The 57,671-nt window shown below is 62.7% G+C and carries 51 protein-coding genes (2 of these 51 running past the window's edge); 15 read left to right on the top strand and 36 right to left on the bottom strand.

Annotation, left to right across the window (positions count from 1 at the left end):
- A protein-coding gene (locus PO883_RS00730; protein WP_289308071.1) for a YbjQ family protein crosses the window boundary here: on the top strand, positions 1 to 212 show its 3' end. It extends 244 nt beyond the left edge of the window; the window shows 212 of its 456 coding nt (coding positions 245-456); its start codon lies beyond the left edge, outside the window; its stop codon occupies positions 210 to 212.
- A 9-nt stretch (positions 213 to 221) separates the two neighbouring features.
- Positions 222 to 1,037 (top strand): M48 family metallopeptidase, encoded by an 816-nt coding sequence (locus tag PO883_RS00725; protein WP_289308070.1) that lies wholly within the window; start codon positions 222 to 224, stop codon positions 1,035 to 1,037.
- A gap of 244 nt (positions 1,038 to 1,281) precedes the next feature.
- On the opposite strand, the gene PO883_RS00720 is transcribed toward PO883_RS00725, so the two are convergent.
- The gene (locus tag PO883_RS00720; protein WP_289308069.1) at positions 1,282 to 2,637 is read right to left on the bottom strand and encodes a short-chain fatty acyl-CoA regulator family protein; all 1,356 of its coding nucleotides are present in this window, start codon (positions 2,635 to 2,637) and stop codon (positions 1,282 to 1,284) included.
- 163 nt (positions 2,638 to 2,800) lie between these two features.
- Between PO883_RS00720 and PO883_RS00715 the strand changes: the two genes are divergently transcribed.
- From PO883_RS00715 to PO883_RS00690, 6 genes are all read left to right on the top strand, one after another.
- The gene (locus tag PO883_RS00715; protein ID WP_289308068.1) at positions 2,801 to 4,312 is read left to right on the top strand and encodes a CoA-acylating methylmalonate-semialdehyde dehydrogenase; all 1,512 of its coding nucleotides are present in this window, start codon (positions 2,801 to 2,803) and stop codon (positions 4,310 to 4,312) included.
- Positions 4,313 to 4,316: 4 nt separating this feature from the next.
- Positions 4,317 to 5,477, top strand: a complete 1,161-nt coding sequence (locus PO883_RS00710) for an acyl-CoA dehydrogenase family protein (RefSeq protein WP_289308067.1) — start codon at positions 4,317 to 4,319, stop codon at positions 5,475 to 5,477.
- Positions 5,474 to 6,259: an enoyl-CoA hydratase gene (locus tag PO883_RS00705; protein WP_289308066.1), complete on the top strand. Its 786-nt coding sequence runs from the start codon at positions 5,474 to 5,476 to the stop codon at positions 6,257 to 6,259. The genes PO883_RS00710 and PO883_RS00705 overlap by 4 nt, the downstream gene beginning before the upstream one ends.
- Position 6,260: 1 nt before the next feature.
- Entirely contained in the window at positions 6,261 to 7,367 is a 1,107-nt protein-coding gene (locus tag PO883_RS00700) for an enoyl-CoA hydratase/isomerase family protein (protein WP_289308065.1), read from the top strand.
- Between the two features lie 15 nt (positions 7,368 to 7,382).
- Entirely contained in the window at positions 7,383 to 8,291 is a 909-nt protein-coding gene (gene mmsB, locus PO883_RS00695; RefSeq protein ID WP_289308168.1) for a 3-hydroxyisobutyrate dehydrogenase, read from the top strand.
- Positions 8,292 to 8,832: 541 nt separating this feature from the next.
- Positions 8,833 to 9,369 (top strand): gluconokinase, encoded by a 537-nt coding sequence (locus tag PO883_RS00690; protein WP_167090292.1) that lies wholly within the window; start codon positions 8,833 to 8,835, stop codon positions 9,367 to 9,369.
- Here the strand turns inward: PO883_RS00690 and PO883_RS00685 are convergent.
- Positions 9,333 to 9,800 (bottom strand): hypothetical protein, encoded by a 468-nt coding sequence (locus PO883_RS00685; protein ID WP_167090222.1) that lies wholly within the window; start codon positions 9,798 to 9,800, stop codon positions 9,333 to 9,335. The two genes, PO883_RS00690 and PO883_RS00685, sit on opposite strands and share 37 nt — an antisense overlap.
- Before the next feature lie 201 nt (positions 9,801 to 10,001).
- Here PO883_RS00685 and PO883_RS00680 point away from each other — a divergent pair, with 201 nt between their 5' ends.
- Positions 10,002 to 10,295 carry a hypothetical protein gene (locus PO883_RS00680; protein WP_167090220.1) on the top strand — a complete coding sequence of 98 codons (294 nt, stop codon included), beginning with the start codon at positions 10,002 to 10,004 and terminating at the stop codon, positions 10,293 to 10,295.
- A 19-nt stretch (positions 10,296 to 10,314) separates the two neighbouring features.
- Here PO883_RS00680 and PO883_RS00675 read toward each other — a convergent pair whose 3' ends face one another.
- The 4 genes from PO883_RS00675 to PO883_RS00660 all read right to left on the bottom strand — a co-directional run bounded on the left by PO883_RS00675 (position 10,315) and on the right by PO883_RS00660 (position 13,480).
- The gene (locus PO883_RS00675) at positions 10,315 to 11,196 is read right to left on the bottom strand and encodes a hypothetical protein (RefSeq protein ID WP_289308064.1); all 882 of its coding nucleotides are present in this window, start codon (positions 11,194 to 11,196) and stop codon (positions 10,315 to 10,317) included.
- 63 nt (positions 11,197 to 11,259) lie between these two features.
- Entirely contained in the window at positions 11,260 to 11,742 is a 483-nt protein-coding gene (locus tag PO883_RS00670) for a hypothetical protein (protein WP_289308063.1), read from the bottom strand.
- 278 nt (positions 11,743 to 12,020) lie between these two features.
- Positions 12,021 to 12,434 carry a hypothetical protein gene (locus PO883_RS00665; RefSeq protein WP_289308062.1) on the bottom strand — a complete coding sequence of 138 codons (414 nt, stop codon included), beginning with the start codon at positions 12,432 to 12,434 and terminating at the stop codon, positions 12,021 to 12,023.
- Positions 12,435 to 12,586: 152 nt separating this feature from the next.
- Complete coding sequence (locus PO883_RS00660) at positions 12,587 to 13,480, bottom strand: LysR family transcriptional regulator (RefSeq protein ID WP_167090213.1); 894 nt, start codon at positions 13,478 to 13,480, stop codon at positions 12,587 to 12,589.
- Positions 13,481 to 13,579: 99 nt separating this feature from the next.
- On the opposite strand from PO883_RS00660, the gene PO883_RS00655 reads away from it, so the two are divergent.
- Positions 13,580 to 14,569, top strand: coding sequence for an MBL fold metallo-hydrolase (locus PO883_RS00655; protein ID WP_289308061.1), 990 nt, complete (start codon positions 13,580 to 13,582; stop codon positions 14,567 to 14,569).
- Between the two features lie 167 nt (positions 14,570 to 14,736).
- On the opposite strand, the gene PO883_RS00650 is transcribed toward PO883_RS00655, so the two are convergent.
- Positions 14,737 to 15,951 (bottom strand): MFS transporter, encoded by a 1,215-nt coding sequence (locus PO883_RS00650; protein WP_289308060.1) that lies wholly within the window; start codon positions 15,949 to 15,951, stop codon positions 14,737 to 14,739.
- Between the two features lie 126 nt (positions 15,952 to 16,077).
- Between PO883_RS00650 and PO883_RS00645 the strand changes: the two genes are divergently transcribed.
- A complete protein-coding gene (locus PO883_RS00645) occupies positions 16,078 to 17,004 on the top strand; it encodes a LysR family transcriptional regulator (protein ID WP_289308059.1) in 927 nt (308 codons plus the stop codon).
- Here PO883_RS00645 and PO883_RS00640 read toward each other — a convergent pair.
- A complete protein-coding gene (locus tag PO883_RS00640) occupies positions 17,001 to 18,089 on the bottom strand; it encodes a S9 family peptidase (RefSeq protein WP_289308058.1) in 1,089 nt (362 codons plus the stop codon). The two genes, PO883_RS00645 and PO883_RS00640, sit on opposite strands and share 4 nt — an antisense overlap.
- A gap of 143 nt (positions 18,090 to 18,232) precedes the next feature.
- Here PO883_RS00640 and PO883_RS00635 point away from each other — a divergent pair, with 143 nt between their 5' ends.
- From PO883_RS00635 to PO883_RS00625, 3 genes are all read left to right on the top strand, one after another.
- Positions 18,233 to 19,459: a hypothetical protein gene (locus PO883_RS00635; RefSeq protein WP_289308057.1), complete on the top strand. Its 1,227-nt coding sequence runs from the start codon at positions 18,233 to 18,235 to the stop codon at positions 19,457 to 19,459.
- Positions 19,460 to 19,820: 361 nt separating this feature from the next.
- Positions 19,821 to 21,014, top strand: a complete 1,194-nt coding sequence (locus tag PO883_RS00630) for a DNA-binding transcriptional regulator (RefSeq protein WP_289308056.1) — start codon at positions 19,821 to 19,823, stop codon at positions 21,012 to 21,014.
- Positions 21,014 to 22,063 (top strand): aldose epimerase family protein, encoded by a 1,050-nt coding sequence (locus tag PO883_RS00625; RefSeq protein WP_289308055.1) that lies wholly within the window; start codon positions 21,014 to 21,016, stop codon positions 22,061 to 22,063. The genes PO883_RS00630 and PO883_RS00625 overlap by 1 nt, the downstream gene beginning before the upstream one ends.
- Before the next feature lie 335 nt (positions 22,064 to 22,398).
- Here the strand turns inward: PO883_RS00625 and PO883_RS00620 are convergent, their stop codons facing one another.
- Positions 22,399 to 24,873, bottom strand: a complete 2,475-nt coding sequence (locus PO883_RS00620) for an SIR2 family protein (RefSeq protein ID WP_289308054.1) — start codon at positions 24,871 to 24,873, stop codon at positions 22,399 to 22,401.
- Positions 24,874 to 25,257: 384 nt separating this feature from the next.
- Between PO883_RS00620 and PO883_RS00615 the strand changes: the two genes are divergently transcribed.
- Positions 25,258 to 25,512 carry a transposase DNA-binding-containing protein gene (locus tag PO883_RS00615; protein ID WP_289308053.1) on the top strand — a complete coding sequence of 85 codons (255 nt, stop codon included), beginning with the start codon at positions 25,258 to 25,260 and terminating at the stop codon, positions 25,510 to 25,512.
- Between the two features lie 44 nt (positions 25,513 to 25,556).
- Here the strand turns inward: PO883_RS00615 and PO883_RS00610 are convergent, their stop codons facing one another.
- The 27 genes from PO883_RS00610 to PO883_RS00480 form a co-directional block, all read right to left on the bottom strand.
- Positions 25,557 to 25,901, bottom strand: a complete 345-nt coding sequence (locus tag PO883_RS00610) for a hypothetical protein (protein ID WP_289308052.1) — start codon at positions 25,899 to 25,901, stop codon at positions 25,557 to 25,559.
- Positions 25,902 to 25,909: 8 nt separating this feature from the next.
- Positions 25,910 to 26,263 carry a hypothetical protein gene (locus PO883_RS00605; protein WP_289308051.1) on the bottom strand — a complete coding sequence of 118 codons (354 nt, stop codon included), beginning with the start codon at positions 26,261 to 26,263 and terminating at the stop codon, positions 25,910 to 25,912.
- A 3-nt stretch (positions 26,264 to 26,266) separates the two neighbouring features.
- Positions 26,267 to 26,917: a DUF3540 domain-containing protein gene (locus tag PO883_RS00600; RefSeq protein WP_289308050.1), complete on the bottom strand. Its 651-nt coding sequence runs from the start codon at positions 26,915 to 26,917 to the stop codon at positions 26,267 to 26,269.
- A gap of 47 nt (positions 26,918 to 26,964) precedes the next feature.
- A complete protein-coding gene (locus PO883_RS00595; RefSeq protein WP_289308049.1) occupies positions 26,965 to 28,047 on the bottom strand; it encodes a pentapeptide repeat-containing protein in 1,083 nt (360 codons plus the stop codon).
- 8 nt (positions 28,048 to 28,055) lie between these two features.
- On the bottom strand, positions 28,056 to 30,494 hold the full coding sequence (locus tag PO883_RS00590) for a type VI secretion system Vgr family protein (protein WP_289308048.1): 2,439 nt from the start codon (positions 30,492 to 30,494) through the stop codon (positions 28,056 to 28,058).
- Between the two features lie 49 nt (positions 30,495 to 30,543).
- Positions 30,544 to 31,272, bottom strand: a complete 729-nt coding sequence (locus PO883_RS00585) for a dienelactone hydrolase family protein (RefSeq protein WP_289308047.1) — start codon at positions 31,270 to 31,272, stop codon at positions 30,544 to 30,546.
- Between the two features lie 88 nt (positions 31,273 to 31,360).
- On the bottom strand, positions 31,361 to 31,714 hold the full coding sequence (locus PO883_RS00580; protein ID WP_054267264.1) for a PAAR-like domain-containing protein: 354 nt from the start codon (positions 31,712 to 31,714) through the stop codon (positions 31,361 to 31,363).
- 37 nt (positions 31,715 to 31,751) lie between these two features.
- Positions 31,752 to 34,409 carry a DUF2169 domain-containing protein gene (locus PO883_RS00575; RefSeq protein ID WP_289308046.1) on the bottom strand — a complete coding sequence of 886 codons (2,658 nt, stop codon included), beginning with the start codon at positions 34,407 to 34,409 and terminating at the stop codon, positions 31,752 to 31,754.
- A gap of 223 nt (positions 34,410 to 34,632) precedes the next feature.
- Positions 34,633 to 35,394 carry a PP2C family serine/threonine-protein phosphatase gene (locus PO883_RS00570; protein ID WP_289308045.1) on the bottom strand — a complete coding sequence of 254 codons (762 nt, stop codon included), beginning with the start codon at positions 35,392 to 35,394 and terminating at the stop codon, positions 34,633 to 34,635.
- Entirely contained in the window at positions 35,388 to 36,866 is a 1,479-nt protein-coding gene (gene tagH, locus PO883_RS00565) for a type VI secretion system-associated FHA domain protein TagH (RefSeq protein WP_289308044.1), read from the bottom strand. The genes PO883_RS00570 and tagH overlap by 7 nt, the downstream gene beginning before the upstream one ends.
- A gap of 12 nt (positions 36,867 to 36,878) precedes the next feature.
- Positions 36,879 to 37,379: a TssQ family T6SS-associated lipoprotein gene (locus PO883_RS00560; protein WP_289308043.1), complete on the bottom strand. Its 501-nt coding sequence runs from the start codon at positions 37,377 to 37,379 to the stop codon at positions 36,879 to 36,881.
- Positions 37,380 to 37,409: 30 nt separating this feature from the next.
- A complete protein-coding gene (tssH, locus tag PO883_RS00555; RefSeq protein ID WP_289308042.1) occupies positions 37,410 to 40,100 on the bottom strand; it encodes a type VI secretion system ATPase TssH in 2,691 nt (896 codons plus the stop codon).
- Positions 40,093 to 41,193: a type VI secretion system baseplate subunit TssG gene (gene tssG, locus PO883_RS00550; protein WP_289308041.1), complete on the bottom strand. Its 1,101-nt coding sequence runs from the start codon at positions 41,191 to 41,193 to the stop codon at positions 40,093 to 40,095. The genes tssH and tssG overlap by 8 nt, the downstream gene beginning before the upstream one ends.
- Complete coding sequence (gene tssF / locus PO883_RS00545) at positions 41,190 to 43,058, bottom strand: type VI secretion system baseplate subunit TssF (protein ID WP_289308040.1); 1,869 nt, start codon at positions 43,056 to 43,058, stop codon at positions 41,190 to 41,192. Before tssF ends, tssG begins: the two co-directional genes overlap by 4 nt.
- Positions 43,058 to 43,624, bottom strand: coding sequence for a type VI secretion system baseplate subunit TssE (tssE, locus tag PO883_RS00540; RefSeq protein ID WP_289308039.1), 567 nt, complete (start codon positions 43,622 to 43,624; stop codon positions 43,058 to 43,060). The genes tssF and tssE overlap by 1 nt, the downstream gene beginning before the upstream one ends.
- Entirely contained in the window at positions 43,617 to 44,447 is an 831-nt protein-coding gene (locus PO883_RS00535) for a type VI secretion system accessory protein TagJ (protein ID WP_289308038.1), read from the bottom strand. The genes tssE and PO883_RS00535 overlap by 8 nt, the downstream gene beginning before the upstream one ends.
- A gap of 53 nt (positions 44,448 to 44,500) precedes the next feature.
- A complete protein-coding gene (locus PO883_RS00530; RefSeq protein WP_289308037.1) occupies positions 44,501 to 44,977 on the bottom strand; it encodes a type VI secretion system tube protein Hcp in 477 nt (158 codons plus the stop codon).
- Positions 44,978 to 45,022: 45 nt separating this feature from the next.
- The gene (gene tssC / locus PO883_RS00525; RefSeq protein ID WP_289308036.1) at positions 45,023 to 46,531 is read right to left on the bottom strand and encodes a type VI secretion system contractile sheath large subunit; all 1,509 of its coding nucleotides are present in this window, start codon (positions 46,529 to 46,531) and stop codon (positions 45,023 to 45,025) included.
- Entirely contained in the window at positions 46,524 to 47,075 is a 552-nt protein-coding gene (gene tssB / locus PO883_RS00520; protein WP_289308035.1) for a type VI secretion system contractile sheath small subunit, read from the bottom strand. The genes tssC and tssB overlap by 8 nt, the downstream gene beginning before the upstream one ends.
- Positions 47,076 to 47,150: 75 nt before the next feature.
- Positions 47,151 to 48,200: a type VI secretion system protein TssA gene (gene tssA, locus PO883_RS00515; protein WP_289308034.1), complete on the bottom strand. Its 1,050-nt coding sequence runs from the start codon at positions 48,198 to 48,200 to the stop codon at positions 47,151 to 47,153.
- A complete protein-coding gene (locus PO883_RS35020) occupies positions 48,197 to 49,897 on the bottom strand; it encodes a serine/threonine protein kinase (RefSeq protein ID WP_373890021.1) in 1,701 nt (566 codons plus the stop codon). The genes tssA and PO883_RS35020 overlap by 4 nt, the downstream gene beginning before the upstream one ends.
- A complete protein-coding gene (gene tagF, locus PO883_RS00505) occupies positions 49,894 to 50,598 on the bottom strand; it encodes a type VI secretion system-associated protein TagF (RefSeq protein ID WP_289308033.1) in 705 nt (234 codons plus the stop codon). Before tagF ends, PO883_RS35020 begins: the two co-directional genes overlap by 4 nt.
- Positions 50,598 to 54,224: a type VI secretion system membrane subunit TssM gene (gene tssM / locus PO883_RS00500; RefSeq protein ID WP_289308032.1), complete on the bottom strand. Its 3,627-nt coding sequence runs from the start codon at positions 54,222 to 54,224 to the stop codon at positions 50,598 to 50,600. The genes tagF and tssM overlap by 1 nt, the downstream gene beginning before the upstream one ends.
- Positions 54,221 to 55,555, bottom strand: coding sequence for a DotU family type VI secretion system protein (locus PO883_RS00495; RefSeq protein ID WP_289308031.1), 1,335 nt, complete (start codon positions 55,553 to 55,555; stop codon positions 54,221 to 54,223). Before PO883_RS00495 ends, tssM begins: the two co-directional genes overlap by 4 nt.
- Positions 55,552 to 56,940: a type VI secretion system baseplate subunit TssK gene (gene tssK, locus PO883_RS00490; protein WP_289308030.1), complete on the bottom strand. Its 1,389-nt coding sequence runs from the start codon at positions 56,938 to 56,940 to the stop codon at positions 55,552 to 55,554. The genes PO883_RS00495 and tssK overlap by 4 nt, the downstream gene beginning before the upstream one ends.
- Positions 56,937 to 57,455, bottom strand: a complete 519-nt coding sequence (tssJ, locus tag PO883_RS00485; RefSeq protein ID WP_289308029.1) for a type VI secretion system lipoprotein TssJ — start codon at positions 57,453 to 57,455, stop codon at positions 56,937 to 56,939. Before tssJ ends, tssK begins: the two co-directional genes overlap by 4 nt.
- Positions 57,456 to 57,567: 112 nt before the next feature.
- A protein-coding gene (locus PO883_RS00480; RefSeq protein WP_289308028.1) for a hypothetical protein crosses the window boundary here: on the bottom strand, positions 57,568 to 57,671 show its 3' end. 259 nt of this gene lie beyond the right edge of the window; the window shows 104 of its 363 coding nt (coding positions 260-363); its start codon lies off the right edge, out of view — the gene reads right to left on this strand; it ends in the stop codon at positions 57,568 to 57,570.

The following is a 57,671-nucleotide window of genomic DNA, read 5'->3' as shown; positions in this document are numbered from 1 at the left end:
GCTCGTTCGTCGGCGGGGCGGTCAAGTCGCACGAAACGCTGATCGACCGTGCCCGCCGCGAAGCGGTGCTGCGCCTCAAGGAAAGCTGTCCCGACGCGCACGAGATCGTTAACCTGCGCCTGGAAGCGATGTCGATTTCCGGCAAGACGCCGGGCAGCGTTTCCTCGGTGGAAGTGCTGGCCTACGGCACCGCCATCTATTTCGCCAAGTAAGAGCACGCCATGAAATACCAGCCCTCGCTGCCCGAACATAACGACAATGTGTCGTATGAGCACCCCTTGAAGGATGTCGCCGCCATCGCGGGGTGGCTGCTGGCGGGCACGGTGCTATTGTTCTGGCTGCTCGGGCTGGCGGTCGACGCCGTGGTCGACCGGCTCAGCCACGAAAGCGAAGCGCGCCTGTATGCGCTGCTGCCGGCGCAGGTGATGGACACCGCGCCCGCCGAACAGGCGCAGCAGGTGCGCCTGCAGGCCCTGGTCGACAGCATGCGCAGCTGCGCCGGCCTGCGCCTGCCGGCCAAGGTCAGCCTGACCAAGTCGGACACGCCCAACGCGGCGGTGGTCCCGGGCGGCAATATCATCGTCTTCAGCGCCTTGCTGGGGCAGGTGCGCTCGGAGAACGGGCTGGCCTTCGTGCTGGCGCATGAACTGGCGCACATCACCCAGCGCGACCATTTGCGGTCCATGGGGCGCGGCATCGTGCTGTTCGGGATATCGACGCTGTTGACGGGGAGCGACTCGGGCCTGAGCGACTTGCTGGCGCCCGTCAATCACCTGGGGCAGGCAAGCTATTCGCGCACGCGCGAAGCCGCCGCCGATGCCACGGCCCTGCGCATCCTGAACTGCCGCTACGGTCACGCCGGCGGCGCCACCGAGCTGTTTGCCGCCCTCAAGGACGAGGACGAGGCCTTCGCCGGCTTGTCCCATTACACGGCCTCGCATCCGGCCATGCAGGACCGCATCGATACGCTCAACGCCGCCATCAAGGCAGGCGGGATGACAGTCGGTCCGGTACTGCCCTTGCAGCTGGTACCCTGAAGCGCTGCCCGAAAAGCACGCACGCACAGATTTGTGTTTGAAAGCAAGGACTTGGCGCGCGTGCGTCCGGCTTGTTAACAAACTTATCCACAGTTTCTGTTTGCAAGTTGCACTCGAAGCATCTGTGGTCCACATTGCCGGAAACGCGCGCAGGACGCGGGCTGGCATTGTTTGCGCCAGAGCGCCTGGTTGCGCTCCGGTTTTCCACGCCGCCCTTTGACGCTGCCGGCCAGGTCGATAAGCTTCATGCGTTTCCTTGCAGGATGGATGGGAATGCGCGCTGCGGACAATCGCGCCGTTCGCAGACCTTGCAGCCGGTTCCAATGGCGGTGGCAGCGCTTGGATCGTGCAAGTCCAGGCCCTTCGCATAGACCAGCCTGTGCGCTTGCGAGATGTCGCAGCCCAGCGCAAGCGCAAATGATTTGCTGGGGGCGGCAAAACCCGCGGGTCCCGAAACGACTTGGCGCGCGATCCAGAGATGGGTACTTCCATCCGGCATGCGGGCGATCTGGCGCAGGATGCGGCCCGGCTGGCTGAAAGCCTCGTACACGATCCACAAGGGACAAGTGCCGCCGACGCGGGAAAAATGGAAGGCTGTCGCGGACTGGCGCTTCGAGACATTGCCGGCGCGATCGACGCGCACGAAAAAAAAGGGCAGCCCGCTACAGCCGGGGCGCTGCATGGTGCTCAGGCGATGGCACACGGCTTCAAAGCCGACGCCGAACTGGTGCGCCAGCATGTCGATATCGTAGGCGCTCGCTTCCGCCGCGCGCAAAAATGCCGTGTACGGCATGAGTGCCGCGCCGGCGAAATAGTTCGACAGCGCCAGCCGGGCACCCTTGCGCGCAGCTTCGCTCGACAGCGCTGACTGGACGATCAGGGCATCGATCAGGCCGGAGTATTCCAGCAGTCCCAGTTGCGCGGCGATCTGGAACGCTTGCTGGCCGGGGTTCATCGAGTCCGCCAGCCACAGGACGCGCTGGTGCGGATCGTAGCGGCGTTTGCGCAGCAGGATGTCCTCGTCCGTCCCCGTCAGGACCGTGACCCCCGATACCCGCAGCAGGCGCGAGCGCAAGGCTTCCAGGCTGAGCGCGCCGATGCGCTCCGCTGCTTCGTCCAGCTCGCCAATGTAATTCTGGCGCCGGTTCAGGTAATCCCTGACCTCTTCGTCGGCGGAAGGGGGCAGCACGCTTTGCTTGCCATCGCTGCTGTCGAATTGCGCCTCCAGCGATTCGGCGCGCTCCGCCACCGAGCGGTAGCGGCGCTGCAGCTGGAGGATGGCGCGCGCCACGCCCGGCATATTCTCGACCAGCATCTTGAGCTCGGCGAGCGAGGTGGCCTGGTTGCCGGGCAGCTCGCCCAGGACATCGCGCACGTCGGCCACCAGGCTGGCGCTGTCGTGCTCCGAAAATAGTTGCGGATCGACTTCCAGCACGCTGCCGATGCGCAGCAGGATCGGCACCGTCAACGGGCGCTGGTTGCGTTCGATCTGGTTCAGATAGCTCGGCGAGATGCCGAGCGTCTTGGCCAGCGCCGCTTGCGTCATCTTGCGCTCTTCGCGCAGGCGCTGCAGCCGGACTCCCATGAATACCTTACTCATGTTTCTGCGCGGTGCAATCTTCGCAACATTCGCAAACCCTCTTGTTTTTCTTCGCAATTCCTCGCACTTTTACTCCTTCACGCTCTCCGGGAATGAGCGAATAATGCAAACAAATGGCAAAAAACGCAAGTAGTTCAGCTGTCCAACCTGCTGGAGATCGCATATGGCCTTACCGAATATCACCATCCCAACCGTGCCGCTGCTGATCAATGGCGAATGGGTCGAATCGCGCAGCACCGTGTGGCGCGAGGTAATCAATCCCGCCACCCAGGAAGTGTTGGCGCGGGTACCGTTCGCCACTGCGCAGGAAGTGGCGCAGGCGGTCTCGGCGGCGCAGCGCGCTTTCAAGACATGGCGCAAGACGCCGATCGGCGCCCGTGCCCGCATCTTCCTGACGTTGCAGCAGCTGATTCGCGACAACATGGCCGAGCTCGCGGCGACCTTGACCGCCGAACAAGGGAAAACCCTGCTCGACGCCGAGGGCGACATCTTCCGGGGACTGGAAGTGGTCGAGCACGCGGCCAACATCGGTACCTTGCAGATGGGCGAGTTCGCGCAAAACGTCGCCGGTGGCGTCGATACCTACAGCGTGCTGCAGCCGCTCGGCGTGTGCGCCGGCATAACGCCCTTCAATTTCCCGGCGATGATTCCGCTCTGGATGTTCCCGATGGCTATCGCCTGCGGCAATACCTTCGTGCTCAAGCCGTCCGAGCAGGATCCGCTGGTCACCGTGAAACTGGTGCGGCTGGCCTTGCAAGCCGGCATTCCAGCCGGGGTGCTGAACGTCGTGCATGGCGGCGAGGAGGTGGTCAACGCGCTGTGCGACCATCCGGATATCAAGGCCATTTCCTTTGTCGGCTCGACCAGGGTCGGTACCCATGTCTACCAGCGCGCCACGCTGGCCGGCAAGCGCGCCCAGTGCATGATGGGGGCCAAGAACCACGCGCTGGTACTGCCTGACGCCAACAAGGAACAGACACTGAACCAGTTGCTTGGCGCCGCGTTCGGCGCCGCCGGCCAGCGCTGCATGGCCGCGTCGGTGGCGGTGCTGGTGGGCGAGGCCCAGGCATGGCTGCCGGAGCTGGTCGGGAAAGCGCGCCGCTTGTCGGTCGGCGCCGGCAAGGATAATCCCGATCTGGGCCCGCTGGTCTCGTGCGCCGCCAGGGAACGTGTACTGGCCATGGTGGCCAAGGCAGTAGAGCAAGGCGCCACCCTGGTGCTGGATGGACGCGCGATCCGCGTCGATGGCTATCCGAATGGCAATTTCATCGGTCCGACCATCCTGTCGGACGTCAAGCCGGGCATGCAGGTCTACGACGATGAAATTTTTGGCCCGGTGCTGATCGTGGTGTCGGCCGCGACCCTGGACGAGGCGATCGGACTGGTCAACGCCAATCCGAATGGCAACGGTACCGCCTTGTTCACCCAAAGCGGCGCGGCGGCACGCAAGTTCCAGGAGGAGATCGACGTCGGCCAGGTGGGCATCAACGTGCCGATTCCGGTACCGGTTCCGCTGTTTAGCTTTACCGGTTCGCGCGGCTCGAAACTGGGGGATCTGGGACCGTTCGGCAAACAGGTGGTGCTGTTCTACACCCAGACCCAGACCATTACCCAGCGCTGGTTCGCGGACGCGGCGTCGGTGGGGCAGGTCAATACCACGATCAACCTGACATAACGCCATGGAATTCGATCTCAACGACGAGCAGCGCGCGTTCCAGCGCGCCGCGCGCACCTTTTCGCAGGGCGAACTGGCGCCCCACGCGGCGCGTTGGGACGCCGATGCCTATTTTTGCCGCGCCACCATCGCCAAGGCAGGGGAGATGGGTTTCTGCGGCCTCTACACCCCGCAGCGCTGGGGCGGGCTGGGGCTGTCGCGGCTCGATGCGGCCATCGTGTTCGAAGAACTTGCGGCAGGTTGTACCTCGACCACGGCCTATCTCACCATCCACAACATGGCCACCTGGATGGTCGCGCGCTGGGGCGGCGAGGCCTTGTGCGAACAGTGGGTGCCGCTGCTGGCCAGCGGCGCCAGGCTGGCCAGTTACTGCCTGACGGAAGCGCAGGCCGGCTCCGATGCCGCCGCCCTGCAAACGCGCGCGGTGCGCGCTGGCGACGTGTATGTCATCGACGGCGCCAAGGCCTTCATTTCCGGCGCCAGCCGCACCGATCTGCTGGTGGTGATGGCGCGCACCGGCGCCGCCGGTCCGGGCGGGATTTCGGCATTCGCGGTCGCGGCCGACACGCCGGGCATCAGCTACGGCCAGCCGGAACGCAAGATGGGCTGGAACAGCCAGCCCACGTGCGCCATTCATTTCGATGCGGTCAGGGTAGCCGTCCATCACCGCCTCGGCCACGAAGGGCAGGGCTTCGCCCTGGCCATGAAGGGCCTGGACGGTGGCCGCATCAACATCGCCGCCTGTTCGATCGGCACCGCCCAGGCGGCGCTGGACAGGTCGCGGTCATATCTGAAGGAACGCGTCCAGTTCGGCCGCGAGCTGGCGCAATTCCAGGCCCTGCAGTTCAAGCTTGCCGACATGCTCACCGAGCTGGTGGCGGCGCGCCAGCTGGTGCGGCTGGCGGCCTGGAAGCTCGACATGGAAAGTCCGGATGCCAGCGCCTATTGCGCCATGGCCAAGCGCTTCGCCACTGACGCCGGCTTCAATGTCGCCAACGATGCCTTGCAGTTGCACGGCGGCTATGGCTACATGCGCGAATATCCGCTGGAGCGCCATGTGCGCGACACGCGGGTGCATCAAATCCTCGAAGGTAGCAATGAAATCATGCGTCTGATCATCGCCAGGGCCATCCTGCGTGACGGCGCCACGGAGACCCTGACATGAACAAGACCTATACCAACCTGAGCATCGAACGGCACCAGCATACGCTGCAAATCACGCTGCACAACCCGCCGGCGCATACCTGGACCGAGGACAGCCTGGCAGCCCTGGCCGGCCTGGTCAATGACCTGCAGGAGGACCGCGACATCTACGCCCTGGTCATCACCGGCGCCGGCGCCAAATTCTTTTCCGCCGGCGCCGACCTGAAACTGTTCGCCGATGGCGACCAGGCCGTGGCGCGCCGCATGGCGCAGCGCTTCGGCGAGGCCTTCGAGGCGCTGGCGGGTTTTCGCGGCGTGACCATCGCCGCGATCAACGGCTACGCCATGGGCGGGGGACTCGAATGCGCGCTGGCCTGCGACATTCGGATCGCCGAGGAGCATGCGCACATGGCTCTGCCCGAGGCTTCAGTCGGTTTGCTGCCGTGCGCCGGGGGCACCCAGAACCTGGCGCGCCTGGTGGGCGAGGGCTGGGCCAAGCGGATGATCCTGTGCGGCGAGCGGATTGGCGCGGCGCAGGCATTGGCGATCGGCCTGGTGGAGGAAGTGGTGCCGAGCGGGCAAGGCCTCGGTTGCGCGCTGGCCCTGGCGGCCAAGGTGGCGCGCCAGAGCCCCGCCAGCGTCGCCGCTTGCAAGGCCCTGATCCAGGCTGGCCGCACGCTGCCGGCCCAGCACAACCTGGCGCTCGAGCGCGAGCGTTTCGTCAGCCTGTTCGATACCGAAGACCAGAAGGAGGGCGTGCAAGCCTTCCTGGATAAACGTGAAGCGAGCTGGAAAAATGGCTGAGATGAACACCAATGCTCTCCCGGTCCGGCTGGAAGAACGCGCGGGCGCGGGCGGAATGCGCGTGGCACTGGCCACGCTGGACGTCCCCACATCCCTGCATGCCCTGACGCTGGACATGATACGGCTGCTGGAGGGGGCCCTGGTGCGCTGGGCGGCGGATCCGTCGATCGCCTGCGTGGTCCTGCAATCGAGCACGGACAAGGCGTTCTGCGCCGGCGGCGACGTGCGCAGCTTGCGCCAGGCGCTCCTGGCGCAAGCCGATGCGATGCCCAATCCGGTCGCCCTGGCGTTCTTCAGCGAGGAATACCGTCTCGATCATCGCATCCATACCTACCCCAAGCCGGTGCTGGTGTGGGGCGGCGGCATTGTGATGGGCGGTGGCTTGGGACTGATGGCGGGCGCCAGCCACCGCGTGGTCACGGAAACGACGCGCATCGCCATGCCGGAAATTTCGATTGGCTTGTTCCCGGACGTGGGCGGCAGCTGGTTCTTGCCACGCATGCCGGGCCGTTGCGGATTGTTTCTCGGCCTGACCGGCGCACCGCTCAATGCCGCCGATGCCTTGTTCACCGGGCTGGCCGACTATGCCATCGCGCAGCAGGAGCGCGGGCGGATCCTGGATGCACTATGCCAGGCCGACTGGACGGCCCAGGCCGATGCCGGCGTCACGCTGGACTTGCTGTTGCGCGCGTTTGCGGATGCGGCCCCGGCCCTGCCGCCGGCGCAGACGCGAATCCACTTCGACGCCATCCAGGCCATGACGCGCTCGCGCGCACTGGCCGGCGTGGTCGCGGCGATCGTCGCGTACGACGGCGAGGCGGCATGGCTGCAAGCTGCCGCCAAGAGCCTGGCGGGCGGCTCGCCGTTTTCGGCAGCGCTGGCCTGGTCCCTGCGGGAACGCGCACGCCATCTGGGGCTGGCCGACGCCTTGCGCCTGGAACTGACCGTGGCCGTGCGCTGCTGCGCTTATCCGGATTTTTCCGAGGGTGTGCGGGCGCTGCTGATCGACAAAGACAGCGCGCCGCAATGGCGCCCTCCCGCGCTGCAGGACCTCGCGCAGTGCTTCGAGTCCCCTTGGGCACGCCATCCCCTGGCCGACCTGGACTGACGACGCAAGCCCCCAATTTCAACGGAGAAATACATGCAACACATTGCGTTTATCGGACTTGGCAACATGGGCGCGCCAATGGCACACAGGCTGCTGCGCGCGGGCCATCCGCTGTCGGTGTACGATGTGTCGGCGGTAGCCATCGATGGATTGGCAAGCGCCGGCGCGCGCGGCGCGGCCAACGCGGCCGATGCGGTCAGTGAGGCAGACATCGTCATCTCGATGTTGCCGGCCAATGAACACGTGCGCGACCTGTACCTGGGCGCCGGCCGCGTCCTGGATGCGGCGCCGCCGCAAGCCCTGCTGATCGATTGCAGTACCATCGCCGCCGGCGTCGCCAAGGAAGTGTCGGCCGCCGCCGCCGGCCGCGGATTCGCGATGCTCGATGCCCCTGTCTCCGGCGGAACCGGCGCGGCCGCCGCCGGCACGCTGACCTTCATCGTGGGCGGCGAAGCTGCCGCACTGGAGCGTGCGCGTGTCGTGCTGGGCGCCATGGGCAAGAATATCTTTCACGCTGGCGGCGCAGGTGCCGGCCAGGTCGCCAAGATCTGCAACAACATGCTGCTGGGCGTGCTGATGACAGGGACCGCCGAAGCGCTGAACCTGGGCGTTGCCCACGGCCTCGATCCCAAGGTATTGTCCGACATCATGTCCAAAAGCTCGGGCCGCAACTGGGCGCTGGAACTGTACAACCCGTGGCCGGGCGTGATGGCGTCGGCGCCGGCCTCGCGCGGCTATGGCGGGGGCTTCGGTTCGGCGCTGATGCTCAAGGACCTGGGACTGGCCCAACAGGCCGCCTCCAGCGCGCAGGCAGCGACGCCGATGGGCAGCCTGGCGGCTCAGTTGTACCAGCTTCACCAGCAAGGCGGGCACGGCCAGCTTGACTTTTCCAGCATCGTCAATCTGTTCAGGCCGCAACCGTAAGCGAGGATTCCCGTTTTTCCGATCCATCTTCGGCGCCATGAACTTCACGCCAGGATGGATGCGCGCGCGGCCGGGCGCGACCCGGTGCTGTTTGCAAGTTGCACGCGAAACATCTTCTGCCGCATTGCCCGAAAAGCGCGCAGTGGCATTCTTTTGTTCATAAACAAGGACTTAGGGCAGGGTTGGCGGGCTTGTTAACAAACTTATCCACAGATTCTGTTTGCAACTCTACGCGATGGAGTAACTGTCCACACTGCCAAAAAACCACGCAATGGGTAGTTTTCCCTTTAAAAGCAATGACTTGGCGCGCTCGCGCCATGCTTGTTAACACACTTATCCACAGAATTTGTTTACAACTCGGGAGATGGCGACAGCGTTTGGCCTGGACAAGGAGGGCGGCGATTGCGTACGGGAGCAAAAGCGCTTTACAAATCCCCCCGTTTCGCTAGACTTTGAGGGCGATGTTAGCGCTAACTTTTACCTGGGCAGCAAAATGATCAATGCGGACGGCAAGCACGGAAACGGGATGCGCTGGGTGGTGATGGGGGTGAGCGGTTGCGGCAAGAGCACGCTCGGGCAAGCCCTGGCGCATGCGCTCGGTGTGCCGTTTGTGGAGGGCGACCAGTTTCATCCGGCCGCGAATGTTGCCAAGATGTCCGCCGGCATCGCGCTCGACGATCACGACCGGGCCGGCTGGCTGGGAACGCTGCAAGAGCAGATTGGCGAGGCCCGCGCACGCGGTGCCGGCCTGGTCGTGTCGTGCTCGGCGCTCAAGCGGCGCTACCGCGACCTGTTGCGCCAGGGCGATCCGGCGCTGCGCTTCGTCCACCTGGACGGTGCGCGCGAACTGATCGCCGGGCGCATGCGCGCGCGCGCCGGTCACTACATGCCGCCATCGCTGCTCGAGAGCCAGTTGCGCGACCTCGAACCACTGCAGGCCGACGAAGCCGGCGTGGTCCTCGACATCGGCATCGCGCCCGCGCAGCAGCTCGCGCGCATTCTCGGGCGGGGGTGGCGTGGCGTGCGCCTGAGGGCGCGACATCAGTCGTCGCTGGCGCCGCGCACGCAGGTGATGTAGACCGTTTCATTGTCTTCGCTGCCCACTTCGATCATGCCGCCACCCTTGACGACGCGTTTATAGGACGGCGCCTTGACCCTGGCCGCCTTGGCGACTTCTTTCAGCGACACGTTGCTGAACTTGGCAACGTAGCCGCCGCCCCCGTTACCATCGTCTTCGGTCACACCGATCACCACGGTCCTGAGTCCGAAAATGCTCACGGGCGCCGGCAGGATAATGTTCTCGAAGCTGTTCGGATCCTTGACGAACGCCTTTACCGCATCCGAATAGACCAGCTTTCTTTTGCATTCGATAGCGGCGACCAGATTTGGCGCGGCGCTCTCAAGGTCGGCGAGTTCCTGCGGCGTCGCCTCGGGCTGTTGTGCTTGTGCACTCGCAAAAACCGTGGTCAGTGCGATGGCGAGCAGGCGGCGGATCAGGGCGTGGTTCATACAGAATGGACTTTCAAGGTTGTTGAATTGATCTTGATTGATTAAATTGCAATTCTACGTGCTTTTCCGTCACATGTGGTGATTGTCTTTACGTCACAGGGCCGGCGGGCAAGGCGGGGACTTGCCGGCGGCTTGCAGGGTCATGTATGATTTTTTCAATTTAACGGGGACACGATGAACATACTGAAGCTGCTACCAATCATGTTGGCCCTTGTGGCCTGCGGCAAGAGCGCCGTAGCGGAAAACCCGCTCGAGGCCGCCGCCCGCCGCACCTGCATGGACACCATCGAGGCGCGCGCCACCAACAGCAAATCGATTTCCTACGTCAGCGACGCACCGAGCCCGGTCACGCACGGCGCCAATGGGCAACTGGAGGTGACGCTCAAATTCTCCGCCAAGAACGAAATGAATATTGCCTCGACCTTGCAGGCCCGCTGCCTGGTGAGCGCCGACGGCAAGACGCTGGCCGAGATCTCGGTCAAGGACAGCCGCTAGCGCTGCGGCAGCACGCGCGCTACCGCGCCGGGCACGCCTGTTTTCCCAGCTGTTCCCCGAGCGCGAGCGCGCCGGAGAAATCGTCGGCCGACAACCCCTCGCCAAAGCGGTCGCGCAATTGTTCCTGGGTCACCGGCCGCTGGCGCGGTATGGCGGCGGCAATGCTGTAGGCCATCGAGGTGCGCAAGTCGCGCGCCGTGATCTGGCCGGCGTCGTACACGGTCGACAGCAAGGCCAGCGCAACATGGTCGCACTGGTCGCCGGCCTGTTTCAGGTAAGCCAGCGCATCGTCTTTCCATTGATTGACGATGGGGTCGTCGGGGTTTTGCGTCAGGTCCACGCTGCGTCCGTACGGGCCTTCCATGTACACATCGATCTGCGCCGCCTTGTTGCCCGAGCGTGCCGCCAGGTTCAGAAAGCCCAGCCGTTCCTGTACCTGGGCCGGCGACATGCCGGCGCACAATGCGGTGAGCTCCTTGCGCTCGCGCTGGAAGGCGGCCAGGTCGGCCGGATCGTTGTAGTCGGCCACCGGATCGTCGTTGGCTGCGCATACCGATACGGCCTGGTACACATCGTAGGCGGCCCTGGCGTCGCCGCTACGCGCGGCCGCGATGCGCGTGCCGATGTACTGGGCGATGCTCAAGCCGCCAAGGTCGACGATGCGGCCGTTGCGGCCGTAGACGGTGGCCTTTTTATCGGCCAGCATGCCCGGTCCCGGACGCGCAGCGCCCGCCTCGGGCAGCGCCGCAAACCAGCGCGGCTGGGCCGGCGTGGCCGCTGCGGGGCGGGCGGCCGCCACCGGCGTTGCGGCGTTGTCAGCCGGCATGCCGGTGGCCAGCCAGACGCCGAGGCTGGCGGCGCCGAGGCCGAGACAGATCAACAGGGGCAGGCGTGCATTCATCAGCTCACTCGACGATGCCGGCGCCATGCGGAACGGTCCGCACGGCGCCAGCGGGTTGGTGCTTCAATCCCAGAGGTAGCAATAGTTCTGGCTGCGCATTTTGCTGGCGCTGACCGAACCGGAAGCCGCAATCACTTTCACCCAGCCGTTCGGCGCCGAGCTGCTGGGCACGTCGCCGCAATTGCTGTGCACCCAGTGGATGCCGGTGCCGCTGGTGTATTTTTTGCCGCACAGGCCGAGCCGGTCGTTGACCTTGATGGCGGCGAGCGAGGTCGGCATGGTGGATGCGTTTTTCACGTAGTCGATGGCGTACACATTATCCATGGCCACATCGTAGGTCTTGCCATCCTGGTCGGCACGCAGGTTCAGGCGGGTGTGCGACAGTTTCACGCCGTCGATGGTGCTCGATGCGGCCGCGAACTTGGGCGCGCTGATCACGGTGCCGGTGATATAGGCCCCCTTGTTCGCCGTGCAGCTGGACTGCTCGGAAGCGAATGCGCACAGCGACTGGGACAACAAAAGCAGAGCAAAGAGTGATTTGGTCAATTTACTTCTCCTGTTTCATACCTCAAGGGAAGGTGCCGGGTGGGCCGGCACCCATTTGTGCACTGGTCGATCAGAGAGCGGTGATGGCAGGAAATTGACTTCTGATTTCAAGCTCATGGCAACAAATAGTATGCATGACAATAGTTTCAATCTTGTGACAAATGTTGATGGTGTGGCCAAATTTGCAACATCCGGCCGCAGCGCCGCCTGGCGTGTTATCGTCATTGCTTGCGCTTTCCTTGAGCACGCCGGCCGATTGGCGTCGGCCGGGAGGCGGCTTAATCTGACGTGGCGATGCAGGCGTTAGCCGTGTCCGGGTCCAGTTTCAGTCCTGCCAGCAGCGCCTTGCGCGCGCACAGGCCGACTGCGGGAATGGCATTTTCGGGCAGGATGCGCGGCCTGTGCTGCGGCGCGATCTGCGCATAGCAGGTCACGAGCGAGGCATCGACCGCCGCCAGGAACTGCGCGCGCGGTATGCCGTAACACGCCACCTTCTTGTCGCTCAGCGCCTGGCCCTTGGTCGCGCTGCGGGCCCGCATGAAGGCGAACATGGCGTCGGTATCGACCTTGCCTTGGGCATCGCGCTCCAGATTGGCCTGCTCGTTGGCGGCGGGCGGCGCGGCGGCACGCGCGCAGGCGCTTCCGGCCAAGGCCGCCGCGACAAGCAGGGAACAGCTGAGGAGAGTGCGCATGGCATGCTTTCGTTAAAGAAGATGGATTGGACGCGCGGGCGCGCATCGACGCGCTTGCCGTTCATGCATTCTACCCGCACGGCTTGGCAAATAATCAAGATGGCCGGGCACAGGCCGCGCCGCAAGCACCGCCCGGCTTGCGCCAGGCCGCCTCAGGGCAGCTCCGCGCGCAGCCGTTCGATGGCGAAGTCGGCGAACTGGCGCACGCGCGGCGACAGGTGCAGCGCGTGCGGGTACACCACTTGCAGCGGCTCGCCCGGCGCGCTGTAGTCCTTGAGCACGCGCACCAGCGAGCCGTTGTCCAGGTCGGCGCTTACATCCCACAGCGCTTTGTAGAAAATACCGCCGCCTTCGCGCGCGATGGCCTGGGCGGCATCGCCATCGTTGCAGAAGAAAGTGGGCGTGATGGCCGCCGTCACCGGCTTGCCATCGCGCTCGACTACCCAATGCCGGGTCGAATCGGCGCGGTACACGATGCAGGCGTGCCGCACCAGCTCGTCCGGCACGAGCGGCTCGCCGTGCCGTTCGATGTAGCCGGGCGAGGCGCACATGATGCGGTTGCCGGTGGCGATGGGCCGCGCGATCATGCTCGAATCGTTCAGGTTGCCGAAGCGCAGGGCCACGTCGATGGAGGACTCGACCAGGTCGACGAAGGCGTCGTCCAGGCTCAGTTCGATGCACAGGGCCGGATGCTGGCGCTGGAAGGCGGCCACGATGCCGCTCAGGTAACGGCGCCCGAAGCCGCGCGGCGCGCCCACCCGCAGCAGGCCGGCGATGCTGGTGCGGCTGTCGGTCATGTCGGCCTCGGCATCCTGCACCTCGGCCAGGATGCGGATGCAGCGCTGGTGGAAGCGCGCGCCTTCCTGTGTGAGCGCTTGCTTGCGCGTGGTGCGGTTAAGCAGGCGCACGCCGAGCCGGTCTTCCAGCGCCGCCATGCGCTTGCTGACCACCGCCAGCGACAAGTCGAGTTCGCCGGCGGCGTCGGTCATGCTGCCGGTCTGCACCACCCGCGCGAAAATGCTGAGGTCGAGGATGTTGTCGATCATCCGATTATCAACGCTGCGAAGAGAGACATTGTATTTTTAGCCCATGTATCAATGAAAGTGAAATAAATATGATCGCTTCGATACTTTCAAGGATGCACCATGAACAGAAACACCATGACCGCCTATATCGCCGCCGCTTTCCTTGCGTTCGGCACGCTGGCGCCGCACGCCATGGCCCAGAGCGCACCAGTGAGCAAGATGACGAAGGCCCAGGCCGGCTATTACCATGTCAAGGTGGGCACCGTGAACGTGACGGCCTTGTCCGACGGCACCCTGGCGATTCCGCCCGGCGACCTGCTGACCAACGTGGCGCCCGGGCAAGTTGCATCAAGCCTGGCGGCAAGCTTCCAGTCGACGCATGTCCATGCTTCCGTGAACGCCTACCTGATCGAAAGCGGCAAGCGGCTGGTGCTGGTCGACACCGGCAGCGGCGAGCTGTACGGCCCGACGCTGAACAAACTGGTGGACTCCCTGAAGGCGGTCGGCTACCAGCCCGGGCAGATCACCGATATCCTGATCACGCATATCCATACCGACCACACGGGTGGGCTGATGGATGGCAAGCGCATGGTGTTTCCCAACGCTACGCTGCACCTCGATGCGCGCGAGCTGGATTATTGGATGAGCGCCGTCAACCGCGCCAAGGCGCCCGACAGCAAGCGCAAGAACTTCGACGAGGCGCTGATGAAGGTGAAACCGTATGTCGATGCGGGCAAGGTCAAGCCTTTCGACGGCGCCACCCAGCTCGCTCCCGGCCTGCGCTCGGTGCCTAGCTACGGCCATACCCCGGGACACAGTTTTTACGCACTGGAAAGCGGCGGCGAGAAGCTGGTGTTCTGGGGCGATTTGCTGCACGTGGCCGAAGTGCAGTTGCCGGACCCGGCGGTCACCATCGTGTTCGATGTCGATCCGGTGGCGGCAGCGGCCGAGCGCAAGCGCGCGTTTGCCGAAGCGGCCAGGGAGAAATACTGGGTGGCGGGCGACCACATCGCCTTCCCGGGGGTGGGCCACCTGCGCGCCGATGGCAACGGCTATCGCTGGGTGCCGATGCCGTACATGAACGACCACGTCACGCCGGCGGCCAACTGATATGGGGGAGGGAAACTGGTGCCCGGTGTCGAGGCCACCGGACTAGCCTGTCGCCGCAGGAACAAAGGCGGCGTACTCTTGAAGCGTAGGCGCCTGGCGCGCACGCGACGCGATCTGCGTCTATCGCGCTCGCTCGCCAGCGCGCAAGGTTTGTGGTAGGCCATGGTTCATTTGCTCGTTTCGGCGAGCGCGAGCGGCCGCAGTTCCGACAGCCACAGGCCCAGGCCCAGCGCTGGAAAAGCCATCCCCGCCAGCAACACGGCGTGCCAGCCATGGGCGGCGAACACCCACCCGCCGAGCGCCGATCCGAGCGCGCCGCCGGCAAAAAACAGCGCGATATACACCGAGTTCAGGCGGCTGCGCACCTCCGGCGCCATGCTGAAAATCGCGCGCTGGCCGAGCACCAGGCTCGCTGCCACCCCCATGTCCAGGATGATCGAAGCGAGCACCAGCACTGCCAGCGCCAGGTCGCGCGAAGCCGGAATGAGCAAGGGCAGGGCAAAGGCAATCACCCCGAGCGTCAATGCCACCCCGGTGGCCGGGAGCGTTTTGCCGGCATCGGCCAGGCGCCCGGCGATCGGCGAGGCGATCGCGCCGGCCATGCCGACCAGCGCAAAGATCGCGATGCCCGTCTGCGACAGTTGGAATTGCGGGCCAGCCAACATCATCGGCGTCACCGTCCAGAACAGGCTGAACGCGCCGAACAAGCCAGCCTGATACGCGGCGCGGCGGCGCAGCAGCGGCGTGGTCTTGAACAGGGTCCACATGGAGCCGATCAGGCGCGCGTAGGGCAGCGACGAGGTCGGCATGCGTTGCGGCAATTTCACGCGCAGCACGGCGGCCAGCACCAGGATCAGCACGGCGGCGCCGCCGAACACCACATGCCAGTTGCTGGCGTCGGCCACCAGGCTGGCGACCGGGCGCGCCAGCATGATGCCCAGCAGCAGCCCGCTGACCACATTGCCCACCACCTTCCCGCGCGTCGCTTCGCGCGACAGGTGGGCGGCGATCGGGACCAGGATTTGCGCGGCCACGGAACCCAGGCCAATGGCCAGCGCCGCCGCCAGGAACACCCAGCCGGTGGTACTGAAGGCCGCGCTGAGCAGGGCGATGGCGGTGAGCAGCAGCGCGCCGATCACCAGGCGGCGGTTTTCCAGCACGTCGCCCAGCGGCACGATGAACAGCAGGCCGACGGTGTAGCCGATCTGGGTGAGGGTGACGATCAGGCCGGCGGCCCCGGCGGACAGGCCGGTGGCGCGGCTGATCGGCCCCACCAGCGTTTGCGCGTAATACAGATTGGCCACGATCAGGCCGGCGGCGACGGCCAGCAGCAGCACCATGCCGGACGAGATATCGCCTGCGTGTTGGGTGTTCGGTTTCATATTGCATCCTCAAAAATCAACTTGCGTTGAACTGAAGACATTGTAGACAAAACCGTCCGGCTGATTATATGCGCATAATGCGCCTATACTTTTCACATTATATGAACAATCGACCGGAGAACACGCTTGGACAAGGTCAAAGCAATGCAAACCTTCGTGCGGATCGTGGAGGCGAACAGCTTTTCGCGGGCGGCCGAAAGCCTGCACCTGCCGCGCGCTTCGCTGACGGCAACGATGAAGAACCTGGAAGCCTTTCTCGGCCGCCAGTTGCTTCAGCGAACTACGCGCAAGCTCTCGCTGACGCCTGACGGCGCGCAATACTACGCCCACTGCATCGAGATCCTGGCCGCGATCGACGCCTCCGAGCAAGCGTTTTTCGGCGCCGGCTCGACCCGGCCCAAGGGCAAGCTGCGGATCGACCTGCCGTCGGCGGTGGCGCGGCACGTGATCCTGCCGCACATTGCCGCCTTTCATGAGACGTATCCCGACGTCGAACTGGGCATCAGCATCACCGACCGCCTGGTCGACATGATTCGGGATGGCATCGATTGTGCGGTGCGGGTGGGGCAATTGCAGGATTCCTCGATGATCGGGCGCCAGATTGGCGAGATGCGCTTTGTCACCTGCGCCGCGCCATCGTATCTGGCGCGCCATGGTGTGCCGCAGAGCATTGCGGATCTGCATGCGCATCGCAGCGTGGTACATTTTTCGGCGCGCACGGGGCGGCCCTTCGACTGGGATTTCGTGGTGGGCGAGGCGGTGACGCGCATCGCCATCAGCGGCCCGATTGCGGTCAACGATGCCGGCGCCAACCTCATCTGCGCGCTGCAGGGGCTGGGGCTGACCCAGGTCGCCACCTACCAGGTACGCAAGCACCTGGCCGATGGCTCGCTGGTGCAGGTGCTGGCGGACACGCCGCCCACGCCCATGCCGGTGTCGCTGCTGTACCCGCAGGGGCGGATGGCGGCGCCCAAGCTGGCCGCGTTCGCCGGCTGGCTGACGGCGCTGTTCGACGCCGACCCGGATCTGGCGTCAGGCGCCCGTGATGGCTAGGGTTGCGCGTGCAGGCTGGCCCACGACCCGATCAGCTCCAGCGCACTTGGGGCGATGGTTTCCTCGATGCTGGCCACTTCCGACAACGCGCCGCTGCCGGCGCTCTGGAAGAAATGGTTCAAGCCCGCCAGGCGCTTGACGCTGGCATTCGGGTTGCCGGCCAGCGCACGGGTGAGCGCAGGGATATTTTCGTCGGCCATGACCACCTGGTCTTTTTCGCCGACCAGGGCCAGGATGGCGCACCGCAGCCGCTGCAGCACCGGCACCGGGTCCGATGCCAGGAAGCTGCGCATCCACGGCGAGAGCAGGGGTGCTAGCTCGTCCGGCGACCAGGCGCGGCCGTAATTCTTCCGCGCGTCCAGATACAACTGGCGGGCGCGGCTCTCGCGCTCGGCGGGCGTTGCGTCGGCGGTCACGGCAGCGAAGACGGCCTTTTGCAGGGCCAGTTCGCGCTCGGTCTCGGTGGCGCTCTTGCCGGCCATGCGCCGCTTGCGGGTGCGGTCGAGCAGCATCTGGTCGCCGCGAATGCCGTTTCCGGCCATCATCACGACGAACACAATGCGCGGGTCCTTGCCGGCCACCATCGGCGCGATGATGCCGCCTTCGCTGTGGCCAACCAGGCCGATGCGCTGCGGGTTGATGTCCTTGCGGCTGCGCAGGAAGGCCACGCCCGCTTCGATGTCGGAGGCGAAGTCGGCGGTGGTGGCGGTGTCGAAGCTGCCGTTCGATGCACCCACGCCGCGCTTGTCGCTGCGCAGCACGGCAAAGCCGCGCCGGGTCAGGTCGTCGGCCAGGACACGGTAGAACTGGTGGCCGAACAGGTCGCCGTCGCGGTTGACCTGGCCGGAGCCGGGAACGATGACGATGGCCGGAAACGGACCGGTGCCGGGAGGCACGGTCAGGGTGCCGGCCAGGTGGTCCGGGCCGCCTGGGTTGGCGAAAGTGACTGTGGTCTGGGAGTAGGGCACGCTTGCCGACGGCGCTTGCGGGTGCTTGGGCTTGTCGCTGGCGTACAGCGGCACGGCGATGACGCCGGCGAGGAGGGCGATTGTGCCGAGAATACGGATGGGGGCGTGCTTGAGCATATGCGGCTTGGGTAATCGGGCAGTTTGTCGGGCACCGCCAGAGAGCGATGTATGAAGAATGCGAGGATCATCGGACCGGGCGCATGGTTTATTGATATATATCATGCAATAATGATTTTCCTAAAACCTTTCAGATGGCAGCCATGTTCCCGATCCTTCGTTCCTTCCGAATCCATCCCCTGTGCCTGGTTATTGCGGGCCTCTTGCTCAGCGCCTGCAATGGCTCTTCCGACAGCACACCTGCGCCCGTCCCGCCACCGCCGCCGCCGCCCGAACCACCAGTCAAGCTGCTGGGCGAAAGCATGGTCGGCAAGCAGTTCAAGCCGGGTGGTATTGCGGTCGATGCATCGGGCACGATTTACGTCGGCAACGGTTCGCCGGAACAACTGCCATCCTCGGTCATCACGGGGGCAGTCATTGAAGTCGTGAAGATGTCGCAAACCGGTACGGTTTCTCCCTTCATCAATCGAACCAGCACCTATATCGGCGAGGGCGCCGCAGTGGCTCCGGGAGAAGTCGTTCAGTTGGTTTTCAATTCCACCAGCCAGACCCTGTATGCGCTCGAGATGTCCGGTATGGACTCGTCCTATTCTCATGGCGTCATCCGTTCGATCAGCGCCGCTGGCGTGGTCGGCACGATCCTCCTGGCGGATACGCCGACCCATGCGAATTACAGCGCGCTGCCCACCACCATCGCGCAGCGTCCGGTCGCGCTGGCAATCGGCCCGGACGGCGTGCTTCATGCCTACGGGACCGGCGACTATGCCCCGTCCAGCACCCCTGGCGTGGGCTATTTCGGCGTGAGCTTCAATGGCTGGCAGACCGTCAATCCCGACGGCAGCGGGCGGGTCGTGTATTCGCAGGAATCGGGCTACAGGAACGGCGGGTACGACCCGCGTGGCCCATTTACTTATACCTATCCCGCCGATCTTGGCGCGACAGCGGGACGGCTGGGCCGTAACGATGGCGGCCTGGCCGTCGACAGTGCGGGCAACGGTTACATCGCCGACACGGCCCGCCATGCCATCATCAAGGTCACCCCGACCGGAAGCGCCAGCATGTTTGCCGGCGCCGTGACGCAGGCGGGCAGCGCCGACGGCACCGGTGCGGCTGCACGCTTCAATCAGCCGACCCAGCTGGTGGTGGACAAGGCCGCCAATGTGTTCGTGCTCGACCGCGGCAATGCGACCGTTCGCAAGATCACGCCCGCCGGCGTGGTCACCACGGTCCTGGGCGTGGCCGGGCAAGCGCAGACCAAAACCGGCGAGTTGCCCGGTGGGCTGGGAGCGCCAATGGGCCTGGCGATGGATGCGGAGGGCCGTTTGTATGTGACTGTGGATAAGGGTGTCGTGCGCGCCAAACTGCCATAGGCCGCCTGGCCAAGCGTCGGCATGGGGACTGAGGCTGCGCGCAGTTTGTTTGTAGTGCGCAGTTCCCCGCCCCGCAGGCGGCATGCACTTGCCTATCCCATCCCATCCCATCCCGCCAACCATGCGACGCGCTATGCGGCGCGCGGCCTTCACCGAGAATCACTACGCCGCTTGGTGATTTTCATAATTGAAACTCCGTTCCGTTGCTTGCAGAATGATCCGCAGCCCCGCTATACCGTCCATTTTATTGATACTAAAGCAATTAGTTTTAGTTATACAATAAATAAAGGAAGCGCTCCCGATAAAGAGGTGCGCCAGCGGGCCTAAGGAGACAATCCACCATGTTGATGCCAAAATCGCATTGCTGTTTAACGCAAACAAGATTTTCGACCGTGAAGTTATTGAAGGAATCGCCGCCTATCTGTCGAGCACGCGCAGCTCGTGGGACCTGTTCCTCGAAGAAGACTTCCGCTTGCGCCTGCCCGGCATCGAAGATTGGCAGGGCGATGGCGTGATCGCCGATTTCGACGACCCGGCGGTTGCCTCCGCGCTCGCGCGCAGCCGCATTCCCGTGGTCGCGGTGGGCGGCTCCTACGAAAACGTCAATGCCTATCCGGCCGGCGTGCCCTACGTGGCCACCGACAATGTCAAGCTGATCAAACTGGCTTACGAGCACCTGATCGAAGCCGGCTTGCGCCACTTCGCCCTGTTCAGCCTGCCCGAAGCCCAGGAAAACCGCTGGGCCCAGGAACGCGAAAACGCTTTTCGCGGCCTGATGCGGCGCGACCGCATGGAAGCCGAGGTCTTCCGTGGCCAGGGCACCAGCGCGCCCTCGTGGGATGAAGCGGTGCAGCAGCAGATCAACTGGCTGCACAGCCTGCCCAAACCGTGCGGCATCATTGCCGTGACCGATGCCAGGGCGCGCCAGCTGATGCAGGCCTGCATGATCGCCGGCATCGAAGTGCCGGAGCAGGTGGCCCTGATCGGCATCGACAACGACCCGCTGGCGCGCATGCTGACCCGCATTCCGCTCAGTTCCGTGATCCAGGGCGCGCAGGAAATGGGGCGCGCCTCCGCCCATTTGCTCGACCAGATGCTGCACGGTGCGCGCCTGGCCGATACGCGCATCCTGGTGCCGCCGGCCGGCATCAACGTGCTGGCGTCGAGCAAGCACGAACCGGCCAAGCACCCGCACGTGATGCGCGCGCGCCACTTCATCCGCCAGTACGCCTGCCAGGGCATCAAGACCGGGCAGGTGGCCGATTACGTCGGCATTTCGCGCTCGTCGCTGGAATCGTATTTCCGCCAGGAGCTCGGCTGCAGCGTGCACGACGAGATCCTGCGCTTCCGCCTGGACACGGCGATCGCGATCCTTGGGCGCGGCGACTGCAACCTGGCCAATGTGGCGCTCAGTTGCGGCTTCACGTCGAGCCAGTACATGCATTCGGTGTTCAAGCGCGAGCTTGGCTGCACCCCGCGCGCCTATCAGGATCAAGCCCTGCAAGGCCAGGCCGAGCCGGCGCCGGCTCCCCAATATCAACCTGCAGATGCGTAATGACGACCAAGCAAATCCTTGCCACACCTGCGCTGCGCGGCGCCGACCAGCTGTTCACCCTGCGCAACGCCAACGACATGCGCCTGACGATCAGCGAGCGCGGGGCGGCGCTGGTGTCGTGGTGGGCGCCTGACCGCTACGGCAAGGTGGCCGACGTGCTGCTCGGCTATCGCGATGCGCACGGCTATGCGGACAACAGCGCCTATTTCGGCGCCGTGATCGGACGCTGGGCCAACCGCATCGCGCAGGGCCGCTTCATGCTCGACGGCGCGCCGGTGCAGGCGGCCGTGAATGATCGCGGCAACCACCTGCACGGCGGCGCCGATGGCTTTCACAAGGCGCGCTGGACGCTGAGCGCATCGGGCGCCGGCGTGTCGCTGCGCCTTAGCTCGCCCGACGGCGACCGCGGCTTTCCCGGCAAGCTCGACGTACAGGTGCATTACCGGCTTGATGACGAAGGCCGGCTCACCATCGACTTCGAGGCGGTGTCGGACGCGCCGACGCCGGTCAACCTGACTGCGCATCCGTATTTCAACCTCAATGGCGGTAGCGCCGACGTGGGCGACCACATGCTGCAGATCGATGCCGATTTTTACCTGGAGACCGACCCGGGCGGGATTCCGGTGGGGGTGGCGGCGGTGGGCGGCACGCCGTTCGACTTCCGCCAGCCGGCCGCCATCGGGCCGCGTTTGGGCTGGCCGGATGCGCAGATTCGCCTGGCGGGCGGCTTCGATCACTGTTACTGCATCCAGCCGCACGCGATGGGCAGGGCGGGGCCGCTGCGCGAGGTGGCGCGCGTGTATGACCCGGGATCGGGACGGCGCTTGCAGGTGTCGACCACCGAGCCGGGGTTGCAGTTCTACAGCGGCAACTGGCTCGACGGCGTGCAGGGCAGGGCCGGACGGCCGTACGCGCGGCACGACGGGTTTTGCCTGGAAGCGCATGCGTATCCGGATCAGTTGAACGGGCAGTGCGCGTCGGCGGTGATTCTCAGGCCGGGGCAGGTTTACCGGCAGACTACGGTGTACAGGTTGTCGTTGCAGTCTTAGCTGATGTCAGAGCTGCGGCAATAAGCTCTTGACGAATATTTGACTGGCGAAAATGTAATACGAATTCCATTTGGTTGCGCTGTCAAATGAAACCGAAAAATACGCTCAAAAAGTGATATTTCAACTAGGCGCGTATGCATTTTCTACTCGGCATCGCTTTATTTTGAAGGTGCAATGAATTTTCTGATTCCTACTCTGCACACGCCGTATGAGCCGCACTAAGCATCCGCATGCTAGCGAAAGCGGAAGTAGCTCGCACCGCAAAACGAACGCCCCGCCCCAGTTGAGAGACGGTGCGATTCGATTTTTCAATGGGTTGTCGGGTTTTTCTAATATTAATGCTGGTCATGAACTATAAGTTCATCCCAGATGCCCGTTGAGGCATACCTTGTTAACGCCTCCCAAACCCTCCGAAGAACTTTGTCCCCTTTTGAAGTCCGAAGGCGTTCATTTATTTCATTGGCATAATTTCCCGCCAATTCTCTTGCAGCAGCCGGCCCATCGAATGTTTGTACAACTTTCACTTCGCCGAGTGCCATTGTTACAATAGGATAAATATCATCACTGTCTATCATTCCATCAAGGCGGACAAGCAATGTTTTTGCTTCTGATAAATATTCTTTGGCCGTAGCTTCGCTGGTCAAAAATGGAGCCAAGATTAGTAACTGTTGAGCAAGCGCATGTTCCGTATGTGCCATACGATAAGCATCTACCGCAACCCTTAACTTTTCTAGTGCAAGATAGTGTTCATGAAAGCCACGGTAGGCTAAGCCATATTGAAGCCAAAAAAGGCCATCCTGCTCAAATTTCTTCTCCGTGTTGCGATATACATTTAAAATCAGCTCCTTTTTTCCGTGCAAAGCTTTTCGGAGAAACTTGAAGTTAATTAAACCTTTGTAAATTCGAGATTCTCGCTTATCCATATGTTTCATTACTGGATTTTCGTATTTCCCCAATGCTCCTAAAAGCGCTTTGATTGCGCGTTCTATTTGCTGTGGATCGACGACGCGATCAATTAGATGGTTGATATATACTGGGTGGCGTACAGAAAGTTTGTCGCCTGAGCGCTGTACAATCCCAACAAGGTTCCCCAGTAAAACGGCGGAATTTCGAAGTAATCCGAGCTCGTTCAAAGCGCGATTTAGTAATTCGATCTTCAAGGAAGCTCTATTTGCCGTTGCAAGTCCTACTACCAAAAGTAGTAATCGTTCGTCATCCGATGAAATTGATTTGTATTCGCTTTCAATGATTTTTTCAAACCCTACACCCGATGTCGCTTCCATCAGCGCAATTAGGAGTTGGCGACGCGCTCTCACCATTAATTCGTCAATTCTTTGTTGTTGAGTTAGCTGCCCAAGGCGGGTCCATGAGCCGTATCGTTCGAGCTTGATTAATATCTGTAACGCGTCCGGTTCGGTAAAATCGCTAACATTAACCTCATGTGGAGTCATGCTAGATAGTTTCCGGCTAACTTTGTTTGACCATACGTTTTCTCGTTCGGCGCCAAGAAACCTAATGCGCCTACGACGAGTTTGACGAAATTCAACCAAGTCATTTGCAAAACTATCAAGATTATCCATTACTATAAGGATAGTTTCGATAGACTCATCGCAAGAGATTTCAATCTCTTTGAGCGTCGCAGTAAGATCTTCGGGGACTTCATTTAAGAAGTATACAGACCAACGCATTGTGTCTGAAATTCGCAGTGCGGCCTGCATAATAAGTGTTGACTTACCACATCCGGCCGGACCTACGACCACAGTTAATGGTGTATTTTGGATAGTCGAAAGCACGACCTTTTCAAGAATTGCCAACTCCGCCGGTATCTGCTGAACGATATCGTCCCACCCAGGATGAAACCCTTTGTAAAAATCGCGTATGTGATCGGAATTTTTATCTGACGCATTTAAGGGGGCAATCATTCCGCGTCGTACTAACGTTACATCATCGAATAGATCAAGTTTCGCACGATCAATGCCTTGTTGAGCGAGAATTCCGAGTTGAGGAATGTTGACTACAGCCAGACTAAATGGTGTGATAGGATCAGGAAATTCGATTTTCAACCAGGATACGAAGTCTTCCAATGTTCCGGCTATATGTTTTATATTGTAGCTCTCTAAATCGAGTTTTTGAATTTCACTCGCGCTAGGTGTTATGAGATAGCTGACTCCGGGAGCGCTCCCGTGAACATCCTTATATCGTTCGATATGGAATTTTAGTAAGGGTTCATTTGCTTTGGTGCCTATGAATAAAAACGGTGTTGATATAAAATCGTTAGCCGATTGATCGTACCATGGCAATGAAGCGCCCGTTGCCTTGGCATATTCTGATGCGGAAAAAATAATTCCGTCGGATAGCCGTGTTGCAGACCCATTTAATTTTACTAAATCTAGCCGCTCATACATTGGATCATGATTTTCTACGCTGTCTGCGGCAAGTCGTACAGCCAGATTTTGCTTGGATTTTCGTGTTATGGCAGTTTGCAATGCGTCGTCGATGTTTAGCGTGTATATTCGTCTCCATGCATATTCTGCAAGGGTATAATATTCGTCGGATGGTGAGGTATATCTGAAATATGTTTCAAGAATTGGTGAGAGCCTTGCTTGTAGTTTTTGCTTTGCTGCTGAATACACTGCTGATAAATCTTCATCGTCAAATGGCAAACCCGCAGCGTCTGCTAGCTGTTTTGCGAGGGCCCACCCATCTGGAATGGGCTGCCCGGCTTTTGTTTTGCAACCTTTAGATGCGCCAGCACCTAAAAAGAGTGACAATTCTCCGCGCTGAATCGCCTGTTTGATGTCTACATTCACAAAGAGCCTCCGTTTGGATTTGAGATTTCTCGATTTTAGCGCGGTCTTAGATGAAAAAGTAAATTATCTGGCTTTTGATAAATTCCCGAGGTTATGGGGCGGATAACGGTTTAAATTTCTTTGCTATGAGAGCAACTGCCGTTTCGATACTGTATACAGCACCGACTATACCTACACTCTTATACACAAGTCGGTAGCCGTGCCGGCGCTCAATAAAGTCTTTACATTCAATGACTTGCTGATGGGCCTTGTAAACTACCCTGAAATCGCGTTTAGTCTTGCCTTTTGATTGCGGCACATTGGACAAGCCAGCACAGCTGTCGGCAGCGATGAACGGATGACGAATTTGCTGGGCTGGACCTTGGCGATGCGCACCTCAACAAGATGCCTGAGAAATTGATGGAAGCTATTGCGGCCAAGCCGGCGGCCAGTATCCCTGAGGCATGCGATAGCTGGAGCGAGACCTGCGCGGCCTATCGCGTCCTGTCGAATGCTGAAGTAACTTGGGAGGGCATCTTGGCGCCGCACTGGGCGCGCATGCGGTTGTGCTGCGCATTCAGGACACGACGGATCTCGATTTCAACGACCAGTAGATCGCTGGACGGGGCCGTTGAGCTATGTAGCGCAACGTGGTGTTGAAGACGTACAAAATGAGTCCATTGCCAATGGGCGGCTTACAAATGCTATTTGCCACAATCTTTCAGCCAGATGCGAATGGCACATTGACCCAATGGGACGCTGAGTATTTTCCCGAGCGGCAAAGATGGGAAGTGAGGTTTTTCGACTTCCTTTGAGCAGCATGGGGGCAGATCGACGGCGTCGGGGGATGGTCCGACATAGAATTGTCGTTGCTGGACGTAGCCCATATCGCCGATCATCCCGTCAATCGCGTTGACGAGTTCCTGTCCCGACATCGCGCCCGGCAATTGGCCCCTGCCTAAAAACCCTCCGTTTCCCAGCGGCGTGAGGACACCACCGAATAATTCCCGATCGGATTCAATACGCGCTTGGCAGATGCCTACAGTCAATGCCAGGTTCAGGAGCGGGAAAAATCAATCAGTGCCCGCCCGCTTGAACGGTCTACCCGCAAGGCGACCGTGCAGCCGGTTTGTATGGCCGGCAGATGGATCGCTGCGATGGGCTGGGCGATGTCGCGCTGCGTTGCAGGCGCCTGCACATCCACCAGGCGCACCACGCACAGCGGTTGGTCATTGATCAGGGTGCCGCTCTGGCGCGCACTGACCACCTTCGCATAGCAAATAGTGCCGTGCGCGAGCAGCCTGGCGTCGGCTGCCTGTGCACGAAACAAGCTGCGGATCTGCCAGGCGGTATGCCCGCCAACAAGCACGACCACCACCGCTGCGATCGCAATATAGGCAAAGTCGCTCATGCCTCAGCCCAGATGAATCTGTTTTGAATCCATTTTCAACAGCTTGTCGCTGGTCACCATGACGTGGTCGCCATGCAGTCGCAGATAGTCCCTGGCCTCATAATCGAGCTGACCTGCGCGCAGATGGTCGGTTTGCTCGACCTGGCGATAGCAGACACGGGCGACCTGGCGTACTTTGTCCAACAGCATTTCCAGCGCCTGCCCGGTATGCCGCAGCACCCCCAGTGCGCCTTGCCACTGGCGGCCCTGGTAGCTCAGTTCCTGCGCGACGACGACGGCGCTTTCGGCGCGGATGCCCAACTGCCCCGACGTCAAGGAGAGCGCTGAGCTCTCCAGGCTGATGGCATCGTCGCTGAGGACCTGCACCGCGCCGCCGTACCCGATCGCCATGGCGCCCTCGACGCCGATCCGGGCGGTGCGCGCGCTATCGCGCTCCAGCACGGCGATCAGGTAACTTTGCTGGCGGCTCGGACCGGAGACCAGCACCTTGTCGCCCGTTTCCGGATGGAGCAGGCAACTGGCGGCGCGCTTGCAGGTCAGGGTGCCACCGTGGAGGTCCAACAAAAAATTGCCATGACCCAGATCGGCGGCGACCGTGGCAATGGTGTGAATGGCCGCGTCAAGGGCGCTGGCGTGTTCGAGTACGGTATGCATCGTGAACATCCTTTAAAAAATGTGGGGAGGCAATCGCCAGGGCAGGCTCAACGCGACCAGAGTTCGGCTTGCAGGAGTGGCTCATCGTGTTCGATGACGCCGCGCCGGCTGGTCCATGTCGCGCCATCTTGCGCGCTGCGATGCAGCCTGGTGCGGTCGAAGCCGGCGTGGCTGAAGCTGGCATCGCGCAGATCGGCATAGGAAAAATCGGCGAAGCGCAGGTCGGTGTCGCGCAAGTCCGCGCCTTCGCAGCACGCCGCCTGGAAATTGGCGTAAGCGAGCCGGGCACCGCGCAAGTTGGCCTTGCGCAGGCTTGCGCGCGGCCACAGCGTTTGTTCAAAAAACCCGCCGGACAGATCGGCGCCGTCCAGCTTGGCCTCGGCAAACAAGGCAAAGCGTGCCTGGACCCCGCGCAGCAGCGCGCCCGGCAGTTGCGCACCCTTGAACATGCAGTGCGCGATATTGGCCCCGGTGAAATCGGCTTCCGCCAGATCGCTTTCAACGAACTGGCACATCGGCATCGCCAGTCCGGCAAATACATTCCCGCTCAGCTTCGCTTTAGCGAAAACAACGTTCTTCAAGCTGGCCGCGCGCCACAGGGCGCCAGCGAAATCGACCTCCATGAACACGGTTTTTTCCAGCAGCGCTTCGGAAAAATCGCAGCGATGTGCCGAACATTCCGTGACACATAAAATCTCTGCCCTGAGCCCCGCCAGGCTGGCATCGTCCAGCTTGCAGCGAAGGAGCGTGGCATTGCTAAAACACGATGAATGCAGCTGCGCAGAGCGCAGATCGCAACTGAGCATGCTGGCGCCGTTGGCGTCCGCGCCTTCAAGCCGGGCGTGGCTCACATTGCAGTCATGCCAGGTTGTTTTAGCCAGCCTGGCGCCCCGCAGGTCGGCCTGCTCGAACTGGCAGTGCATGAAATCGCACTCGCTCAGATCGGCGCCACCGAGTTGGGCACCGCGCAGGTCGACCCGGTCGAACTGGCCACCCGAGAGATCGAGCCCGGTCAGCACGGCGCCGCGCAGGTCGCATTTTTCCACGCCCTCGCCGTTTCGGATTTTCGATTGCAGCTCTTGCGCCGACATCAGCGGGCGCGCTGTACTGGAGAAAGTGGTGGAAGACATTGCGCAGCTCAAAAAATCAGGTTCATGAATCTGTTGTGAACAGCTACGCCACCGTTCACCGTCGCTACCGCGCTGGATTGGTTGAACATGACGTTGCCTTCGACTTTTGCACCGTTGACATCGCGCTTGAACACGCAGAAGTCGGTCTTGAAAACAAAAAAGCTTAATGCCTTGATGTTGAACGAAGAATGCAGCATCCGGAAGTTCAGATTAATTGGAATGACCGATACCGCACTTGTCGCGTAAGAGAATTTGACAATCCCGACCACGTCGATCGCGTAGGTGGCAGTAATGCCGAGTTTATTGTCGTACGTGCCGCCACCAGTTGCACCGGCAGCCCCGCCGCCACCGCCGCCCGCCTTGATGAACACGTCGCCGGCAAAAATATTGTGGACGCCGCTCGTGTGGTAATCGGCATTGTTCGCGGTCACCTTATGTCCGCCATGCACAACGTGAACGTGACTGCCTTCGACGATATGGTCCTGGTTTCCACTGACCGCGCGCAAATAATCGCCGATGACATTCTGTTCCTGGTTTCCGTTCAGCTTGTGTGCCTGGTTGCCATGCAAATCGTAGTTGCGATGTCCATGCACCGTGTAATTATGGTCCCCGTGCAGCACGTAATTGTGATTGCCATAGATGGTTTCGTTGTAGTCGCCTGTGACGATATGCTCGTGGTCTCCGGTAACTTTGTGCGCATGGCCACTCTGATGCTGCTCAGTGCTGGCTCCCGCGACAGTGCGCGTGCTGGTGCCGCCAACCGCATGGGCATGATTGGCGACGATGGCCGTCGCTTTATTGGCGCCGACACTTTCAGTCAGATTGGCCGCCACCGATTGGATCGCGTTGGCGCCAATCGACTCGGTATGGTTGGCGCCAATGGTCTCTACCTGATTGACGCCGACCATATTGGTCTTGTTGTTTTCCACTTCGATCAGCATGTCCTTTTCGGCATGCAGCGCCAGCCTTTCCGCGCCAATGGCGTCCTCGAACTCCAGCGAATTGGCATTGGCGGGCGAACCGCCCTTGGTCGAGCGCGACACGATACCGCTTTTGCTGGCGGCGCCCGGCAGCCCGAACGGGGGCATCTGGTCGGCGTTGTAAGTGCTGCCAATGACAATCGGCCGGTCGGCTTCGCCACCGATGAAGTCGACCACGACTTCCTGGCCCACCCGCGGAATGTACAAGGTGCCGAAATTGGAACCAGCCCAGCTCGTTGCCACGCGCAGCCAGCAGGAACTGTTTTCGTCCATGTTGCCGTAGCGGTCCCAGCGAAACTGCACTTTGATGCGGCCGTATTCATCGGTCCAGATTTCTTCGCCTGCCGGGCCGACCACGGTCGCCGTTTGCGGCCCGCTGGTGCGCGGCTTGGGCGTGACACGGCGTGGGCGAAACGGCAGGCTGGCCGGTTGCGTGACGAAATCACATTCGTAGCACGCCGGGGTCGGGTCGCTGGCGTAACAAGGTTCCTGAAAACGATACGTCACGCTCACCAGCAAATACTCGCGGTTGGCATCGTCGCGCGGGCAGTTGCTCAGCTTGAAGCGATAGCCGGGCGCCAAGGCGCGCACCGTAGCGTGGCCATGGTCGCGTTCACGCTCGCACTGCAATCCTTCAAGGCGAATCCGGCTGTAATGGTCGGAATCGCCCATCTCGGCGTAGCCACCCATCCAGTCGTAGACTTCCATGTCGCCATGCTGGTGCGAACCGGCATTGGCGCGCTGGTTCTGCAACCTGGCGCGCGGCTTGGAGAAATTGAAGTCGTCCGTCACGTAGCTGCCCGGCGCGATTTCTTGCGCCACGTGATAGCGGTCGATGAACTCTTCCTGGGGCGTGGCCACGCGCTCGGCCTTGAAGAACGGGATCGAGGCGTAGCCTGGCAAGACCTCGTGCGCGCCAATATCATCGGCCAGCACCAGGGTATGACTGCCCAGCGCATGCTTGAAGTAATAATAGATGCCTTCGTGCTCCATCAGGCGGCTGACGAAGTCGAAGTCGGTCTCCTGGTATTGCACGCAATAGGTCCATGTGCGGTAATTGCCGGTCAGATTCAGTTCCAGGGCAAAGCCATATTCCCCGAGCACTTCCTGCAAGATCTCGGCGACGCTTTTGTTCTGGAAGATCTTGCAGTCCTTGGTTTGCGTAAGCAGCCACAACCAAGGGCGCACGATGGCGCGGTAGCGGTAGCTGCGCGCGGTCGCCCCTTCCCGGCCCACCAGCATGCCGCGCCCGACGATGCCGTTCAGGTAGCGCACTGCACCGTCGCGCGTTTGCACTTCCACCGTCAATGGCTGGCCCAGCAGCGCTTTCAAGTCCAGCGCGTTACTATCGGCAATCATGTCCACTTCAAATTCAAACAGCTGCGACAGTGCTTCTGTACCGCGCAGGGCGCTAAAGAGCAGCACCTCGTCACCGAGTTGCGTGTGGGCTTTTACAATGCGTTCCATATGAATTTCCTTGTAGGCTTAAACACAATGTCCGGATGCGGACAGTCACTTATGCGTCGATGTCACGTAGTAGTCCAGCCACCCTCGGCCACCAGAAGCCGACGCCATCCGGGTCCAGCACATAGCGGTGGGCGCACTCCTTGAAGTGGCCGAGGTTGACAAATTCAGCGCTGGCGCCGTGCTCGCAGTAGGCGTCATGCAGCGACTTGGCATAGTCCAGCGGCCAAAAGCTGTCGTTGTCGGCGTACAGCCACATCGAGCGCACTCTGGCGCGCCGGCCGTAATAGCGGAACGCGTCGCGTAGCGGCTGTTGCCAGCCCTGGTCCGACTCGCCGCGCAGGCCGCCGGCAAAGTTCACCAGGGCGCGCACGCCGGCGTGCGGCTTCATGCCGTAGGCCAGCGTCCCCAGCGCGCCATACGAGTGCCCGCTGACGATGATGCAGCTGGCGTCGATATAAGGCTTGCCGGACATGGCCAGCACCACGGTCTCGATGTCGCGCGCACAGCACAGTGAGCCGGCAAGCGGGTTGGCCCAGTGGCTCAGATGGCGGCCGCCCGAGTCGGCAAAACCCCGGCGGTTGGGCGCAAGCACTGCATAGCCCTGGCGCAGCAGCACCTTGGCCAGGGCGTCTGGCCGGCTGCGCGCCTGATGCACGGTATTGCCGAAATTCCTGCCGTGGTTAAATACCCAGAGAGGAAACGGACCCGGCCCGCCGGGCAGGTACAAGGTGGCCACCATCATGATCGGCTCGGCCTCGCGCGAAGCAATATGCAGCATGCGCCAGGCCCGCCCGGGTGGAGGGCAATAGGCTGGACTGGCGGCGACGCCGCGGTACTTCAAGGGAAACCCTTTCGGCAGTCCATGGCTAAAATGCCAGTACCTTGAATTGCCCTGGCACCAGATAAATACCCGGTGCGTTGGTGGAATTTTGAATCGACATGCTGGTCATGCGCGTTGCCGGCGTCGCTTTGATCAGCAAGTTGTATTTGCCGGTCACTTCACGCGACGGTCCCATGACCGTACCGCTGGCCACGCCAACGCCGGGCAAGGTCATGGTCATTGGCGCAAAGGTAGCCAGGTTGTGGGCCGGGGTACCGCCCACCAGGATGTTGAAGGCATTCGGGATGTGCATGGGCGCCGGCGCGGCATTGGGTGAGGTAATGGGAATCTTCGCATCGACCGGCGCCAGGCTCAGGCCAAGCTGGGTTTTCAAAAACATGGGCTATCCTGCTGAAAGTGTAAGAAAAACATCGGCCTCAATCGGCCAAGGCGGCGGCCTGCACCAGCCGCGGTAAGAATTTGGTCTGCTCCAGGTAGGCCTGGTCGAACAGGGTTCCGCCGTCGCCCAAGGTTTGCGCCAGGTCGGCGCGAAACAGGTTGGCGCCGCGCAGGTCGCACGAGCGCAGGTCGGCTTTCACAAGGCTTGCGCCGATCAGATTGGCGTCGCGCAGGTCGCTGGCGACCAGGATGGCGCGGGTGAAAAAACTGCCGCTGGCATTCATGCGCTGCAAGTTGGCGCCGCTCAGATTGGCTTCGGAAAAATCCGTGATCGCCGCCGTCGCACCGCAGAAATTTGCTCGTTGCATGCTGATTTCACGGAAATTACATTGGGATAGCTGGGCATCCGTGAAGTCGGCTTCGTCCAGTGCGGTTTTATCGGTGACCGCGCAGGTGCGCAGGACGCTGCCGCGAAAACTCAGCCGTGCTGCATCCGTCGTGACCCATGCGCTGTCTTGCAAGGTGGCCTGGTCAAAACACAGATCTTCTTGCCGGCCTTCGATAAAGACGCATTTCTCGAAATGCGCATGGCGGAAGCTGCAATTGCGCATGCCGATTTTGTAGAAAGTCAGCGAGAAAAAGCGCGCATGATCGAACCTGGCCGACGCGATCTGCATCTCAGTGAGCATGACGTCACCGATCTGCGCGTGGGAGAAGTCGCCATGATCGAGCCGGGCTTCTTCCCATGCGCACTTGTTCAGTACGGCGTGCGCAAACGAGGCGTAGCGGGCGTCCGCTTGCGCCAGGCTGGCGCCTTCGCACCTGGCGTGCGCAAAGCTGGCGCCGGCCAGCGAGGTGCGCGCCAGAATCGCTTCCGTCAAGTCGCAACCGTCCAGTTTGGTTCCGCGCAAGTCGGCGCTTTCCAGCATGGCGCCCCTGAAATTGGCATTGCGCAGATCCATGCCTGACAGATCCGCTCCAGTCAGGTCCAGGCCGGCAAAGTCGCGCGTGCTGGCGTAGATCGCCGCCACCTGGTCGCGCACGCGCCGGGCTGTGTCGCCGACCAGCACGGCGGCTGGCGCGAAACTGGTCGCGCCGTGCAAGTACATCTTGTGCATGGTCGATTTCAGCTCCGCAGCCGGGATGATCTCGGGAATGGGCGTACCGGAAAATGATTCTGCTTCGCTTGCCATGCCGGCGTGGCTGGCGCTGAACTCGGCAAAGCTGTGGGTGGGGGCCAGCGGCGGTCGCGTGACGCCGGTATTGCTGTCGAGAAGAGGCGCTACCTGGTCCAGCATTGCAAGCTGGCCCTGATGTTCGGGCGGGAGATTGGTGGCCATTTCCCGACGCGTCCTGGCCAGCGCCGCCCGGGCTTCGTCCATGTCGGCGGCGTGCAGCCGATCCACCTTTTCCATAAATTGCGGCAAATCTTCCAGGCGGCGCGGCAGCTCGGGGGCGGCATTCATTGGCGGAAGTATCTCGTCCGGGTCGAGCCCTTCATCACGCGCCATGTGCGCACTCTTGTCGCGTTGGTTCTGCATGCGCTGCCGCTGATTGCGTTCCAGAGGGCCTGGCACTTTGTCGAACATGGTGTCCTCCCCAGGAAACAGGAGGCCCAGCGCCACGCCTTCAGGCAACAGGTCGCCATCGCGAAAGGCGTAATTGCTGCCAGTCTTGGGGGCTAGCCTTTGTTCGAGCACCTTCAGGAAATGGGCGTGATCGCGTTTTGCGTGGCGATGCTCCAGCGCGGGCATCAGTTGCACAACGTCGTGGGCATCGTCCTGGTCGATCTCCACCACGCCGTGATAAATCAGGACGCTTTCCAGGCGGTGCGGGAAGAACCACGCGGTGGTCAGCCGCAAGTCGATGTCGGCGGTAATGTGCTTGTCATTCCGCCGTTTCACCACGAGGCAACGGCCAACCCAGTCGGGAATGGTTCCGCTCAGCACGGGGTGCTCCGGGTGCATATTGCGCAGCGTGTAAGGCGCGCCGGCAAGTTCAAAGCTGGCAGGGAAGTGCTGATCGTCGGGCGCGGCGTTCCATGCGCGCCAGTCCATGCTGCGGGCAAGGCCGGGGAAGTCATTCTCGAACCATGCTTGGTCGTGCACGCCCATGCGCGCCTGGCGTTGCTGCCAGGCCACGTCGATCGGTCCCATGCCAGCCGGCGCCGATGGTGGCCTGCCTGGCGCCCGGTAAAGTTCGCTGGCCAGCTCGACGTTTGGCAGCCGCACCACCTTTTGACCGCCCATATCGTCGGCGTCCATGCCCCGGCCAAGCGGATTGGCAGCAAAGGCCGCGCCGCCGAACGCATGCGTCCAGTCCAGCGGCATGGCATCGAACGGCGCCGGCGTACTGGCGCCGCCAGCGATCCAATAGCGGTCACCAAAGACAGTCAGGCGTTTTTCTATATCGCCAACCTGGGCGGAGACGGCGCAACGGGTTTTATCTTGCTGATGATGGGTATAGCCGAAACCGGATACCAGAAACTCCGGATATTGCTTTGGCAAGCCCAGGTCGAGGACGCTGGTTTCCCCCAGCTCGCTTGCCAGCATCGGCCACAATCCTTGTTCATTCAATAGCTGGGGATTGGGGCCCAAGGTGACATGCGCGTACGCCGTCACGCATAAAAAATGCCTGTTCTGCCAGGTAAAGGGCCGGGGCATGACGCCCAGGCGCATCGGTTTGATGATCTTCATACGCTGCTTGTTTATCCGGTGACGCTGGAACTAGAATAGATATAGATCGCGCGATATTTATGAATCAAAATCTGATAATAAAGTATTGCAGCTATTTTAATTGGCGAGCCATGCTAACGTTATTGGCGCGGCCCGGTCAATAATATTTCCCATAGTTTTAAATATATTAATCAGGTCATCAACAGGTAATATAAATATCGTATGGATTGCAATCGGGCGCTTATCAATCGCGATGCGCGCGGGTTACCAATTGCGGATCCCCGACCCATACGCCCAGCGCCGAGTAGTTGTCTTGCGTGCCGTCGCAATCGCTGCGTTGACGCACTTGATCGTCAAGCAGGGTGACCCAATCCGCCACATTGCCTGCCACTTGCAGGCAGCGCTGCATCGCCGCGTCGTCGAGCCCACTCCAGAAGCCGTCGGTGCACAGCAGATAGGCGTCGCCGTCTTCAAGCGTGCAAGCCGCTCCCGGCTCGATGTTGTCGGTATCGGCCTGGCCCAGCGCGTGGCTGAGCAAATGCGCTGTGTCCGGGCCGCAGGACAAACCCACCTGTTGCAGTTGGGCGGCCAGGCTGTGGTCTTGCGTGCGGCGCAGCAGATGCCCGCGCCGGAACAGGTACAGGCGGCTGTCCCCGACATGAATCCACTGCGCCATCCGTTCGCGCCGGTCGATGAACAGCGCCACCACGGTCGCTGCCATGCGCGCCCGCTCGGGGTTGCGCCGTTGTTCCGCGACGATGGCAGCGTCGGCGGCATCCACGCTGCCGTGCGTCATTGCTTGCAGGCCGTACGATTGCTTGTCATCGAGTTGCTGCAAGCTCCAGTGCACCGCCAGCCTGGATGCGATGGCGCCGCCGGCCTGGCCACCCACGCCGTCGCTGATCACAAAGCAGGCGTCGTCATCACGCACCCGGAAACCCAAGGCGTCTTCATTGCTGGCGCGGCTGCCTTGATGCGAACATTGCGCCGTGGTCAAGGTCAGCATGCTTGTTGCATCCTCTGTGCGCGGTACAGTTCGACCTCGGCGTCGTAGGCGGACAAAAATACCTGCCCGAACACGGTATGGAAGTCTTCCTCCACGGCGGTCACCGCCGCCTGATGCAACGCGCGATAACGCACCCACGCGCGCCCGTCGCGCCCCTTCGGCATCAGGCGCTCGTACCAGACGTCGGCGCCCATCTGCTTGTCCACCACTTCCGGACTGAAATTGCGCAACAGTTGATTGAGCGCGGCGCGCATGCCCGCCAGCATGCCCATCTGGTGGGCTTGAAGGTCGTGGAAGGTGTCGTCGACGGCGCGCTCGGACGTCATGAAGCCGGAAAACGGCGGCCCGAACATTTGTTTGAGTACGGTCTGGGCATCCGGCAGCAGCTTGAGCGGATTGTTTTCCTTGTCGAGCATCATGGTCAGCTCCGCCTTGACTTCCCGCTTGATGATGGTGCGGCTGGTCAACAGGTTCATGGAGCCTCCGACCAGTTTGCTCAACAGGCGACCGGCCTGATGAAAGTGCGCCTCGGTCAAGGTGCCTTCGTTTGGGGTAAAGCCGGCGCCATCCAGGAACGCTGCGACCATGCGTCCGGCGTCCGGCGTGAGCGGGGCCGGGTCGCAGGCCGTGGGTCGCGGTGGCATCGGAATAGGCGGCGACGTCATCTCGGCAGCGAACCGGGCTGGCGCGGGCTCCGCTTGCACGCCGCTGGCAATAGCCTGGCCAAACAAGGAGCCGGTGTCGAAGGGGGCGCAAGCCGCCTGTTCCTGCTGCGCCAACTCCAGCAGCGCGGTGCTGGTATCGGGTAGGGCGCTGGCACTGTCGGCGAACAGATTGCTGTGCGATTGCGCGCCAGGGTTGGCAAAGAAATCGAGCGGATCGACCGATGGATTGCTGAGCATCGCCAGGGCGTCATCCGGTAAGAGCGCTTCCGGCGCTGGCGCCTGCGCAACCGCCAGCGGCGCTGCCACCGGCGCGGTAGCGGCAAACAGCCTGGCGCTCGGTGCCGGCGCAAAGTCGGACACAAGGTTGTCCCAGAACGCGCCGTCGGGAGCCACCGTTGCCGCTGACGGAGCCGGCGCCAGCGCCAGCGCGACATGCACGGGCGCAATCTCCACGTCGGCCACAGGCGGCAGCGGGCTAGCGCCGCTATCAGCCGGCTTCTGGTCACCAACCTGCAGCAGATACAAACCAATCCGTACCTGGTCGCCATCCCGCAGGCGCCAGGGCTGGTCGCCCGTCAATGCCGCATCATTCACTTCAACCGGGCAGACCGTACTCAGGTTGGCCAGATACGTCCCGCTGTCATCGATGCGCACCGATGCCTGCAAGCGCGAAATCTGCCTGGTGTCATCGACCAGCACCAGATGATTGTCCGCGCCCCGGCCGATGGTTGCCCCAGGCCGGGAAAAGTCCTTGCTGACCGGCGCACGTAGCGGCTGCCCGGCGTGTTCGAGGATGGTGAATCGCATGCGTGTTCCTGATTATGGCTTGGCTGGAAGCGTGACTTTTTTGCGGGCGGCATCAAACGCCGGCCCCCACATCGGATGCGAACGCTCGGCTTCGGGCAACTGAAAGCCCGGATCGAGCAGCATCACGCGCTCTGCTTCGGCATTGCAAGGCGCGGTCTTCTTTGTGATGCAGTAGCTGAACGCCAGCAGCTTGTGCGCCTGGACTTGGGTTGCGGTGCTTGAAAAATCGATGGCCTTGCTGGTGTTCAGGTTAACGATGACTGCCTTGAAGTCACCGGCCGTAAATTGCTTGTTAGCTTCCGCAATGACAACCTGCGCGCGCTGTTCCATGGCGTTCAATATCACTGCGGCAGGCCTGGCCGCCGGCTCGGGAGCGGCAACCGGCGCGCTGTCAGTGCTGGCGCACGCGCTCAGCCAGAGCGGGGCACTGATCGCCAGCACCGATGCGCCAGCTTTGAAAACAGCGGTTCTCAACATGGATACCGGAGGGCGAGCGTTAAGGATACGGTTCATCAAAAATCTTTCGTCATAGGTGAGGCAAGGTCAGTGTGGGAGTGCCGACAGTTCGACGTCCAGGTCGTCGGCCCGCGCGCCCGGGGTGGCCGGCGCGGCGTGCGCATGCTCGAAGCGATACGTGAACTCGCCTCCCTGCGCACCAATCGTCACACCCGTCAGTTTTTCGGGCGCCGACAAGCGCAGCAGGATTTCGCGGCTAATGTGCGGCAGCACCGTCTGCGTCAATACCGCGTCGACCATGCGCCCGCCGGATTCAAGCTGGGTGCAGCGTTGACCGAGCAGGGCCACGGCGCCGTCTTCATAGGTGAACACAATATTGTGGTTGGCCAGCAGGCGGCTGCGGATGCGGTCAAATTGCAGCGCGACGATACGCGCGAGCATGCTGTCCGACAGAGGGAAGTACGGCACCACTGACAGACGACCGAGCAGGGCGGCCGGGAACACTTTCAGCAGCGGCTCGCGCAGCGCGCCGGCCAGCGCGTCCACGTCCGGCATCAGGTCCGGGTCCTGGCACAGGCGCATCAACAGATCGCTGCCGACATTCGAGGTCAGGATGATGACGGTGTTCTTGAAGTCGATGTAGCGGCCTTCGCCGTCTTCCATCCAGCCCTTGTCGAACACCTGGAAGAAAATTTCATGCACATCCGGATGGGCTTTTTCGATTTCATCGAGCAGGACCACGCTGTACGGACGCCGCCGCACCGCCTCGGTCAGCACACCGCCTTCGCCGTAGCCAACGTAACCTGGCGGCGCGCCTTTCAAGGTGCTGACGGTATGGGCTTCCTGGAATTCACTCATATTGATGGTGATGAGATTCTGCTCGCCGCCGTACAGGGTTTCGGCCAAGGCCAGCGCGGTTTCGGTCTTGCCGACGCCGGAAGGACCGGCCAGCAGGAACACGCCCACCGGCTTGTTCGGATCATCCAGGCGCGCGCGCGCGGTCTGCACGCGGCGCGCAATCGCTTCCAGCGCATGCTGCTGGCCGATCACGCGCTGGCCCAAGGTGTTGGCCAGCTCCAGCACCGCTTCGACGGCGTCGCCGACCATCCGTCCGACCGGGATGCCGGTCCAGTCCGCAACCACCGCGGCCACCGCATGGGCGTCCACCGCAGTGTGGATCAGCGCCTGTTCCTCCTGGTGCAGTTCAAGCTGCACCAGTACCACTTGCAATTCGGTCAGGCGCGCGGCACGCTCGCCCGGAGCGGCTGCCTGCAACGCTACGCGCAAGGTAAATATTTGCTCCGCCATCAGCTTCTCGGCGTGCCAGCGCGCGCTGATGGTGTCGAACTCATGCCGCTCGGCGGCGATGCGCCGGGCCAGCGGTTCAAGGCGGCTGGCGTCGCCCGCGCCGACATTGCATTCATTGGTCACGATGTCCTGTTCAACCAGCATGGCGTCGATGCGGCGCTGGCAGTCTTCCAGCATGGGCGGCTGGCTGTGCTGGCTCACTGCCACGCGGGCGCAGGCGGTGTCGAGCAGGCTGACCGCCTTGTCCGGTAACTGGCGCGCCGGAATGTAGCGGTGCGACAGCGCCACCGACGCCACGATGGCATCGTCGAGCAGCAGCACGCGGTGGTGGGTGGCCAGCTTGTCGGCCAGGCCGCGCATCATGGTGACGGCGCGCGCCTCGTCCGGTTCGGCGATCTGCACGACCTGGAAACGGCGGGTCAGGGCGGCGTCTTTTTCGATATATTTCTTGTATTCGGCCCAGGTGGTGGCGCCAATGGTGCGCAGTTCGCCGCGCGCCAGCATCGGTTTTAACAGATTGGCGGCGTCGCCGGTGCCTGCCGCGCCGCCAGCGCCGATCAGGGTGTGAATCTCATCGATGAACAAGATGACCGGACGATCGCTGGCCTGCACCTCGGTGATCAATTCGCGCAGGCGTTTTTCAAATTCGCCCTTGACGCTGGCGCCAGCTTGCAGCAGGCCGATGTCAAGCAGCAGCAGGTCAACGTCGCGCAGCGGCGGCGGCACGTCGCCGTTGGCAATGCGCTGCGCGAGGCCTTCCACCACGGCGGTCTTGCCGACCCCGGCTTCACCGGCCAGCAGCGGATTGTTTTGGCGGCGCCGCAGCAGCACGTCGACCATCTGGCGAATTTCTTCATCGCGCCCGGTGACCGGGTCAATCTCGCCAGCACGGGCGCGTGCGGTCAGGTCGACCGTGTAGATATGGATGGCCTTGCCGCTGCCGGCCGGAGGCAAGCCGTCGGGAATGCCGGCTGCGGCGCTGCCGCTCGCTTGCTCCGGCGAGCCAGCCACGATCTGCTCAAGGCTGCCGGATAGGATGTCCGGCAAGACCCGCTCGAACTGACGCGAGATACCGGTCAGCACATGGCGCAGGCTGCTGGTCTTGAGCAAACCAAGCAACAAATGCGCGCCACGAATCTTCTCGGCGTTGAACGTCAGGCTGGCGTAGACCCACGCGCGTTCGACGGCGTCGTCGATATGGCCGGACAGGTCGCTCACCGCGCCAGCGCCACGCGGCAATCGATCCAGCGCTGCCAGCAAGTCGCGTGTCAACTGGTCCCGGTCCAGATTGAAGTGGCTGGCGACGTGCTGCAGATCGCCGTCGGGCGCCTGCCACAGCTGATGGATCCAGTGCACCAGCTCGACGTACGGATTGCCGCGCAGGCGACAGAACGCGGTGCCGTTTTCGATTGCCGCGTACAGCGTGGGATTGAGCTTGCCGAACAGGGCCAGGCGGCTAATTTCAGACATGAAGTGTTCCTCGTTGAAGGTGAGCGTTGGCGCGCGGCGCGGCACGCTTGCTGGCCGCGCGCGCGCTGTAATCGATGATGAGGTGGGCGCTTGTTGCGCGTGGCAGGTGAGCACCCGTTATGCGCGGTGTGTCGGCAGGCCGTTTCCCCAGCCACGTCGACAGGCCGAGCGGCTGCATCTGGCCCAGGGCCGCCACGGGCTTCTGGTCGTCCGCCAGCAGCAGCTGGACATCCCAGCTCAAGTCCATGCCGACAAATTCGTGCACCCATTCCACCAGCGCGGCCACATGTTCGCCGCCCGGCAAAAAGCGCTTGTAATCGTCCAGGGTCAGCGGCCCAAGTACCAGCCGAAAGCGCGACTGGGCATCGCGCACGGCCACGCCAAGCGTGCTGCCTTGACCCAAGCCCATGCCCGCGTTTCCGAGCGCCAGGCGGTCCGCATCGGCCAGCCTGACCCAATGCGTCACATGCTCGATGACGTTGACCGGGATCTCAAAATAGCTGTGCAAGATGGCCCGCAAGCCTTCCGGATTGCGGCTTTGCCGGCCCAGATGGCCGGCCTGGCAGTAGCGCGCATGCAGACCGATGGCGCCAGGGCGTTTTTGCGCCGGCAGTCCCATACCCAGCAGGCTGGCCAGATGGGCATCAAAGCGCGCCTCGCCCGGACGATCCAGGTTGGCGGTCACCTGGCTATCGGCCCAGGCCCGGTAAAACAGCGTAATGAGGCGATGATGAAACAGGTCGGCAAAGGCGACCAGCGTCGGATCGGCCGCCATGCGCTCGCGTTCACGCGCGTATTCGGTCAGATGCAGTGGCAGCGGGCCGTTCGGTCCAAACAAGCCGAAGCCGTAAATGCTCAGTTGCGCCGCGCGGCCTTCCGGCTCGCTCAGGCCAGCGACCGAGGCGGGCGCAAAGGCGAGCGACGCCTTTTGCGCCAGGCGCACCGGTTCCTCGGCCGGGTGACCGGTCCGGCCCAGCAGCTGCGCGGCACCCGCGCGCGCGTCGATCCAGCGCAGCAGCGCGAACAGATCGTGCTCGTACGGCGCCTCGCGCAGCTGCTGCCACGGCGCTTGACTGTTCCAGGCCGCGTTCATAACAGCGGCCTGTTGCCCAGGCGGGCCGGCCAGCTGGCGACCCGGCCTCGCTTACCGCTATGGAGCTCCAGCTCGGCGAACAGATTGATCGACACGTAGCGCGCGAAAAACTGTTCCAGCACCGCGCCGAACAAATACGGACTGTCGCCGGAGAAGGCCTGCTCATCGATGGTCACGGCGATCTTCACGCCACGGCCATGAACAGGCGGGCCAGGCTGGGGCAGGCGGCGGAACAGCGGCTGGTGCACCACCGAACGCACGCCTTCGACCTGGCGCTGCAATCCAGCCTGGCTGTCGTCCAGATACAGGCCCAGCAATTCACGCAGGATCGCCGCGCCTTGCTCGCCATCTTGCTCGAACAGGCCCTGGTGATTCAGGCCAAGGTGGCTGATCAGCTGCCAGGCCAGCTTGCCATCGGCCAGTGGCGCCCGCGGACGCGAAGGCGCGCGCACGGTCGTAATCGCACCCACCGGGGCGGACACGTTGAGCGTAAAGTCGCTGTCGCCGCCGGTACTGAGCAGCAAGGGCAGGTCGCGGTTGGTGCACAGCGTATCGACCGACAGTTGGCGCAGCGTGTCGGCAAACGGCGCCTCGCGCTGGTCGACCAGCGAAATATAGACTTCACTGCCGTTATACGAGGTGCGCGCCCCATGCTGGCGGGCGCGCTGCGACAGCAGGCGTGTTTCGCGCCGCAGGCAGTAGTAGGCGCCATGGTCGCGCGGGTCGCGTGCGAACGATGCATGAAATGGCCGAAACTGGCGTTCGTCGCCGCTGCCATGACCAAGCATGGACGTCACGCTGTGGACTTCAAAGTCGAGTGCCTTGCTGCGGTCGACCACCAGATGGTATTCATTGACCTTTGGCGTGACCACGACCCGGTCCGCACGTTTCGCAAACAAATTCACCACCGGCGTGCAGTGCATGGCCAGGTCGCCCGTGCCAACCAGGCGCTCAAGCGTTGCGTCATCCTGGTCAAGCAGGATCGTTATTTCAAAGTAGGTGCCGGTCACGCCACGCAAGGCGCGCTGCAAGCCGGCGATACTGAAAAACAGCAGGCGGGCAGGGTAGGCAAAATACTCCTGCAAGATCCGGTAGCCCTGGAAGTGGCGTTGGTCGCTCGGCAGGAGGGCCTGCTCCATATCGAAGCCTTCATGGCGCACGGCGCTGGCGTCGAGCACCTCGCCCCATGGCCGGCTGGCCCCATTGCCGCTGTCGGCTTGCCGGCACAGCACGGCGACGGTGTGACCTGCCACCAGTTCCAGCAAGCGCAAGGCGCGCTGCTCGGGGCCGGCCACATGGAAGGTCAGCTTGTCGAGCGGCGACACTTCGCAGCGCTGGCCGCCGCCAAATTGCAGGTTGATGCGCAGCGCGGCCTTGGCCCGGTGGCGCAAGCGTGCCGGCACATCGCCCGGGGCAGGGCCGAAGCGCACCTGCTCCAGGGTCAGTGGCCACAGGGTGACGGCGTGGCCGGTGCGAAATTCGCAGGCGGTTTGCTCACCGCGCGCCAGGCCGGCGCGCAGCGAGGTCTTGGCCGGCAAGGTGAAGCCCGACGCCAGGCTGCCCACGGTCAGGTCCGGCTGCAGCTGCACCACCGCCATTGACGGGGTCGGCGCCAGATAGCCAGGGTAGATCGACGTCAGCAGTTGCTCGGTAAAGCGTGGAAATTGCGCGTCCATTTTGAGCTGCACGCGCGCCGTCAAAAAGCTGAAGCCTTCCAGCAAGCGCTCAACGTAGGGATCGGCGACTTCAATGCCGTGCATGCCCAGGCGGCCAGCGACCTTGGGAAATTGTTCCGCGAATTCCGCGCCCATCTCGCGCAGGTAGCCCAGTTCGCGGTTGTAGTAGTCCAGCAGCCGTGCATCCATCAGTCGGCCACCAGGTTGTGCAGTTTGGTGTGGCCGGTTTCAATGTCCACGTCGGAACGCACCAGAAATTCCACCGGATACGGTTGCGACCATAACTGGGCGCGGATCTCGAACGCCAGTTCGTTGTGCAGCGACAGGCTGTCCGGGTCGGACACGCAGTGCACCTGGAGCGTGTCCGGCAGCAGGCGCGGCTCGAATGCGAGAATCGCGCGGCGCAGGCTGCAGGCCAGTTCCTGGCTATCGAGCTCGGACAAATGCTTGCCCGACAGCGGAAGGATGCCGTAATTGAGCACCGAGCGCTGCACCTGCGGGTAAGCATCGAGATCGAGGTCGGCAGCCATGGCCGTGCAATTGAGCAGCCAGACCAGGTCGCGCATCACGGCGCTGCGCAGGGCCGCACTGGAGGTGCCGGGCGGCTCCATTTCGATGGCTTGCAGCCGGTCGTGGTCGGTCAGGCGTTCCAGCAGGGCCGGGCGCAGGCGGTCGCGCGCGCCCAGGCGCAGGCGTTCGGCGTCGTCGTGGCGCCCGTGGAGGGCGCGCGGGACGTGATTGCCTGATTTAAGCATTGCCCACCTGCGCGTCGTCAAGTTCGAAAACAATCTCGGCGATATCGAGCAGGGCGTATTCACCCTGGTCGGTCACCAGCATGCGTTGGCCGATGCCCGTGTACTGGTCGGCTCCCGCCAGCGCCTGCCATTCGGTATAGGCGGCGGTCAGGATCTTTTGGTCGGCAGCTTTGGCAGGCAAGGGGTAGCGTACCGGCAAAGCAGCGTGGATCTTCTTGCCGGTCACGAGATCGATGGCGCCATGGGACCAGACCAGCGCACAGCGGCTGGTCGCCGGCACCAGGCGAATGCGCTGTACCTGGGCCAGTGGCAGCCAGAGATAGCGCTCGCCTGCGAACAGTTCGAGCACCGGGCCAAAGCGGCTGTCGCCATCGGCCAGCCAGGCGAACGGGATGAGTGTGTCGCTGCCGTGCAGCCGCACGTGTCCGCTGCGCGCCGGCAGCTCGGCCATGGCGGCGGCGCGCACTGCGCCAGCCTGCGCATCGCTGCCACCTGCGTCGAGTTGCAAGGCATCGGCCAGGCATTCGACTGCCGCATCGGCTTCGCAGACATCGGGCCGGCGGGCGCCGGCGAACACCTGCGCGCGCACCAGTTCGCAAGCCAGCGGCCGCAGGTAAGTCCCCGCCAGCGAATCGGCGTTGGGATTGAGTTCCAGCGTCATTGTCAGCGCCGCCTGCGCACGCAGCCAGTCACCGCGCAATGCCAGCACCTGGAACAGCTGCGCCCGCAGGTCCGGGTCTTCCGGTTTGCGCCGGATGCGCTCCTTGAGCTGCGCATATTCTTCATCCAGACTGGCTACTTCAGCGATCGCGCTTTGATTCATGTTCCACCTTTGAGAAGAGGTTCATCGAGCCTCGACTCGATGAACCCCGCACATTACATTTCGATGTTGTCGGTGATGTTCCAGCCCATTGGGCTGCTTGCGCCGTTGCCTTGCTTGTCGGTATAAGCCTGACGCACTTTTGCAGCCTGGAAGCCATAGTTCATGACCAGACGCTCAAGCGTGTCTTGTGGATCGACGCCGATGATCTGGGCCGACGTCACCAGCACATCTTCCAGCGTGACGACGCAAAACTCTTTTTTCGAGCCTGTCGATTTGCACACGTGGACAATCACGCTGCCGAGACGCAAACCGCTTGCGCAGTTCTTGATCAAGGCCGGGGTGGCCTTGTCCATGTAGGCGACCACTTGCAGGTCATTGAAGCTGGCGCGGCCCGCGCCGCCACCGACGACCATGCCGCCTGGCTGGCTGGCACCCCATGAGAACGATTTGATATCGGTCCATTCTTTGTGCTTGTCATCGCTTGCTTCGCCGGTGACGCCAGTTACTTTCATAAACATCATTGCTGCCATGTAAAACTCCTAAATTGAGAAAAGACTTGCAGGGTTGGTGCTTGCTTAGCCATCCACTTTCTTCAGCGACGGCAATTTCGATACCAGACGCAGGGAGACGGTCAGGCCTTCCAGCTGGTAATGGGGACGCAGGAAAAACTTGGCGGCGTAGTAGCCCGGGTTATCGGCCAGTTCTTCCACGTGGACTTCGGCGGCGGCCAGCGGCTTGCGCGCCTTGGTTTCCTGCGACGAGTTGGCCGGATCGCCATCGACGTAGTGCATGATCCAGCTGTTGAGCCAACTGGTCATTTCATCGCGGTCCTTGAACGAGCCGATCTTGTCGCGCACGATGCATTTCAGGTAGTGCGCGAAACGGCAGCAGGCGAACAGGTAAGGCAAGCGGGCCGACAGGCGCGCGTTGGCCGAGGCGTCGGCGTCGAAATACTCGGCCGGTTGCTGCAGCGATTGGGCGCCGATAAACGCGGCAAAGTCCGAGTTCTTGCGGTGCACCAGCGGCATGAAGCCGTTCTTGGCCAGTTCCGCTTCACGCCGGTCGCTGATGGCGATTTCGGTCGGGCACTTCATGTCCACGCCGCCGTCGTCGGTCGGGAAGGTGTGGCACGGCAGGTTGTCGACCGCGCCGCCGGATTCAACGCCGCGAATCGAGGTGCACCAGCCGAATTGCTTGAACGAGCGATTGATGTTGACGCCCATGGCGTAGGCCGAATTGGCCCAGGTATAACGCTCGTGCGATGCGCTGTCGGTATCTTCTTCAAAACTGAATTCATCGACCGGATTGGTGCGGGCGCCGTAGGGCAGGCGGCCGAGGAAGCGCGGCATGGTCAGGCCGATGTAGCGCGCGTCTTCCGATTCGCGCAGGCTGCGCCAGGCGGCGTATTCCGTGTTCTGGAAAATCTTGGTCAGGTCGCGCGGGTTGGCCAGTTCCTGCCAGGATTCCATCTGCAGCAAGCTCGGGGCGGCGGCGGAAATGAACGGGCAGTGCGCGGCCGCCGAGATGCGCGCCAGTTCCGCCAGCGTTTCAACGTCTTGCGGGCTGTGGTCAAAGTGGAAATCGCCGATCATGCTGCCGAAAGGCTCGCCGCCGAACTGGCCGTATTCTTCTTCGTAGACTTTCTTGAAGAGCGGGCTCTGGTCCCAGCCCACGCCCTTATAGCGTTTCAGGTTGCGTGCCAGTTCTTTTTTCGAGATTGGCAACACGCGGATCTTCAGCAGTTCGTCGGTTTCGGTGTTGCTGACCAGGTGATGCAGGCCGAGCCATGCGCCTTCCAGCTGCTGGAAGTCGGCGTGGTGCAAAATCTGATTGATCTGCTCCGACAGCTTCAGGTCGATCTCGGCGATGATGGCCTGGATCGAGCTGTAAGCGTCCGACGACATCGTCACCGTGTGCGCCAGCGCTTGCTGGGCCAGGGTGCGCACGGCGTTTTGCACCGCCTGGTTGGCGTGCTCGCTCTTTGGCTTGAATTGCTTTTGTAGCAGCAGCGCAAAGTCGCTTTCGGCGCTGGTGCTTTGGGCGGGCAGGGCGCCCGCTTCCAGCAGGGCGGAAAAATCATTCATGTGCGTCTCCCTGCACGGCCGCGGGGCCGGCCACACTGTCATTGGCTGGGCGGGCGGCCAGGCTGCCGAGCAGGGCCGGGTTGTTCAGCACGCTGCTGATCAGTTCCTCGGCGCCGCTCTTGCCGTCCATGTAGGCGAGCAGGTTGGACAGCTGGGTGCGGGCGTCAAGCAGCTGCGCCAGCGCATCCACATTGCGCGCCACATTGGCCGGCGAGAAGGCGTCCATGCTGTTGAAGGTCAGGTCGACTTGCAGCATGCCTTCGCCGGTCAGCGTGTTGGGTACCTGGAAAGCGGTGCGCGGTTGCAGCGACTTCATGCGTTCATCGAAATTGTCGATGTCGATTTCCAGGAATTTGCGTTCGGCCAAGTCCGGGAGCGGGTTCAGCTGCTTGCCGGCCAGATCGGCCATGACGCCCATGACGAACGGCAGTTGCACCTTGCGTTCGGCGCCATACACTTCGACGTCGTATTCAATTTGCACGCGCGGTGCACGGTTACGTGCGATGAATTTCTGGCCGCTGCTTGCGGCCCGTGGGTTAGCCATGGAAATAACTCCTTGTGAAAGCTGTCAATTGAACGAAAACGGTGTGCACATGCGCTAAAAGAGAGGGGGACGGTGTCATGGCTGGGTGCCCATCAGCAGGTCGATCTGGCTGACGCTGTCCGGCGCGAGGTCGCGCATGATGTCGTAAAAATTCATCTGCATCAGCCGTTGCGCGCGCCGCAGCAACAGCGGCGCCGGGTGACTCGGTTCGTGCTTTTCCAGATAAAAGCAGATTTTTTCGAGCATCAGGCGCACGTCGTCGCGGCTGCCCGGCTCCTGCGTGCGCCAGTCCGGAGCGCGCGTGCCCGGCGCTGACGGCGCGGCAGGCTGGCCAACTGCCTGCTCAGGCGCGATCTCGACAGCAGCATGGCCGCTGCCGCTTGTTTCGGCGAGGCGTCGCAGCAGCTTGCCGACGTGCTGGTGTTCCGGCAGCCATTCCGCGCCCAGGTGCTCCTGCAGCAGCGCGACCATCGTGTCGAGCGCCCACTGCGCTTCGCCCACGGCCAGCAGGGCGGGATGATGGTCGTGGCGGGCGCGCGTCAGTTCCATGCGCAGGCGGTCCGGTCCACCCGGGTAGTTCACATGCTCCGGGGCGCTGTGATTGAGTACCGATTCAATCTCGCGCAATGCGAGGGCACCGGGACCGAGCAGCGGCACTGCGCGCAAGTCACGCAGCACGCTCAGTGGCTCGAACAGCGGCGCCAGCGCGTTGGTGCGCGGGAATGGGTCGATGTCCTCGTCGTCCTCGCCGTCTTCCTTCAGGCGCGGGTAGAGATCGGTCCAGTAGCGGCTCAGCAGCCCTGCCACCAGGCGCAAGCCCTGGGCGTAGCCCTGCATGCCTTGCAGGTTGGTCCAGGCTTGCGCCAGCAGGGCAGCGATGCGCAGGTCCTTGCTTTGCAAAATCAGCTGCTCACCCTGACGCGCGACCTCACGCCAGTCCGGCGCTTCGGCCGCGATGATGGTGTCGCCGTATTGCTGCTCGGCGCGCGGCTGCGCGGCGTGCATCAGCGCCAGGAAGGGGGCGGCATATTCCAGGTTGGGGCCACAAGGCGATGCCTCATCGACCGGCGCGAGCAAGGTGCCGAGCAGGGCTGACTCGGCGCAGGGAGCCTCGAGGAGGTTCATGGCTGGCCCGATTTGAAAGCGTGGACAACATCGGGCGCGGCTGCGCCGGCGGTCACCTTCAGTTGCAGGCGGTGCGGCGTCAGCGCTCCATTGCGCACGTCGATCTTGTAGTCACCGGGCATCAGCTGGAGTGACTTCATGGGCGGGCTGACGCCGCGTTTTTTACCGTTCACATACACTTCGCCCCATGGGCTGATACGCAGCGCAACCCGCACTGGCTTGAGCACTGGCGCGGCAGGAAGCTTGGGCGCGGGATCGGCATCAACGACAGCCGGAGGAAGGGCTTCGGGTTCGCTTGTCTGTGCCGGCAGCGGCGGGGACACCGATACCTCGCTGCTGTTGACCTCGGTCGCAGGCGCTACCGGCTCTGATGAGGTCGTCACGACTGGCGTTGCGGGCGTCAGTGGCGGTGCCGTCGCGACTGGCGTTGCGGGCATCCGTGACGGTGCCGCAGCGTTCATGCCTGCTGTGGATTGCGGCAGCTGCGCGCTTGCCGTCACAGGGGCCGGCGCAAGGTTCACCAGCCACAGCACTGCAACAAGGGCCACAGCCAATGCGCTCGCGCCGAGCACCCACCAGCGTGCTTTAGGTGTCGGCGCGGCGCGCTCGCCGGACGACGCATGGGGCGTGGCCGACGCGGACCTGACAAGGGCGTCGCGCGGCGCGCCTGGCGGGGGCGCCGGGCTGGCTGGAAGCGCGGCTTCTGTTGCCGCTGGCACCGCAACGCTCGCCACCGGCGCCACCGGATCGACAGCGCTGTAATGTCCCGGCGTTGCCGACGTCAGGCCCAGCAGGGCCGCAAACGCACCGACCGATTGCGGCCGCTCTTCAATGCGCTGGCGCAGGGCCGCATCGGCGGCGCGCAGCAGGGTGGCGCTGTAGCGCTGGGTGCTGCCTTCAAGCGGCTGGTAGTTGTCTGAAATGCTGCGCACGACCGCCGCTGGCGGCAGCTGGCCCGACACCAGGATGTGAATGACCGCGCCGAGCGCATACATGTCGGTCCACGGTCCCTGGGGAAAGGCCGGGTCGTCGGTGTATTGTTCGATCGGCGAATAGCCGGGTTTGAGCATGATGCTGGCATCGTCGACCAGGTCGCCGATCAGCTTGCGGGCCGAGCCGAAATCGAGCAGGACCGGGGTGCCGTCCGGCTGCATCATGATGTTGTCGAGGGCGATGTCACGGTGGAAGCACTGGGCGCGGTGCAAGGTTTCAAGCGCGCCCAGCAGGGCGGCCAGCATGCGCATGATGTCCGCTTCGCTGAGGGCGCGCCCGCCCGCCAGGCGCTGCTTGAGGGTCAGGCCTTCGTAGCAGGGCGTGGCCATATAGGCGGTGCCATGGGCTTCCCAGAAGCGCAGCACCTTGATCAGGCCCGGATGGTCGAACCTGGCCAGCAGGCGCGCTTCATTGATGAAGCCTGCCTGGCCGCTTTTGAAGGTGGCGGCGAAACGTTCGCCGCGCAGCGCGATGCTCAGGTCGCCCTGGCGCGCCGCCAGCATGGCCGGCATGTATTCCTTGATCGCCACCACGCGAGCGAGCGCATGGTCGAAAGCGCGGTACACGATGCCAAAGCCGCCGACACCGAGCACGCCGGTGATTTCGAATTCTTCCATGCGGTGGCCGTTGGGCAGCGGGCGCGTGTCGGCGCCCGACGCTGCCGCCGGTTCGATCAGGACGCTGGCGTTGGAAAAATCGGTCATACGGATCCTTGTTGGGGACCAAACAGGCGGGCGAACAGGGCATTGTTCAGCTGTCCGGTGTGGGTGCAGGTCTTCAGGGGCGAGCCGTCGCCCTGGTTGGTCCACCAGAAGCTGGTGGCGCTGGCGGCGTCGAAATACAGCGCCAGGTCGGGGCTGGACTTGGCGTGTTGACGGGTGCCGGCCTGCGCCTGGCGCCAGAACGCGTCCCGCTCCACGGCGGCGCGTGTGCTCATCGGCGCTGTGTTGACCTGCGCCAGGGCGGCGCCCAGGCGGTCGATGGCGTGGCCGTGGCGGATCGCCTCCAGCAGCGCCTGGCCGAGCGCGCCGTAAAATTCGTCGCAGCGCTCCAGCATGCCGTTATGGAAGGCGCCGATCGGCACCGGCCACAGCGCCGCGACCGGGTAGTAGCGGCCAACCCGGTCGCAACTGGGCGCCAGGACGCCGAGCTGAACCGAGTCGTGGCCGAGTCCCGCCGGGAGCAGGAAATTCCACAGCGGCGCCACGGCATAGTGCGTGGCCAGCATGCCTGGGCCGGCTTGCTGCAAGGCCGCTAGCCCGTTTTGCAGCCAGTGCTCCCAGTCGCCCAGCAGGGCGTAAGGCAGTTGCTGCCGGACGAAGTCGCCAGCCGACGGAATCTTGCCGAACCAGCCGACCGGCGCGCTTGCGGCGCCGTGGACGAGGGTGTTGAATGGGCCGTTCATCACACCCCTCCCGGGCAGGAAAAGCTGGCCAGTTGGGCCAGGCGGAACGGGTTGCGGGCACTGCTGGCGGTCACTTCGAACACGGCTTTGGCGCCGTTGACCTCGAAGGTCGCCAGCATTTTTTCCGCGTCGCGCTGGGGCGCCAGGCTGGCGCGGTCGAACATGCGGTGCAGCGCCCAGGCGCCTTCGGTCATCAGGGAAGCACTGCTGCCGTTGCTGCCGGTAAGCTGCACGCGCACCTGGTTGCGCCCTGCCGGGCCGGGCCATTGAATCGGCGTCGACACTTGCGGGCCGTGGGCGTAGCGCACTGCCTGGCCGTCGATGTCGATGACAAACTGGGCGATGGAAGCGTCCATCCGGACCGGCTTGATCTCGAGCCGGATGGTGGGGGTACGGGCGCCGCCGGCGAAATACACATCACGGATGACGACTGCCTGCTCAAAGGAATCGAGGTAGCCGGCACGGGCCTTCTGTTCGCCCTTGAAGCGCCATGGCCGTACCGCCGTATCAACCTGGCTCGCCAGGTTCTTCTGGAAAAACTCGTCCATCAGGGCGCCGGGCGCAAAAATCTGGGCAAAGTCGCCAAGCGCCATGTCACGCGAGGAGCCGCGCACGAACGGGTAGCGGCCAGCCACGCTTTGCTGGCAGTAGTGGCCCACGTTGGCGGCCACATTCTTGCCAAGCTGCTGTTGCAGCACTTGGGTAACGTTGTTGCCGGACGAATTGGCCAGTTCGCCCAGCATGCCGCGAAACGGCGTCGGCAGGCGGCCGGCTTCGGCCAGGATCTTGCTGAGCACCTGATTCGGTGGCGGCGTGACGCCGTCGCGCAGGGCGGTTTCAGTGGCGGTCAACTGGGCATACAGCTCGCCGAGGGTCTCGACAATGCCTTCGATGGGCGCCTTGCCGCCTTTTGCGCGCGCTGTCGTAAATTCGCGCAGCGCGGCGAAGCGCGTATCGACCAGCATTTCCACCCGTTCCGCGGCGGCCGCCTCCGGCTTGCCGTTGGCCAGGTCGTTCTGGCCAAAGATCTGGCTCAGGGACGAGCGCGTGCTGTCGAGTTTGTCTCTGGCCTTGTCGACGATGGTGGCGCCGTTGATCTCATCAAGGCGCACCAGCGTGGTTTCCCTGGCTGCGGCGTTCATGACGCGCACCAGCGGCGAGTCAAGGGACGACAGGATGCGCGCGACCTGGATGTTCTGGGCCAGGGTGCCGCCGGTCTTCAGGCGCAGGTCGCCCAGATAGTCTTCCCACACGCGAATATAGTCGGTCAGGTACAGGCGGCGTACCTCGGCGCTCCACGCGGCCAGGTTATCGCCACGCGCCGGCGCGCTTTTTGGCTGGGCCAGGACCCATTTCTCTTCTTCCGCAAGCTTGGCGACGCGCGCGTCCAGCCCGGGCGCGAACAGTTCCCAGTAGCCGCGATAGCTGTACAAGCCGGCCACGCCCTGATTCAGGCTGGCGCCACTGGCGCGGCGAAACACCAGCGGTGCCTGCGGACCGACCACGGTGCCAACATTGAAGGTTGGCAGTTGCTTGTTGCCTTGAAGCATACGCTTCATGGAGCCGTAGGCGCGTTGTGCGAGGGTATGCGTGAGCAGCCGTTCACGCGTTTGCGCCACCAGTGGCTCGTCGATCGCAAACGGCGACGCAACGATCCGTTGCACAAGCAAGCGTTTCAGATGGGCGCGCAGTTCGTCGCGCTGGATGGTTGACAGGGCGTTGCCCAATTGACGTTCCAGGTCCAGCGACAACCACGCTTGAAGGAAATCGGCGTCGTAATGCGCCGGGTCGAACAGCATCAGATACGCCTTGAGCGCGTTGTAGCTCAGTTCCACGTCGCCGCTCGGGGCCTGACGCAGGCTGTCTTCCAGGCGGCGCGCCAGTTGCGGCAGGAACATGTCGTCCAGCGCCCGTTCATAAGCGCGGGTGGACGCAGCTTGGAGCTTGCCGCCCTGGTACATGCCCAGCTGGTAAGCCAGCGCTGGATGTTCCACGTCGAGCACAGTGCTGACGGGCACGGCGTGCAAGGCGTCGAGCATCGGCATGACGCTGGTGATCTGTTCACGGTCGCTCAGCTTTACTCTCCCGAGGCGTTTTTCAAGCGCTGGCAGGCGCGCTGCGACATCGTTGACGTAAGCCTGGTTGGCGCGGTAGCTGTTCAGCCATGCGAGCGAGATCGCGATCGCCAGCACGGCGGTGGCGGCATAGCCGGCTGCGCGCAGCCAGGATTGCTTCTTCTGCCAGCGGTCATTGATGCCGGCCAGGCCGGCTTCCTTGAAAATGATGTCTTGCAATAAGCTGCGCAGAAAGAAGCTGCGGCCGGGTTCGCCGATCTGCGGCGAACGCTGGCCGGTATTGATCTGCAAGAAGTTCTTGATACCGCCCAGGACCCGGTCGAACACGGTGCCTTCCTGGGTGCCGCTGGTAAAGTACACGCCGCGCAGCAAGGCGTTCGACTCGAATTTGGACGACACGAAGACGTGCGCCAGGAACTCGCTCAGGATGCCCTCCAGCCCGGCAAATTCCTGCGGCAGCAGGTAGGCCAGTTCGCGCTGGCGCGGGTCGTGCTCGGCCAGCAGTTGCTCGGGCAGGCTGGCATACAGGCGTTCCAGCAGTTGCTTATACTGTGCTGAAAAGGCGCCGGGCACATCGAAGCTGCTATCGCGCACGGCGTCCAGCTTGAAGGTCAGGCCCCATACCTGGCTGCGCTGTTCCTTGCTCAGTTGGGCAAAATATTCGGTAAAACCGGCCAGCAGATCGACCTTGGTGATCAGGACGTAGACCGGGAATTGAATGCCGAGCTGATCGCGCAGTTCGTGCAGGCGCTTGCGCAAGGTGAGCGCATGCAGCGCGCGTTCCTGCTCGCTGCTGCCGAGCAGATCGGCGATGCTGATGGTGAGAATGGCGCCGTTCAGTGGCTGGCGCGGCCGGAATTTCTTGAGGAGGTCGACAAAACCCTGCCATTCGCCCTGGTCGTGTTCACGATGACTCTCTTGCATGGTGTAGCGGCCGGCCGTGTCGATCAGCACCGCTTCATTGGTGAACCACCAGTCGCAGTTGCGGGTGCCGCCGATGCCGCGAATGGCGGCTTTGCCGAATTGTTCTGCCAGCGGGAATTCCAGGCCGGCATTGACCAGCGCCGTGGTCTTGCCGGAGCCGGGCGCGCCGATGAAGACGTACCACGGTAGCTGATACAGATACTGGCCCGAAAACCGTTGCAGGAAAGCCAGCTTGCCCTGGCCAGCGTCGGTGGCAAACCTGGCCGTGCGCAGCTTTTCGGACGCGTCCTGGAAGCGCTGGCTGAGTTCATCCAGGTGCGGGTTGGCGGCGCTTGGTGCGGCATTGGCGCGTGCGGTGGGCGTGCGGATTTGCCGCAGCAGCTGGGAGTTCAGACGGGCCGCGCGCCAGTTGCGGTACAGCGCGCGCAGCAGCCAGATGGCAAACACCAGGCCGATCACGCACCAACGCGCCAGTTCGCTCTCCAGCGGGCGCATCTGGCCGATGGCGATGATCGGCCCGAGCAGCCAGACCATGCAGCACAAGGCAAGCAGGCCAAAAAATATCCACAGATGGCGACCGAAGACGACACCGGCCACGCTGCCGAACAGGTTCATAACAAGATTCATGGTGCGGACCCGGTGGCCGGTGCCGCCGGCGGCACCATTAAGGTAATTTCGACGCGACGGTTGCGCGCCCGGTTGGCTGGGCTGTCGTTCGGCACGGCCGGTTCGGCAGCGCCGCGACCTTCTGCGCGCAGGCGGCCTTGTTGATCGAGCAGCCGTTGCAGCACGTTCATGACGCTCCCGGCGCGCGCCACCGACAACTCCCAGTTGGACGCAAAGCGCAAGCCGCGGGTTGGCACATCGTCCGTGTAGCCGACCACCAGCACGGCGCCAGGGACGGCATTGAGCGCCTTGCCGATTCGCTCCAGCAAGGCTGTGTGCGCCGGGCTGCCGCTGACAGTAGCGGCCCCTGACTCAAACAAGCTGTCGCCGCGGATGATGATCGTGCTGCGGTCGCTCAGGTCCAGCACACTGACCAGCTTTTCGGCGATTTCCGTTTCCAGGAACTGCGCCAGGCGGCGCGTTTGCGGTGCCGGGGAGGGCTTGTCGGCGCTGGCGAGCACGCGCGGGACGCGCAGTTGGTCGATCGCGGCATAGACTTCATCGGAGCGCGACGACAGCGACCACTGCAGGCCAATGAACAAGCCGATACAGGCCAGCGCCACCACACTGGCGACTGCCCACAGCGGCACGCTGCGCTGCGCACGCGCCGCCATGACCGGATCATGCCAATGCGGTGACAGGGCGCTGGCGTGCTCGCCGCGCTGGGTGCGGATCAGTTGCAGCAGGCGCTGCTTGAGCAGGTCAAGCTGCGAGCGGCCCTGGTCAAGTACCCGGTAGCGTCCTTCGAAGCCAAGCATCAGGCAGAAATATTGAAGTTCAAGCAGATCAATGTGCTGGGCCGGATAGGGCGCCAGGCGCGACAGCAACTGGAAAAACTTTTCTCCGCCCCAGGTTTCGTTATGAAACGTTACCAGCAGACTGCTGGCCGACCACACGCCACCGCCGCCCCAAGGCGTCAGCGTGGCGGCTTCATCGAGCGTGGTGCAGAGGCAGTAGCGTGCACCGATAATGGTTTCGTTCGCAATGCCCGCTTCCCGGGCACGGGTTTCGAACTGGCGCAATTCGGACAGCAGCTGCTCGCGCAGCATGGCCGGGTCGGCGTGATGCACGGTCGTGCGAATCTGTGGAATGAGATTGAGCAGCGGATTGGCCAGCGCCACCAGCGGGTTGCTGCCGCTGTGGATACGTTGGCCGGGAGGGGGCGCAGCGGCGGCATTGGCTCCGGCGCCGGGCGTGGTGGACGCGCCGCCAGGATTGGGCGCGACAAAATGCTCGTCGCGCCGGCCCAACTGGCCGAGCGGATCGAAACCGAGGGTGTTGGTGGTGTTCATTGACGAATGGCCCAGAATTCCATGGAGAGGCCGGGGAAGTCACCGGCCACGTGCAGCGCCAGGCCGCCGGATTTTTCCAGCTGTTTCCAGAACTCGCCGGTCTTGTCGAGCTCAAAATACGTGAAGCCGGCGTGGTAGGGCAGATAGCGCGGCGCCACTGGCAACAGGCGCACGCCGATACCGGGAAGCTGCAGGAGCACCAGGTCACGGATGCGCTCGACGGCGCCCATTTTCAGTTGCGCCGGGAAGCGCGTGCGCAGCAGGTCGGACGGCATATCGGCATTGACTGCCAATACAAACCCGGCGTCCTGGATCAATTCCAGCGAAGGAATCTGCGCGACGCGAATGCCATTGCCGCGTTCTTGCAGCGGGATGGCGATGGCGTGCTGCTCAAGGACGATCGATAGCGCACGGCGCAGTTCCAGCATCAGTGGCGTAAAAGTGGCTTGCAGATCGTCGTGCAGATAGGGCGGATAGACAGTCGGGCGGCGCTTGTCGGAGGTATAGGTGGCCAGGTCGCAAGCCAGTTTCAGCATGTCCTTGTAGAGCATCTCCGGATGCAAGCGGCTGCTTTGACCCGCATGCCAAGTGACGCCGGTGTAGCGGTTGATCACTTCAAGTAGCAGAAAGTCGGCAAATTCAGCCACGCCGCTGCTGCCAGGCTGCGACAGGCGCTCGGCCAAGGCGTCACCGCGCTGTTGTAGCAGACCATGCAGTTGCGAGACAAACCGTTCCAGCACCGGATGGGCAGTGGCTGCGAGCATCGGCGGGATGTAGCTGTCATCGAGCAGCACCTGGCCATCGTTGCGCCGTTCGTTCACGCGCACCACGCCCACTGACTGCCAGTCCGCATTGAGCGCGGACGCGGGCATCAGGCGCAGGTTCAAGCGGCCAAATTGCAGCACGGCCGGGCCGAAGGCATCGGTGTTGGCGTCTTCAATCTCGAACTCGCCGATGTCATGCCGGGTCCAGCCGGTGTTGGCGGCGGCGTCCTGGTCCGGGGCCTCGTCAGACCAGGAAAAATCGGGCCGGTTGGCACGCCACAAGGGCAAGGCCAGCACGATGTCCTGGTCCTTGAGCTGCGCCGGCACGTCCAGCATGGCAGGGGCATTGTCCGCTTCAAAGGCAAACGGCGTTCCATCAGGCATGACCCCGGCGCCGCTGCCGATTGCCAGTTTTCCCAGTGCAAGCGCGTCCCGGTCCAGCACCAGGCGTGACCATCCCCAGTGAAAACCCTGCATAGGCAGCACGCGCGATTGCACGAAGTTCTCGAGGTAGCGCTCCATCTGCTGGAAATGGTGCGGGCGCAGAAACATGCCTTCGGTCCAGACTATGCGCTGATGCATGCTGCTGGCGATATTCGGATTGGGTGAATATGGTTTCATTTGGTTTTTTGAATCAATGCGATACCGCCCTTGTTAATACCGACCTGCAAGAGAAACTGATCGGGCAAGGTTTGCCAGAACTTAAAGGCATTCAATTGTTTCGGATCTGGCAGGGTTATTATTTCGCGCCACTTATTTTTTTCCAATAACCGGTATTCAGCGACGATGCCAATGGCGGTGACCTCAGGATTGCCCGGTTTTTTGATTGACCGGCTTTCACCTGGCGCCAGCACGATCTGTTCGATTTCCACCAGATCCTTGCCCAGCACCGTTTCGGCCTGGCTTTGCAGCGCAAAGAAATCGGCCGACTGGAAGCTGGCCGGCGAGCGCAGCGCATATACCTTGACCTGGACTGGGGAAGGGCGCTGGCGGCTATCGCCATTCACGTCACGGGCCGCCTGGAAGTCGATGCGATAGGGCGCGGCCTTGGTCGTGGCACTCGACGCGCATGCACTAAGCACCATTGCAGCGATGACGGTAATCAGTGAGCCAATACAGCTGGATGTTGATTGCAATGGTGGCCTCTTGGCTAACGCGCTATTTCACGGACAAGCAAATAAGTTATTACATCGTTGAGCGCTCTGATACAGGCTGCAATCGCGCAGCCGGTAATGAACGGGAATGATTCTAATGTTCAAAAATTACAGGGGTATGACGCAAGGGATATCCGGGGAAGTAAATAAACCGTATAAAAAAGGAAATCATTATTTCCTTTTTAAAGTTATATTTCT

It is taken from the genome of Massilia sp. DJPM01, from assembly GCF_030348125.1.
Taxonomy (GTDB): Bacteria; Pseudomonadota; Gammaproteobacteria; order Burkholderiales; family Burkholderiaceae_D; genus Telluria_A; species Telluria_A frigida.
Note: the sequence above shows the minus strand (reverse complement) of the source record. Positions and strands in the feature narration are given on the sequence as shown.

Coding starts and splice junctions, on each gene's coding strand:
- tagH (WP_289308044.1), bottom strand. CDS start 36,866: ATGCGATTCACCATCCTCGAACACGCCGGGCAGCCGCTACGTGCGCCG.
- PO883_RS00720 (WP_289308069.1), bottom strand. CDS start 2,637: ATGAGTAAGGTATTCATGGGAGTCCGGCTGCAGCGCCTGCGCGAAGAG.
- PO883_RS35020 (WP_373890021.1), bottom strand. CDS start 49,897: ATGACCGATTTTTCCAACGCCAGCGTCCTGATCGAACCGGCGGCAGCG.
- PO883_RS00690 (WP_167090292.1), top strand. CDS start 8,833: ATGGGGGTGAGCGGTTGCGGCAAGAGCACGCTCGGGCAAGCCCTGGCG.
- tssH (WP_289308042.1), bottom strand. CDS start 40,100: ATGTCTGAAATTAGCCGCCTGGCCCTGTTCGGCAAGCTCAATCCCACG.
- tssG (WP_289308041.1), bottom strand. CDS start 41,193: ATGAACGCGGCCTGGAACAGTCAAGCGCCGTGGCAGCAGCTGCGCGAG.
- PO883_RS00675 (WP_289308064.1), bottom strand. CDS start 11,196: ATGAATGCACGCCTGCCCCTGTTGATCTGTCTCGGCCTCGGCGCCGCC.
- tssC (WP_289308036.1), bottom strand. CDS start 46,531: ATGAATGATTTTTCCGCCCTGCTGGAAGCGGGCGCCCTGCCCGCCCAA.
- tssE (WP_289308039.1), bottom strand. CDS start 43,624: ATGCTTAAATCAGGCAATCACGTCCCGCGCGCCCTCCACGGGCGCCAC.
- PO883_RS00715 (WP_289308068.1), top strand. CDS start 2,801: ATGGCCTTACCGAATATCACCATCCCAACCGTGCCGCTGCTGATCAAT.
- tssA (WP_289308034.1), bottom strand. CDS start 48,200: ATGAACCTCCTCGAGGCTCCCTGCGCCGAGTCAGCCCTGCTCGGCACC.
- tssM (WP_289308032.1), bottom strand. CDS start 54,224: ATGAATCTTGTTATGAACCTGTTCGGCAGCGTGGCCGGTGTCGTCTTC.
- PO883_RS00570 (WP_289308045.1), bottom strand. CDS start 35,394: ATGCTGACCTTGACCACGGCGCAATGTTCGCATCAAGGCAGCCGCGCC.
- PO883_RS00600 (WP_289308050.1), bottom strand. CDS start 26,917: ATGCATACCGTACTCGAACACGCCAGCGCCCTTGACGCGGCCATTCAC.
- PO883_RS00560 (WP_289308043.1), bottom strand. CDS start 37,379: ATGAACCGTATCCTTAACGCTCGCCCTCCGGTATCCATGTTGAGAACC.
- PO883_RS00700 (WP_289308065.1), top strand. CDS start 6,261: ATGAACACCAATGCTCTCCCGGTCCGGCTGGAAGAACGCGCGGGCGCG.
- PO883_RS00640 (WP_289308058.1), bottom strand. CDS start 18,089: ATGCTCAAGCACGCCCCCATCCGTATTCTCGGCACAATCGCCCTCCTC.
- PO883_RS00655 (WP_289308061.1), top strand. CDS start 13,580: ATGAACAGAAACACCATGACCGCCTATATCGCCGCCGCTTTCCTTGCG.
- tssB (WP_289308035.1), bottom strand. CDS start 47,075: ATGGCTAACCCACGGGCCGCAAGCAGCGGCCAGAAATTCATCGCACGT.
- PO883_RS00725 (WP_289308070.1), top strand. CDS start 222: ATGAAATACCAGCCCTCGCTGCCCGAACATAACGACAATGTGTCGTAT.
- PO883_RS00575 (WP_289308046.1), bottom strand. CDS start 34,409: ATGAAGATCATCAAACCGATGCGCCTGGGCGTCATGCCCCGGCCCTTT.
- PO883_RS00685 (WP_167090222.1), bottom strand. CDS start 9,800: ATGAACCACGCCCTGATCCGCCGCCTGCTCGCCATCGCACTGACCACG.
- PO883_RS00710 (WP_289308067.1), top strand. CDS start 4,317: ATGGAATTCGATCTCAACGACGAGCAGCGCGCGTTCCAGCGCGCCGCG.
- PO883_RS00680 (WP_167090220.1), top strand. CDS start 10,002: ATGTTGGCCCTTGTGGCCTGCGGCAAGAGCGCCGTAGCGGAAAACCCG.
- PO883_RS00665 (WP_289308062.1), bottom strand. CDS start 12,434: ATGCGCACTCTCCTCAGCTGTTCCCTGCTTGTCGCGGCGGCCTTGGCC.
- PO883_RS00605 (WP_289308051.1), bottom strand. CDS start 26,263: ATGAGCGACTTTGCCTATATTGCGATCGCAGCGGTGGTGGTCGTGCTT.
- PO883_RS00660 (WP_167090213.1), bottom strand. CDS start 13,480: ATGATCGACAACATCCTCGACCTCAGCATTTTCGCGCGGGTGGTGCAG.
- PO883_RS00635 (WP_289308057.1), top strand. CDS start 18,233: ATGTTCCCGATCCTTCGTTCCTTCCGAATCCATCCCCTGTGCCTGGTT.
- tssK (WP_289308030.1), bottom strand. CDS start 56,940: ATGAAACCATATTCACCCAATCCGAATATCGCCAGCAGCATGCATCAG.
- PO883_RS00585 (WP_289308047.1), bottom strand. CDS start 31,272: ATGCTGCATATTGCTTCGCGCGAGGCCGAGCCGATCATGATGGTGGCC.
- PO883_RS00595 (WP_289308049.1), bottom strand. CDS start 28,047: ATGTCTTCCACCACTTTCTCCAGTACAGCGCGCCCGCTGATGTCGGCG.
- PO883_RS00650 (WP_289308060.1), bottom strand. CDS start 15,951: ATGAAACCGAACACCCAACACGCAGGCGATATCTCGTCCGGCATGGTG.
- tssF (WP_289308040.1), bottom strand. CDS start 43,058: ATGGATGCACGGCTGCTGGACTACTACAACCGCGAACTGGGCTACCTG.
- PO883_RS00625 (WP_289308055.1), top strand. CDS start 21,014: ATGACGACCAAGCAAATCCTTGCCACACCTGCGCTGCGCGGCGCCGAC.
- PO883_RS00535 (WP_289308038.1), bottom strand. CDS start 44,447: ATGAATCAAAGCGCGATCGCTGAAGTAGCCAGTCTGGATGAAGAATAT.
- PO883_RS00615 (WP_289308053.1), top strand. CDS start 25,258: ATGCCTGAGAAATTGATGGAAGCTATTGCGGCCAAGCCGGCGGCCAGT.
- PO883_RS00495 (WP_289308031.1), bottom strand. CDS start 55,555: ATGAACACCACCAACACCCTCGGTTTCGATCCGCTCGGCCAGTTGGGC.
- tagF (WP_289308033.1), bottom strand. CDS start 50,598: ATGAACGGCCCATTCAACACCCTCGTCCACGGCGCCGCAAGCGCGCCG.
- PO883_RS00530 (WP_289308037.1), bottom strand. CDS start 44,977: ATGGCAGCAATGATGTTTATGAAAGTAACTGGCGTCACCGGCGAAGCA.
- PO883_RS00705 (WP_289308066.1), top strand. CDS start 5,474: ATGAACAAGACCTATACCAACCTGAGCATCGAACGGCACCAGCATACG.
- PO883_RS00580 (WP_054267264.1), bottom strand. CDS start 31,714: ATGTTTTTGAAAACCCAGCTTGGCCTGAGCCTGGCGCCGGTCGATGCG.
- PO883_RS00590 (WP_289308048.1), bottom strand. CDS start 30,494: ATGGAACGCATTGTAAAAGCCCACACGCAACTCGGTGACGAGGTGCTG.